The 56379-nt window shown below is 68.7% G+C and carries 53 protein-coding genes and 1 riboswitch; of the genes, 29 read left to right on the top strand and 24 right to left on the bottom strand.

Annotated features, from left to right (window positions below; translation table 11 throughout):
* Positions 1 to 192 precede the first annotated feature (192 nt).
* Complete coding sequence (locus T333_RS01345) at positions 193 to 507, top strand: thioredoxin domain-containing protein (RefSeq protein ID WP_354998585.1); 315 nt, start codon at positions 193 to 195, stop codon at positions 505 to 507.
* Between the two features lie 134 nt (positions 508 to 641).
* On the opposite strand, the gene T333_RS01340 is transcribed toward T333_RS01345, so the two are convergent.
* The 3 genes from T333_RS01340 to T333_RS01330 form a co-directional block, all read right to left on the bottom strand.
* A complete protein-coding gene (locus T333_RS01340) occupies positions 642 to 896 on the bottom strand; it encodes a hypothetical protein (RefSeq protein ID WP_354998586.1) in 255 nt (84 codons plus the stop codon).
* Between the two features lie 128 nt (positions 897 to 1024).
* Positions 1025 to 1819 (bottom strand): oxidoreductase, encoded by a 795-nt coding sequence (locus T333_RS01335; RefSeq protein ID WP_354998588.1) that lies wholly within the window; start codon positions 1817 to 1819, stop codon positions 1025 to 1027.
* A gap of 56 nt (positions 1820 to 1875) precedes the next feature.
* The gene (locus T333_RS01330; RefSeq protein ID WP_354998589.1) at positions 1876 to 2454 is read right to left on the bottom strand and encodes a TetR/AcrR family transcriptional regulator; all 579 of its coding nucleotides are present in this window, start codon (positions 2452 to 2454) and stop codon (positions 1876 to 1878) included.
* 292 nt (positions 2455 to 2746) lie between these two features.
* On the opposite strand from T333_RS01330, the gene dnaK reads away from it, so the two are divergent.
* From dnaK to T333_RS01305, 5 genes are all read left to right on the top strand, one after another.
* Positions 2747 to 4594, top strand: coding sequence for a molecular chaperone DnaK (dnaK, locus tag T333_RS01325; protein ID WP_354998590.1), 1848 nt, complete (start codon positions 2747 to 2749; stop codon positions 4592 to 4594).
* A complete protein-coding gene (gene grpE, locus T333_RS01320; protein ID WP_354998591.1) occupies positions 4591 to 5250 on the top strand; it encodes a nucleotide exchange factor GrpE in 660 nt (219 codons plus the stop codon). The genes dnaK and grpE overlap by 4 nt, the downstream gene beginning before the upstream one ends.
* 102 nt (positions 5251 to 5352) lie before the next feature.
* A complete protein-coding gene (dnaJ, locus tag T333_RS01315; RefSeq protein WP_354998592.1) occupies positions 5353 to 6510 on the top strand; it encodes a molecular chaperone DnaJ in 1158 nt (385 codons plus the stop codon).
* The gene (locus T333_RS01310; RefSeq protein ID WP_354998593.1) at positions 6510 to 6908 is read left to right on the top strand and encodes a heat shock protein transcriptional repressor HspR; all 399 of its coding nucleotides are present in this window, start codon (positions 6510 to 6512) and stop codon (positions 6906 to 6908) included. The genes dnaJ and T333_RS01310 overlap by 1 nt, the downstream gene beginning before the upstream one ends.
* A gap of 577 nt (positions 6909 to 7485) precedes the next feature.
* Positions 7486 to 8655, top strand: a complete 1170-nt coding sequence (locus T333_RS01305) for a globin domain-containing protein (RefSeq protein ID WP_354998594.1) — start codon at positions 7486 to 7488, stop codon at positions 8653 to 8655.
* A 91-nt stretch (positions 8656 to 8746) separates the two neighbouring features.
* On the opposite strand, the gene T333_RS01300 is transcribed toward T333_RS01305, so the two are convergent.
* From T333_RS01300 to T333_RS01285, 4 genes are all read right to left on the bottom strand, one after another.
* Positions 8747 to 9523, bottom strand: a complete 777-nt coding sequence (locus T333_RS01300) for an FAD-binding oxidoreductase (RefSeq protein WP_354998595.1) — start codon at positions 9521 to 9523, stop codon at positions 8747 to 8749.
* Between the two features lie 40 nt (positions 9524 to 9563).
* Positions 9564 to 10721, bottom strand: a complete 1158-nt coding sequence (locus T333_RS01295) for an FAD-binding oxidoreductase (protein ID WP_354998596.1) — start codon at positions 10719 to 10721, stop codon at positions 9564 to 9566.
* Between the two features lie 320 nt (positions 10722 to 11041).
* Positions 11042 to 11929, bottom strand: coding sequence for an LLM class flavin-dependent oxidoreductase (locus T333_RS01290; RefSeq protein WP_496423464.1), 888 nt, complete (start codon positions 11927 to 11929; stop codon positions 11042 to 11044).
* An 8-nt stretch (positions 11930 to 11937) separates the two neighbouring features.
* A complete protein-coding gene (locus T333_RS01285) occupies positions 11938 to 12873 on the bottom strand; it encodes an NADP-dependent oxidoreductase (RefSeq protein WP_354998598.1) in 936 nt (311 codons plus the stop codon).
* A 288-nt stretch (positions 12874 to 13161) separates the two neighbouring features.
* Between T333_RS01285 and clpB the strand changes: the two genes are divergently transcribed.
* The 7 genes from clpB to T333_RS01250 all read left to right on the top strand — a co-directional run bounded on the left by clpB (position 13162) and on the right by T333_RS01250 (position 21038).
* Positions 13162 to 15717 (top strand): ATP-dependent chaperone ClpB, encoded by a 2556-nt coding sequence (clpB, locus tag T333_RS01280; RefSeq protein WP_354998599.1) that lies wholly within the window; start codon positions 13162 to 13164, stop codon positions 15715 to 15717.
* A 113-nt stretch (positions 15718 to 15830) separates the two neighbouring features.
* Positions 15831 to 16604 carry a DUF5666 domain-containing protein gene (locus T333_RS01275; RefSeq protein WP_357253079.1) on the top strand — a complete coding sequence of 258 codons (774 nt, stop codon included), beginning with the start codon at positions 15831 to 15833 and terminating at the stop codon, positions 16602 to 16604.
* Positions 16605 to 16705: 101 nt separating this feature from the next.
* The gene (locus T333_RS01270; RefSeq protein ID WP_496423463.1) at positions 16706 to 17764 is read left to right on the top strand and encodes a TtfA family protein; all 1059 of its coding nucleotides are present in this window, start codon (positions 16706 to 16708) and stop codon (positions 17762 to 17764) included.
* Between the two features lie 25 nt (positions 17765 to 17789).
* A complete protein-coding gene (locus tag T333_RS01265; protein WP_354998602.1) occupies positions 17790 to 18602 on the top strand; it encodes an SDR family NAD(P)-dependent oxidoreductase in 813 nt (270 codons plus the stop codon).
* Between the two features lie 2 nt (positions 18603 to 18604).
* Positions 18605 to 19192 (top strand): orotate phosphoribosyltransferase, encoded by a 588-nt coding sequence (pyrE, locus tag T333_RS01260; protein ID WP_354998603.1) that lies wholly within the window; start codon positions 18605 to 18607, stop codon positions 19190 to 19192.
* 51 nt (positions 19193 to 19243) lie between these two features.
* On the top strand, positions 19244 to 20302 hold the full coding sequence (locus T333_RS01255; protein ID WP_354998604.1) for a beta-ketoacyl-ACP synthase 3: 1059 nt from the start codon (positions 19244 to 19246) through the stop codon (positions 20300 to 20302).
* Between the two features lies 1 nt (position 20303).
* The gene (locus T333_RS01250) at positions 20304 to 21038 is read left to right on the top strand and encodes a lysoplasmalogenase family protein (RefSeq protein WP_496423462.1); all 735 of its coding nucleotides are present in this window, start codon (positions 20304 to 20306) and stop codon (positions 21036 to 21038) included.
* Positions 21039 to 21316: 278 nt separating this feature from the next.
* Here T333_RS01250 and T333_RS01245 read toward each other — a convergent pair whose 3' ends face one another.
* Positions 21317 to 21763: a hypothetical protein gene (locus T333_RS01245; protein WP_354998607.1), complete on the bottom strand. Its 447-nt coding sequence runs from the start codon at positions 21761 to 21763 to the stop codon at positions 21317 to 21319.
* A gap of 289 nt (positions 21764 to 22052) precedes the next feature.
* On the opposite strand from T333_RS01245, the gene T333_RS01240 reads away from it, so the two are divergent.
* Positions 22053 to 22499, top strand: a complete 447-nt coding sequence (locus T333_RS01240) for a nuclear transport factor 2 family protein (protein WP_496423461.1) — start codon at positions 22053 to 22055, stop codon at positions 22497 to 22499.
* A gap of 9 nt (positions 22500 to 22508) precedes the next feature.
* Here the strand turns inward: T333_RS01240 and T333_RS01235 are convergent, their stop codons facing one another.
* Both T333_RS01235 and T333_RS01230 read right to left on the bottom strand, forming a co-directional pair.
* Positions 22509 to 23162 (bottom strand): LuxR C-terminal-related transcriptional regulator, encoded by a 654-nt coding sequence (locus tag T333_RS01235; protein WP_496423460.1) that lies wholly within the window; start codon positions 23160 to 23162, stop codon positions 22509 to 22511.
* Positions 23159 to 24529, bottom strand: a complete 1371-nt coding sequence (locus T333_RS01230) for a sensor histidine kinase (RefSeq protein ID WP_496423459.1) — start codon at positions 24527 to 24529, stop codon at positions 23159 to 23161. Before T333_RS01230 ends, T333_RS01235 begins: the two co-directional genes overlap by 4 nt.
* Before the next feature lie 118 nt (positions 24530 to 24647).
* Here T333_RS01230 and T333_RS01225 point away from each other — a divergent pair, with 118 nt between their 5' ends.
* The 3 genes from T333_RS01225 (at position 24648) to T333_RS01215 (ending at position 27062) form a co-directional block, all read left to right on the top strand.
* Positions 24648 to 24980, top strand: a complete 333-nt coding sequence (locus T333_RS01225) for a DUF4190 domain-containing protein (RefSeq protein ID WP_354998610.1) — start codon at positions 24648 to 24650, stop codon at positions 24978 to 24980.
* Positions 24981 to 25120: 140 nt separating this feature from the next.
* Positions 25121 to 25819 carry a TrmH family RNA methyltransferase gene (locus tag T333_RS01220; protein ID WP_354998611.1) on the top strand — a complete coding sequence of 233 codons (699 nt, stop codon included), beginning with the start codon at positions 25121 to 25123 and terminating at the stop codon, positions 25817 to 25819.
* Positions 25820 to 25973: 154 nt separating this feature from the next.
* Entirely contained in the window at positions 25974 to 27062 is a 1089-nt protein-coding gene (locus tag T333_RS01215; RefSeq protein WP_357253099.1) for a glycoside hydrolase family 76 protein, read from the top strand.
* Positions 27063 to 27100: 38 nt separating this feature from the next.
* Here the strand turns inward: T333_RS01215 and T333_RS01210 are convergent, their stop codons facing one another.
* Positions 27101 to 27778: a DedA family protein gene (locus tag T333_RS01210; protein ID WP_354999022.1), complete on the bottom strand. Its 678-nt coding sequence runs from the start codon at positions 27776 to 27778 to the stop codon at positions 27101 to 27103.
* A gap of 29 nt (positions 27779 to 27807) precedes the next feature.
* Positions 27808 to 28464 (bottom strand): DedA family protein, encoded by a 657-nt coding sequence (locus T333_RS01205; RefSeq protein ID WP_496424109.1) that lies wholly within the window; start codon positions 28462 to 28464, stop codon positions 27808 to 27810.
* A 638-nt stretch (positions 28465 to 29102) separates the two neighbouring features.
* On the opposite strand from T333_RS01205, the gene fbaA reads away from it, so the two are divergent.
* The gene (gene fbaA / locus T333_RS01200) at positions 29103 to 30137 is read left to right on the top strand and encodes a class II fructose-bisphosphate aldolase (RefSeq protein WP_354998613.1); all 1035 of its coding nucleotides are present in this window, start codon (positions 29103 to 29105) and stop codon (positions 30135 to 30137) included.
* Between the two features lie 28 nt (positions 30138 to 30165).
* Positions 30166 to 31284 (top strand): BTAD domain-containing putative transcriptional regulator, encoded by a 1119-nt coding sequence (locus T333_RS01195; protein ID WP_354998614.1) that lies wholly within the window; start codon positions 30166 to 30168, stop codon positions 31282 to 31284.
* 101 nt (positions 31285 to 31385) lie between these two features.
* Here T333_RS01195 and T333_RS01190 read toward each other — a convergent pair whose 3' ends face one another.
* Positions 31386 to 31658: an excalibur calcium-binding domain-containing protein gene (locus tag T333_RS01190; RefSeq protein WP_354998615.1), complete on the bottom strand. Its 273-nt coding sequence runs from the start codon at positions 31656 to 31658 to the stop codon at positions 31386 to 31388.
* A gap of 287 nt (positions 31659 to 31945) precedes the next feature.
* On the opposite strand from T333_RS01190, the gene T333_RS01185 reads away from it, so the two are divergent.
* Complete coding sequence (locus tag T333_RS01185; protein WP_496423458.1) at positions 31946 to 33421, top strand: glycoside hydrolase family 183 protein; 1476 nt, start codon at positions 31946 to 31948, stop codon at positions 33419 to 33421.
* Between the two features lie 4 nt (positions 33422 to 33425).
* Here T333_RS01185 and T333_RS01180 read toward each other — a convergent pair whose 3' ends face one another.
* The gene (locus tag T333_RS01180; protein WP_496423457.1) at positions 33426 to 34463 is read right to left on the bottom strand and encodes a fused (3R)-hydroxyacyl-ACP dehydratase subunits HadA/HadB; all 1038 of its coding nucleotides are present in this window, start codon (positions 34461 to 34463) and stop codon (positions 33426 to 33428) included.
* A 98-nt stretch (positions 34464 to 34561) separates the two neighbouring features.
* On the bottom strand, positions 34562 to 35992 hold the full coding sequence (locus tag T333_RS01175) for an Rv0361 family membrane protein (RefSeq protein ID WP_496423456.1): 1431 nt from the start codon (positions 35990 to 35992) through the stop codon (positions 34562 to 34564).
* Positions 35993 to 38106: 2114 nt separating this feature from the next.
* Here T333_RS01175 and T333_RS01170 point away from each other — a divergent pair.
* Both T333_RS01170 and T333_RS01165 read left to right on the top strand, forming a co-directional pair.
* Positions 38107 to 38556 (top strand): DUF3151 domain-containing protein, encoded by a 450-nt coding sequence (locus T333_RS01170; RefSeq protein WP_354998619.1) that lies wholly within the window; start codon positions 38107 to 38109, stop codon positions 38554 to 38556.
* 7 nt (positions 38557 to 38563) lie between these two features.
* Entirely contained in the window at positions 38564 to 39712 is a 1149-nt protein-coding gene (locus tag T333_RS01165) for an FUSC family protein (RefSeq protein ID WP_354998620.1), read from the top strand.
* A 289-nt stretch (positions 39713 to 40001) separates the two neighbouring features.
* Here T333_RS01165 and T333_RS01160 read toward each other — a convergent pair whose 3' ends face one another.
* Together T333_RS01160 and T333_RS01155 are read right to left on the bottom strand one after the other, a co-directional pair.
* Positions 40002 to 40787 (bottom strand): site-2 protease family protein, encoded by a 786-nt coding sequence (locus tag T333_RS01160; protein ID WP_354998621.1) that lies wholly within the window; start codon positions 40785 to 40787, stop codon positions 40002 to 40004.
* Complete coding sequence (locus T333_RS01155) at positions 40784 to 41443, bottom strand: hypothetical protein (protein ID WP_354998622.1); 660 nt, start codon at positions 41441 to 41443, stop codon at positions 40784 to 40786. The genes T333_RS01160 and T333_RS01155 overlap by 4 nt, the downstream gene beginning before the upstream one ends.
* A 269-nt stretch (positions 41444 to 41712) precedes the next feature.
* Here T333_RS01155 and T333_RS01150 point away from each other — a divergent pair, with 269 nt between their 5' ends.
* From T333_RS01150 to T333_RS01140, 3 genes are all read left to right on the top strand, one after another.
* Positions 41713 to 43002, top strand: a complete 1290-nt coding sequence (locus T333_RS01150; protein WP_097246601.1) for an adenylosuccinate synthase — start codon at positions 41713 to 41715, stop codon at positions 43000 to 43002.
* A 92-nt stretch (positions 43003 to 43094) separates the two neighbouring features.
* Positions 43095 to 45695 (top strand): helix-turn-helix transcriptional regulator, encoded by a 2601-nt coding sequence (locus T333_RS01145; RefSeq protein ID WP_354998623.1) that lies wholly within the window; start codon positions 43095 to 43097, stop codon positions 45693 to 45695.
* A 136-nt stretch (positions 45696 to 45831) separates the two neighbouring features.
* Positions 45832 to 46104, top strand: a complete 273-nt coding sequence (locus T333_RS01140; RefSeq protein WP_357253119.1) for a hypothetical protein — start codon at positions 45832 to 45834, stop codon at positions 46102 to 46104.
* A 259-nt stretch (positions 46105 to 46363) separates the two neighbouring features.
* Here T333_RS01140 and T333_RS01135 read toward each other — a convergent pair whose 3' ends face one another.
* The 3 genes from T333_RS01135 to T333_RS01125 all read right to left on the bottom strand — a co-directional run bounded on the left by T333_RS01135 (position 46364) and on the right by T333_RS01125 (position 48273).
* On the bottom strand, positions 46364 to 47188 hold the full coding sequence (locus tag T333_RS01135) for an alpha/beta fold hydrolase (protein ID WP_496423455.1): 825 nt from the start codon (positions 47186 to 47188) through the stop codon (positions 46364 to 46366).
* A 119-nt stretch (positions 47189 to 47307) separates the two neighbouring features.
* On the bottom strand, positions 47308 to 47865 hold the full coding sequence (locus T333_RS01130; RefSeq protein WP_354998626.1) for a methylated-DNA--[protein]-cysteine S-methyltransferase: 558 nt from the start codon (positions 47863 to 47865) through the stop codon (positions 47308 to 47310).
* Between the two features lie 48 nt (positions 47866 to 47913).
* Positions 47914 to 48273 carry a hypothetical protein gene (locus tag T333_RS01125; protein WP_496423454.1) on the bottom strand — a complete coding sequence of 120 codons (360 nt, stop codon included), beginning with the start codon at positions 48271 to 48273 and terminating at the stop codon, positions 47914 to 47916.
* A 62-nt stretch (positions 48274 to 48335) separates the two neighbouring features.
* Here T333_RS01125 and yczR point away from each other — a divergent pair, with 62 nt between their 5' ends.
* The gene (yczR, locus tag T333_RS01120; RefSeq protein ID WP_354998628.1) at positions 48336 to 49832 is read left to right on the top strand and encodes a MocR-like transcription factor YczR; all 1497 of its coding nucleotides are present in this window, start codon (positions 48336 to 48338) and stop codon (positions 49830 to 49832) included.
* 74 nt (positions 49833 to 49906) lie between these two features.
* Here yczR and T333_RS01115 read toward each other — a convergent pair whose 3' ends face one another.
* Positions 49907 to 51007, bottom strand: coding sequence for a CaiB/BaiF CoA transferase family protein (locus T333_RS01115; protein ID WP_354998629.1), 1101 nt, complete (start codon positions 51005 to 51007; stop codon positions 49907 to 49909).
* Between the two features lie 246 nt (positions 51008 to 51253).
* Here T333_RS01115 and T333_RS01110 point away from each other — a divergent pair, with 246 nt between their 5' ends.
* The 3 genes from T333_RS01110 to T333_RS01100 all read left to right on the top strand — a co-directional run bounded on the left by T333_RS01110 (position 51254) and on the right by T333_RS01100 (position 53601).
* The gene (locus tag T333_RS01110; protein ID WP_354998630.1) at positions 51254 to 51736 is read left to right on the top strand and encodes a DUF456 domain-containing protein; all 483 of its coding nucleotides are present in this window, start codon (positions 51254 to 51256) and stop codon (positions 51734 to 51736) included.
* 189 nt (positions 51737 to 51925) lie between these two features.
* Positions 51926 to 52837 (top strand): hypothetical protein, encoded by a 912-nt coding sequence (locus T333_RS01105; RefSeq protein WP_496423453.1) that lies wholly within the window; start codon positions 51926 to 51928, stop codon positions 52835 to 52837.
* 239 nt (positions 52838 to 53076) lie between these two features.
* Positions 53077 to 53601 (top strand): hypothetical protein, encoded by a 525-nt coding sequence (locus T333_RS01100; RefSeq protein ID WP_354998632.1) that lies wholly within the window; start codon positions 53077 to 53079, stop codon positions 53599 to 53601.
* Positions 53602 to 53652: 51 nt separating this feature from the next.
* Here T333_RS01100 and T333_RS01095 read toward each other — a convergent pair whose 3' ends face one another.
* The 3 genes from T333_RS01095 to T333_RS01085 all read right to left on the bottom strand — a co-directional run bounded on the left by T333_RS01095 (position 53653) and on the right by T333_RS01085 (position 55896).
* The gene (locus T333_RS01095) at positions 53653 to 54867 is read right to left on the bottom strand and encodes an O-succinylhomoserine sulfhydrylase (protein WP_496423452.1); all 1215 of its coding nucleotides are present in this window, start codon (positions 54865 to 54867) and stop codon (positions 53653 to 53655) included.
* Positions 54864 to 55280: a rhodanese-like domain-containing protein gene (locus T333_RS01090; RefSeq protein ID WP_354998634.1), complete on the bottom strand. Its 417-nt coding sequence runs from the start codon at positions 55278 to 55280 to the stop codon at positions 54864 to 54866. The genes T333_RS01095 and T333_RS01090 overlap by 4 nt, the downstream gene beginning before the upstream one ends.
* A 15-nt stretch (positions 55281 to 55295) precedes the next feature.
* A riboswitch (SAM riboswitch) is annotated at positions 55296 to 55411 on the bottom strand.
* A gap of 35 nt (positions 55412 to 55446) precedes the next feature.
* Entirely contained in the window at positions 55447 to 55896 is a 450-nt protein-coding gene (locus T333_RS01085) for an Rv0361 family membrane protein (protein WP_496423451.1), read from the bottom strand.
* Positions 55897 to 56379 lie beyond the last annotated feature (483 nt).

Genomic DNA, 56379 nt, shown 5'->3' with positions numbered 1-56379 from the left:
CCGAGACCGCGAGTGTGCTCCGCGACCCGAGTTGGTGGCGACCACTCGAGCGCGAGGCGCACCGAACTTCCGTTGACGGAGCGGTAGATCCGATCGGAAGCAGATGGGAAATGCCCCGCCAGGTGAATTTCCCCAGCGGCCGGGCATACCTGCTTCTGGCCATTCCCACCCCCGCGCCGATCGGAGCCCGCCGTGATCCACACCCTGCTGTCCGCCGAGGACTTCCGCCAGGCCCTCGCCAACAACGCCAAGGTCGTCGTCTACTGCCAGGTCGAGCGGGACCCGGAGTGCCAGGACATCAAGAAAGAACTCGACCGCCTCGCCGAGGAGCATGCGGACGTCTCGTTCTTCGCGCTCGACCTGGACACCGTCCGGGACGCCGTGGGGCAGGAACTCGACGACCCGGTCGAGCCGCCGAGCTACTACCTCTTCCTGGACGGAAAACGGGTCGACGTGGTGCGCGGAGCCGCCCGAAACCTGACCGCCGCGTTGAGCGCGCACTTCTGACCCCGCGAACTCCTACCCGCCGCGTGCCGATCGACGTGACGTCTGGCTACCCGCGCTGGCGGTGCTTCGCGTTTTCGCCGAGAGGCACCGGTGTGCCGAACCGCGCCGGCTCGCCCGACACTCGCGGATGACGCCTACGCGAGCGCCAAGAAGACGAGCGACGCCAGCACCACGAGCCCCGAGAGGACCATCCCCACCGTATTCCCCAGCTCGGTCCGCGACGCCCGGGTCGCTTTGTCCAACCCTTCCTCCTTGGCCGACGGCAGGAAGAACAAAACGATGAAGCCGATCGGACCGGCCGCGAGCAACCAGGCCAACGGTTGCAACCCCTTCTTGTACGCGAGTGTGCCGACCAAAGCCATCATGGCGATCGCGATTCCGACCTGCATCCGTCCTCATCCCCGAGCGTTGCGCTGACCTGCCTGCATCGCCTCGGCGGAAATGCTTGTTACACAGCGCAATCGACAATCACGCCACCGAGGCATCGGCGGTTCTCATGGGTATGCAAGCACGTCTTTCAGACCGACTTGACGATCCCCCCGTCGATCAAGTGATCCGACCCCGTGATACTCCCCGCCACATCCGAAAGCAGGAACGTGATCAGCGCCGCGACCTCGTCCGGCTCGGTGATCCGCCCCGTCACCATCCCCATCCGCGCGGGCACGTGACCGAGGAACTCGGCTTGCTCCACCGCGACAGCGGCGGCCAGCTTTCCGCCGAAACCGTCCGGCGCCTCCCAGATATCGGTCCGCACCGGACCCGGGGAAACGGTCGCCACCCGAACACCTTGTGGGCCAAGCTCTTCGGACAACCCCTTGCCGAACGCGGTGAGCGCGGCCTTGGCGACGTTGTAAGCCAGCGGCGGTCCGGCCGGGCGGCGTGCGCCGATCGATGACACGTTCACGATCGCGCCGCCGCCGTCGGTCAGGAACGGCAGCGCCGCCCTGGTGACTCTAACGGCGGCAAAGAGGTTGAGATCGAACACTTCTCGCCAGTGCGCGTCATCGATACTGGCGAATCCGCCGATGTCCACCGCGTCGCCGCCGCCGACATTGTTGACGAGCAGATCGATGCCGCCGAGTTCGGCCGTCGCACGCTCCACCAGTTCGTCCGCACTCTCGGGCGCGGCGAGGTCGACCGCCACGGCCACCGCACCCGTCGCCTCGAGTTCGGCGGTGGGTTTGCGCGCCGCGCCGACGACGCGCACGCCCTCGCCGGTCAGCCGGCGCACCGTCGCGAGCCCGATGCCGCGACTCGCCCCGGTGACGACCGCGGTCTTGCCGTTGAGCTGGAGATCCATGGTGCCTTCCATTCTTTAACTAGAGGTACAAAACTGGGGTGTGCGAAAGCCGCTCGAAAGCAGAGAATTCAGAGCGAGTCGATCACCGCGTCGATCGTGCGCATCGAACGGTCCGGCCCGTCGGCCGTCTTGGACAGCACCTGCATCCCGATCAACGTGCTGAGCAGCATGCTGGCGATCGCCCGCGAATCCCGGCCGCGGTCGATCTCCCCGGCGCGCTGCCCTTCCTCGATGGCGGCCTGGAACGCCGCCTCCGTGCGGTCGAACATCCGCCGGACCAGCGCGGTGGCCGCCGCGTCCGCGCCGCCGAGCGCCGCCGCGGTGTTCACCGCGAAGCAGCCGCGACGGTCCGGATCGGCGAGATTGGTCTCCGCGACCAGTCGCAAGGCGCCGCGTAGCCGCTCTTTCACCGACCCGGATTGCTCGAGCAGTCCCGTGATGGCCGCGGCCTGATTGTCCCGGTAGTGCCCGAGCGCCCGCTCGAACAGCGCGTGCTTACTGCCGAAAGTGTTGTAGAGGCTGCCTTTTCCGATGCCGAGCGCGTCCACGAGGTCCTGCGGGGTCGTGTCGGCATAGCCCTTGCGCCAGAACACCTCGGTCGCCCGTGCCACCGCGGCCTCCGGATCGAACTGTTTCGGCCTGCCCACGCGATCGAGCGTAGTCGGTTTTGTACCCGTAGGTCAATTTTAATTTCTGGGAATAGGTCGCGCAGGTCGGAGGTTGAGCTTGTCGACGACGTTGAGTGTGTCGGACTCAAGTTTGAGTTGACGCCCGGCGCGGATCGGGTGCAAGATTGAGCCGACCACGCTCAGCGTTGCTGGGACCGTGCTCCGTGAGGTGCTAGGGGCGAGGTCTCGCGGCGGTGCGACGCACACGCCGTAGGGCGGGCCAGACTCGCCCGGCACCGACAAGTAAGTACGTCAATCAGGAGGAACCAACATGGCTCGTGCGGTCGGAATCGACCTCGGGACCACGAACTCGGTAGTCGCCGTTCTCGAAGGCGGCGAGCCGGTCGTCGTCGCCAACTCGGAAGGATCGCGCACCACCCCGTCGATCGTCGCGTTCGCGAAGAACGGCGAGGTGCTGGTCGGTCAGCCTGCGAAGAACCAGGCCGTGACCAACGTCGACCGCACCATCCGCTCCGTCAAGCGCCACATCGGCACGGACTGGTCCGTCGGCATCGATGACAAGAAGTACACCGCGCAGGAGATCAGCGCGCGCGTGCTGATGAAGCTCAAGCGCGACGCGGAGGCCTACCTCGGTGAGGAGATCACCGACGCGGTCATCACCGTGCCCGCCTACTTCGAGGACTCGCAGCGCCAGGCGACCAAGGAAGCCGGTCAGATCGCCGGTCTGAACGTGCTGCGTATCGTCAACGAGCCCACCGCTGCCGCGCTCGCGTACGGCCTGGACAAGGGCGACAAGGAACAGACCATCCTGGTCTTCGACCTCGGTGGCGGCACCTTCGACGTCTCGCTGCTGGAAATCGGCGAGGGCGTCGTCGAGGTCCGCGCCACCTCCGGTGACAACCACCTCGGTGGCGACGACTGGGACGAGCGGGTCGTCGGCTGGCTGGTCGACAAGTTCAAGGGCACCTCGGGCATCGACCTGACCAAGGACAAGATGGCCATGCAGCGTCTGCGCGAGGCTGCCGAGAAGGCCAAGATCGAGCTGTCCTCGTCGCAGTCGACCTCGATCAACCTGCCCTACATCACCGTCGACGCGGACAAGAACCCGCTGTTCCTCGACGAGCAGCTGACCCGCGCCGAGTTCCAGAAGATCACCTCGGACCTGCTGGACCGCACTCGTGCGCCGTTCCAGTCCGTGATCAAGGACGCCGGCATCAACGTCGCCGACATCGACCACGTGGTCCTCGTCGGCGGCTCGACCCGTATGCCCGCCGTCTCCGACCTGGTCCGCGAGCTGACCGGCGGCAAGGAGCCCAACAAGGGCGTGAACCCGGACGAGGTCGTCGCCGTGGGCGCCGCCCTGCAGGCCGGCGTGCTCAAGGGTGAGGTCAAGGACGTCCTGCTGCTCGATGTGACCCCGCTGTCGCTGGGCATCGAGACCAAGGGCGGCGTGATGACCAAGCTCATCGAGCGCAACACCACCATTCCGACCAAGCGCTCGGAGACCTTCACCACGGCCGACGACAACCAGCCGTCGGTGCAGATCCAGGTGTTCCAGGGAGAGCGCGAGATCGCTTCGCACAACAAGCTGCTCGGCTCCTTCGAGCTGACCGGCATCCCGCCGGCCCCGCGCGGCGTGCCGCAGATCGAGGTCACCTTCGACATCGACGCCAACGGCATCGTGCACGTCACCGCGAAGGACAAGGGCACCGGCAAGGAGAACACGATCAAGATCCAGGACGGCTCCGGCCTGTCCAAGGAGGAGATCGACCGGATGGTGAAGGACGCCGAGGCGCACGCGGCCGAGGACAAGGCGCGTCGCGAGGAGGCGGAGACCCGCAACCAGGCCGAGTCGCTGGTGCACCAGACCGAGAAGTTCATCAAGGAGAACGAGGACAAGGTGCCCGCGGACGTGAAGTCCAAGGTCGAGGCGGCCATCGCCGAGGCCAACGAGGCGCTGAAGGGCACCGACATCGCGGCCGTGAAGTCCGCGGTGGAGAAGCTCGCCACCGAGTCGCAGGCGCTCGGCCAGGCCATCTACGAGGCCTCCGCCGCCGAGCAGGCCGCGTCCGGCAACGGCGCGTCCAGCTCCGCGAACGACGACCAGGTCGTCGATGCCGAGGTCGTTGACGAGCCGGTCGACACGGAGAAGAAGTGACCGAGGACAACCAGGGCGATTCGGCACAGGAGCCGATCACCTTCGTCGACAAGCGCAAGGTCGATCCGGCCACCGGTGAGGTCCGGGAACCGGTCGCGGACAACGCGACCGGGCCCGGCCCCGAGGGCGCGAACGGTGCGGAAGGCAATGGCGTCGGGACTGCCGAGGCAGCCGAGACGCTGGCCGACACGATCGGTGTCGAGCTGGCCGAGCGCACCGCCGACCTACAGCGGCTGACCGCGGAATACGCCAACTACCGGCGCCGCGTCGAGCGCGACCGCAAGGCCGCCATCGACGGCGCCAAGGCGGCCGTGGTCACCGAACTGCTCGGCGTGCTCGACGATCTGGATCGCGCGAGGGCCCACGGCGACCTCGAGTCCGGACCGCTGAAGTCGGTGGCGGACAAACTGGTCGACGCGCTGCGCAAGCAAGGCCTCGAGGAGTTCGGCACGGAGGGCGAGCCCTTCGATCCGACCCTGCACGAGGCCGTGCAGCACGAGGGTTCCGGCGCGGATCCGGTGCTCGGTGTCGTAATGCGCAAGGGCTATCGGTTCGGCGATCGGGTGCTTCGGCACGCGCTCGTCGGGGTAACCGATGGCGTGGCCGATTTGGCTGAGAACGAGGCATCGGATGCAGATGCCAATGCTGACGACTAACACTGCTGCGCGAGCGACGGACCCGGAGGCGGTAGCGAAGCGTGGCCACGTAGGGGCCCGGGAGCGCGGCACATCCAACACTGCGAAAGGAGGAGATACTCGGTGAGCCAACGGGAGTGGATCGAAAAGGACTTCTACAAGGAGCTGGGTATCTCCTCCAGCGCTTCGCAGGACGAGATCAAGAAGGCGTACCGCAAGCTCGCCCGCGACCTGCATCCGGACGCCAATCCGGGTGACACCAAGGCCGAGGAGCGCTTCAAGGCCGTCAGCGAGGCGCATGCCGTGCTGTCGGATCCGGCCAAGCGCAAGGAGTACGACGACACGCGAAAACTCTTCGCGGGCGGCGGTTATCCGCGTGGCGGGTTCACACCCGGTGGCGGGGGCGGCTTCTCGCAGGACTTCAATATCGGCGATATCTTCGGCGGCGCCACCACAGGTGACGGCGGGCTCGGTGACCTGCTCGGCGGCCTGTTCAATCGGGGCGGCACCCGCTCCACGAGCAGGCCGCGGCGCGGCGCCGACGTGGAGACCGAGACGACCCTGGGCTTCCGCGAGGCCGCGCAGGGCGTCACCGTTCCGCTGCGGATGACAAGTCCGTCGCCGTGCACCACGTGTCACGGCAGCGGTGCGAAACCGGGGACCAGTCCCCGGGTCTGCCCCAACTGCAACGGCGCCGGTGTGATCAGCCGCAACCAGGGCGCGTTCGGATTCAGCGAGCCGTGCGACGAGTGCCGGGGTTCCGGCTCGATCATCGACGACCCGTGCCCCGACTGCCACGGCAACGGGATCCAGAACCGCACCCGCACCATCACGGTGCGGATTCCGCCGGGCGTCAGCGACGGCCAGCGGATCCGGTTGGCGGGGCAGGGCGAGGCGGGACTGCGCGGTGCGCCCTCGGGCGACCTGTACGTCAGCGTGCACGTCAGCCAGGACAAGGTCTTCGGCCGCAACGGCGACGACCTCACCCTGGTGCTGCCGGTCAGTTACGCTGAGTTGGTGCTCGGCACAACGGTTTCCGTGCCCACGTTGGAAGGGCGCGTCGGCGTGAAGGTGCCGCCGGGCACCGCCGACGGCCGGATCCTGCGGGTGCGTGGCCGCGGCGTTCCCAAGCGCGGCGGCGGCGCGGGTGACCTGCTGGTCACCGTCAAGGTCGCGGTGCCGCAGAAACTGGACAGCGATGCCACCGACGCGCTGGAGCGCTACCGGGAGGCGGAGAAGTCCAGCGGATTCGATCCTCGTGCGGGATGGGCAGGTGCGTGATGTCCACTGATCCGAAGAAGGCGTCCGGTGCGTCGCGAACCGAGTTCTTCATGATCTCGGTGGCGGCCCAGCTGGCGGGCATGCACGCGCAGACCCTGCGCACCTATGACCGCCTGGGACTCGTGACGCCGCAACGTACTTCGGGTGGCGGGCGACGTTATTCGGCGCGGGACGTCGAGCTGCTGCGCGAAGTGCAGCGGCTGTCCCAAGACGAGGGCGTGAACCTGGCGGGCATCAAACGCATCATCGAACTGACCAATCAGGTCGAGGAATTACGCGAGCAACTCGCCGAGACGCGTGCGGAATTGGAGCGGCTGCGGGCGGGCTACCGTCCGGATCTCACTCCGCCGCAACGCAGTACGGCGCTGGTGGTGTGGAAGCCACGTAATCAGCGCTGAGGCGAAGGGTTCTCGGGCCCCGCTGCCGACCTCTCGGGTCGGAGCGGGGCCCTTCGCTATTTCTGGTCATTTGATCAGTAGTTGGACGCGCGGGAAATCCCGAGAGACGCTCCGGTGAAATGCAGTGGAAGTTTGCTGGAGGAGTACTCGAGTTTGCTGGGCCACAGGCCTTTTCGTGGTCGTATTCGTACGGTGTATCGAACCGTCTGGTCCGCTTGTTCTCGATGCCGCGAATGCGCGGAAATTGCTCCGGTGCGGGTCCCGGTAGCGTGCGGGCGGTTGCCCAAAGGTCGCTCGCCCCAGGTCAACTGGACGAGTCTTGCAAACCGGGGCACGCGAATTCGGTGAAGGTGCGACCGAATCCAACGCTCTATTACGGTCTTTCGGTCTGTTATTTGGGAGTTTTGCTCTTTCGATTCTTGTTTCGGTGGAATTACACGCGTGATGTTCGAAGGTGGCATTCCGTTGCTGGCTAACCTCGCCTACACTCCTTGGCATCGGCTGCTGTCGAGTGTCCCGCAGCACCTCACTCGCCGGCGCGCATTATGTTCTAGTGCGAAATGGGGTTGTGAGACAAATGGATTCGCGGACTGTCGCTTTGATCAGAACGACGTTCAAGGCGGTTGCTGCGGAGGAAGGGGGGCCGGAAAGACTGGCCAGGTCGTTCTACGCGACCCTGTTCTCGGACTATCCGCAGGTCCGCGATTTCTTCCCCGCCGCGATGGATTCGCAGCGTGACCGTCTCGTCAAGGCCATCGGCTACGCGCTCGATCGGCTCGAGGAACCGAACAAGCTGTTGCCGTTCCTCGCTCAACTCGGCCGCGATCACCGCAAATACGGTGTGCAGGCCGAACATTACGCCGCGGTGGCCACTTCGCTGAAGACCGCGATGCGGCGCTTCGCGGGTACCGAGATGTGGACCGACGAGGTCGAGAGGGCCTGGGACGAGGGCCTGACGGTCATCAGCGAGACGATGATGGGCGCCGCCGAGAAGGAGATGACGCCCGCGGTCTGGTCCGGCCGGGTGCTGGAGAACCGGCTCGTCCTACGCAATCTCGCCATCGTGCGATTACAGCTCGATCAGCCGATGCAGTACGCCGCGGGTCAATACATGAGCGTGCAGATCCCGTCGCGGCCGCGGATGTGGCGGTACCTCTCGCCCGCCGTGCCCGCGAATGCCAACGGCGAGATCGAGTTCCACGTGCGCGGCGTGCTCGGCGGCTGGGTCAGCCCGGCCATCGTCGGCCAGACGCAGGTCGGGGACCAGTGGCTGATCGGCTCGCCGCTCGGCGGCCTCGGCGTGCCGCGCAACACCAAACGCAAGATGCTCATGGTGGGCTGCGGCACCGGTATCGCGCCGCTGCGCGCCCAGCTCATGCAAATGGCGCTGCGGCGAACCAATCCGAAGGTGCACCTGTTCGTCGGCGGCCATCACCCGTGCGATCTCTACGATTTGGAGACGTTGAGCAAGCTGGCCATGGCCAACCGCTGGCTGACCGTCACGCCGGTCAGCGAGAGCGACGAAAACCCTTGGTGGTATTACGAAGCCGGGGAGGTCGAGCGAATGTGGCCGGGCCTGGAGCCGCGCATGACCGGCCAGATCGGCAAGGTCGTCGCCAGCTACGGGCCGTGGGCCGATCGCGACGTGCAGATCGTCGGCTCGCCCTCGATGGTGCAGACCACCAAGTTCCGCTTGATGGCGGCGGGCACCCAGACCAAGAACATCCGCCACGATCCGCTGTTCTGAGTCGTCGTTCCGGCGAAGGTCGGGATCCAAGCGGGTGACGACTATCCGCGGGTCTGCGACTGGATCCCGGCCTTCGCCGGAACGATGGCCGTCAAAGTCCTTCGTACTGAATGCGTTCGGCCGGCGTGCCGGTCTCCACGAGCCGATCCAGCGTGGCCCGCGTCATCGCGGGGGAACCACACACGAGCACCTGGTGGCGATCGAAGGCGCCGTGCGAGCCGATCACGTCGGCGAGCGTGCCCTCGAGCAGTTCGTCCGCGGGGAAGCCGATGTCCACGCGCGTCTGCTCGTACCACTCGTCTGCCCAGTTCGGGTCCTCCAGGCTCTCCACCACCGGGACGACGGTGAGCCAGTCCAGCTCCTCGGCGAGCAGGTAGAGCATGTCGGCGGCGTACAGGTCGCGCGGTGAGCTGCCGCCGACGAACAGGTAGGTGCGCGGCGGCTCGGGCACCCGCGCCAGTTCCAGGATCTGCGAACGCATCGGCGCGAGGCCGGTGCCGCCCGCGATCATCACCACCTCGTCACCCTCCGGGTCGACGGTGAAGGTGCCCTGCGGCGCGGCGATCCGCCATTCGTCGCCCGGTTGGGTGTCGGCGACCAGCGAGCCGCTGAGCCAGCCGCCCGGCACGGTGCGCACGTGGAACTCCAGCTTGCCGTCCAACGAGGGCGGTAGCGCGGGGGAGAGCCTGCGGCGCACGCCGGGCTGTTGCGGCGCCCGGACCTCGACGGATTGGCCCGCGACGAACGGCACGAACTCGCCGATCAGGCGGATCACCGCCACGTCGTGGCGTAAGCGGTGGTGGCCGACGACGGTCGAGGTCCACTCCGCTTGCGCGACTCCGTTGCCGAGCGTGCCCGGCTCCGTCATAGGAACTCCTCTGTAGTTGTGCGGCGCGGGCCGCGTTGGATCAGACGGGATCGCAGCTGATGACGTGTTCCGGCGTGCCGACCGCGATGAGCGCCCTGCGGGTCTCGGCGATCATCCGCGCCGAGCCCGCGATCTGGATCTGGCGGTCGGCCCAGGCGCCGAAGCTGGCTACCACCGCGCCCAGATTGCCGACCAGCCTGCGGTGCATGCCGTAGGGCGCGTCGGCGGCGGGGTGCGGGTACCACCACGGGTTGGTCTTCTGCTCGCACACCGGGACGATGGTGAGCCACGGATTGCTCTGCGAGAGCTGCCACATGTTCTCCACGTCGTAGAGATCGCACGGGTAGCGGCCGCCGATGAAGAAGTGCACGCGCGGGTTGATGCCGCGCTGGCTCATCTCGATGAGCTGGGCGCGCAGCGGGGCGATGCCGGTGCCCGCGCCGATGAGCAGCACGTCGCGCCCGGCGTCGCGGTCGACGTGCAGGCCGCCGAGCGGGCCGCCGATCAGCCAGCGATCGCCCACCTGCGTCTCGTTGACGATGGCCGGGCTCACCCAGCCGCCGCGGATCTTGCGCACGTGGAATTCGATCTCGCCGTAGGGATTCGACGGGATCGCCGGTGAGAAGTAGCGCCACATCTTGGGTCGCTGCGGCACGGCGACGGGCACGTACTGTCCGGCTTGGTAGGGCACGGGTGAGTCGGATTGCAAACGCACGATGGCCAGGTCTTCGAGCACCCTGCGGTGGCCGACCACCGTCGCCTCCCAGTACGGCTGGGATTTGTCGGAGTTGGCGCCGATGGCCATCGACGCCGAGATCAAGATGGTGATGTCGCGCCAGCCCTCTTCGAGCTGACGGTTCCACATCGCGCCGTTGTACACCCGGAACGCGGCGAGCAACGCACGGCCCGCTTGGTCGTAGTGTGCGGCCTCGACGCCGTATTTCCGATGGTCGCGCGCCAGCTGCTCGAGAAACTTCTGCGCGCGGTCCCAATCCTCTAGGTGGTCGAGCACGAACTGGATGGCCGTGGCCAGCCGCTTCGGTTGCATGTCCATCGCGGGCGGGAACAGCTCGCGCAAACGCGGGTTCTCGGCGAACAGATGACCATAGAACGCACTGATCAACCGCTCGGGTCCGCCCGGTGACTCGCTCACCGAACGGAAGTTGGCGCGGACCAGCGCTGCAGAACGCGCATCCACGACGAGATTCCCTTCCTTCCCGCTTGTAGCTGCGCATCCGATATTCGACTGCTGCGCAGGGACGTGCCCGTAACCGGGAGTCCTTCGGGGTACAAGTATCCCCGAAAAGTCCGTGGTCGTGTGGGTATGCGCAGCATGCTCTCGACCGCTCCGAGTTATCCCTCGGCTAAGTCGGCAGCTCGGGATGTATGCCCGGCCGGCTCTCGCGGCGCTCACGCGCCCGCTGCTGCCTCGCTGCGCTCGGCCCCATGGTTGGGCCAACGACCAGAGTACCGGGGGTCGGGGAACCTTGTATGGTGCGGTTCGCTGGAGGGGTACGCTCACGCCCCGGCAACCGCAGCGCGAACGGCGGGGGCGACCTGCTCCGCGTAGCGCCGGATCTGTTCCGCCGGGTCGCCCTCGGTCGGCCAGAAGACGAAGCCGTCGACGCGCTGCTCGGCGTGCAGCGCGGTCAGATCGTCCACCCACCGGCTCACCGGTCCCTCGAGAAAGCCGTGATCGACGCCGTTGTCGGTGATGGTGCCCGAGACGTTGTAGATCCGGCGGATCGCGTATGGGTCCCGGCCCGCGCCCGCCGCCGCGTCGTCGATCCGCTTGCCCGCCTCGGTGAGGAACTCCGGCGGCGCCCACGCGGCCGAGGGCAGCCAGCCGTCGGCGAGCGTACCGACCAGCGTCAGCATGCGCGGTCCCATCGCGCCGAGCCAGATGCCGGGATCGTGCCGCGGACGCGGGCCGGGATGCGCGCCCGCGAGCCGATGGAACGCGCCGGGTACCCGGACCGCGCGCTCGTCGCTCCACATCGCCCGGATGACGTGGATCGCCTCGGCCAGCGCCCGCACCGCCTCGCCCTTGCTCAGCCGCTCGCCGCCCATGGCCGCGATGGCGTCCCAGAACGCGCCGGCTCCGAGCCCGAGCTGGATCCGCCCGCCGGTCATGATGTCCAGTGAGGCAACGGATTTGGCGAGCACTGCGGGGTTGCGCAGCGGCAGGTTCGCGACATCGGGGAAGAAGGTGATCCGTTCGGTGCGCACGGCGAGCGCGGTGATCAGGGTCCAGGTGTCCAGAAAACGGCGCTGGTAGGGGTGGTCTTGGATGCCGATGAGGTCGAGCTCGGCGGATTCGGCGTAGGCCGCCAGCTCGGTGAGCTGGCGGTAGTCGTCGGCGCCGGGGATCAGGAAGAGCCCGAATTCGACAGGGCGAGCGCTCATCTCGCGGCTCAGATAGCCAGCACGGTCTTGCCGCGCGCGCCCGCGGCGCCGAGCACGGCGGGCGCTTCCTCCAGCGGGACGGTCGCGTCGATGGGCACCACCACGTCGCCCGCCGCGACGCGCGCCAGCAGACGGTTCAGTTCCGGCGCCCGCCCCTTGGACTCGAAGTTCCCGCCGCGCAGGCCGCGATCACGCAGCGCGGCCTCGTCGGCCGAGAAGACGGTGGTGTAGACCGCGCCGCCCGCGCGCACGAGTTCGGTCAGCGGGGCGAGCGCCTCGGGCGGGCTGACCAGATCGAACAGCACGTCGATGCCGTCGGAGTCGGTGAAACGCACCGAATCGGCGACGGACGCGCGGGTGTAGTCCACCGTCTCCGCCGCGCCCAGCCTGGCCATCTGGTCGGCCGCGTCGCCGCGCGCCGTCGCGATGACGTGCGCTCCCGCGATATTGGCCAGCTGCACGAGAAACGACCCGACGCCGCCGGTGGCGCCGACGATCAACACCTTCTGGCCGGGCCGGATCTGGGCCGCGTCGACCAGGTCCTGTGCCGTGACGCCCGCGGTCGGCAGCGCCGCGGCGGCCATCGTGGTGACCGATTCCGGGATGGGCACCAACGTCGCGTCCTCGGGGAGCACCGAGTATTCGGCGAAGCTGCCGTGCCCGGCGGGCGGGACGAGGAACTTGCCGACCACCCGATCGCCGATCGCGAATTTCGTGACCTCGGGGCCGACCGCGGCGATGCTGCCCGCGCCGTCCACGCCGAGGATCGCCGGAAAGTCGTGCGGCATCCGGCCTTCCAGGATGCCCTTGGCCATCTTCAGGTCGAAGGGGTTGACGCCCGCGGCGTCGAGTTGCACCTTGACCGCTTGCGCGCCCGGCTCGGGTACCGGCATCTCGGCCAGCTCGACGGGTTCTCCGAACTTCCGTACCACGATCGCGCGCATCGGTTCCGCTCCTCGGTTCGGCTGAAGGGTGATGCATCAACTAACCGCTTTTGGTGCTCGTATGCATCCCTACACCACGGACGCCGTGATTCATCGCATTCGACGATGGCGCGGCGTAGCGTTGAGCCGCGCCATCGGCCGGGTGGCGGGCCGGAAAAATTTCAAACTTGAGCGGAACAGACTCAACCTCTCGTGCGTTGGACCGATTGAACAGCACGAGCCCCGCGCGTGTGATCGCACGTGGGGAGGGCACTCGATGCTGCGGAATCGACTCGAGGAAGGTGACTTGTGGACTCGTTCAATCCCACCACCAAGACCCAGGCGGCGCTGACCGCGGCGCTCCAGGCAGCGTCGGCCGCGGGCAACCCGGAGATTCGTCCGGCCCACTTGCTGGTGGCGTTGCTCGATCAGACCGATGGCATCGCCGCCCCACTGCTGAAGGCCGTCGGCGTCGACCCCGCGACGGTTCGGCGCGAGGCACAGGACATCGTCGACCGGCTGCCGAGGGCGACCGGCGCTACCACGACGCCGAACCTCGGGCGCGAGGCGCTCGGCGCCATCACCGCCGCCCAGCGGCTGGCCACCGAACTCGGTGACGAGTACGTCTCCACCGAGCACGTCGTCGTCGGCCTCGCCCAGGGCGATTCGGACGTCACCATGCTGCTCACCAAGCACGGCGCGACGGCCGACGCGCTGCGCGAGGCGTTCACCACCGTGCGCGGCAGCGCCCGGGTCACCAATCCCGACCCCGAGGGCAGCTACCAGGCGCTGGAGAAGTACTCCACCGACCTCACCGCGGCCGCGCGCTCCGGCAAGCTCGACCCGGTCATCGGGCGCGACACCGAGATCCGGCGCGTCGTGCAGGTGCTGAGCCGCCGCACCAAGAACAACCCGGTGCTGATCGGTGAGCCCGGCGTCGGCAAGACCGCCATCGTCGAAGGGCTCGCCCAGCGCATCGTGGCGGGTGACGTCCCGGAGTCGCTGCGCGGAAAGTCCGTCGTGTCACTGGATCTCGGCGCGATGGTGGCGGGCGCGAAGTACCGCGGCGAATTCGAGGAGCGGCTCAAGGCCGTGCTCGAGGAGATCAAGAACAGCGCGGGACAGATCATCACCTTCATCGACGAGCTGCACACCATCGTCGGCGCGGGCGCGACCGGCGAATCGGCCATGGACGCGGGCAACATGATCAAGCCGATGCTGGCCCGCGGCGAACTGCGGCTGGTCGGCGCGACCACGCTGGAGGAGTACCGCAAGCACATCGAGAAGGACGCCGCGCTGGAGCGCCGCTTCCAGCAGGTGCTGGTCGGCGAACCTTCGGTGGAGGACACCGTCGGCATCCTGCGCGGTATCAAGGAGCGCTACGAGGTGCACCACGGCGTGCGCATCACCGACTCCGCGCTGGTGGCCGCGGCCACTCTCTCCGACCGCTACATCACCTCGCGGTTCCTGCCGGACAAGGCGATCGACCTGGTCGACGAGTCGGCCTCCCGGCTGCGCATGGAGATCGACTCGCGCCCGGTGGAGATCGATGAGGTCGAGCGCGCGGTGCGCCGCCTGGAGATCGAAGAGGTGGCGCTGACCAAGGAGACCGACGAGGCCTCCAAGCAGCGCCTGGAGAAGCTGCGCCAGGAACTGGCCGACGACCGGGAGAAGCTCAACCAGCTGACCACCCGGTGGCAGAACGAGAAGAACGCCATCGATCAGGTCCGTTCGCTCAAGGAACAGCTGGAGAGCCTGCGCGGCGAATCGGAGCGCGCCGAGCGCGACGGCGATCTCGGCAAGGCGGCCGAGCTGCGCTACGGCCGGATCCCGACGCTGGAGAAGGAGCTGGCGAAGGCCGAGAAGGTCAACGGCGCCGCGCCCGACGGCGAGGTGATGCTCAAGGAGGAGGTCGGCCCCGACGACATCGCCGAGGTGGTGTCCGCGTGGACCGGCATCCCGGTGGGCAGGCTGATGGAGGGCGAGACCCAGAAACTGCTCCGCATGGAGGAAGAGCTCGGGCGTCGCGTCGTCGGCCAGAAGGAGGCCGTGCAGGCGGTCTCCGACGCGGTGCGCAGGGCGCGCGCCGGCGTCGCCGACCCGAACCGGCCGACCGGCTCGTTCATGTTCGTCGGCCCCACCGGCGTCGGCAAGACCGAGCTGGCAAAGGCGTTGGCGGACTTCCTCTTCGACGACGAACGCGCCATGGTGCGGATCGACATGAGCGAGTACAGCGAGAAGCACTCGGTGGCCCGTCTGGTCGGCGCTCCGCCCGGATACGTCGGCTACGACCAGGGCGGCCAGCTCACCGAGGCGGTGCGGCGCAGGCCCTACACCGTGGTGCTGTTCGACGAGATCGAGAAGGCGCATCCGGATGTGTTCGACATCCTGCTCGCCGTGCTCGACGAGGGACGGCTCACCGACGGCCAGGGCCGCACGGTCGACTTCCGCAACACCATCCTCATCCTCACCTCGAACCTGGGTGCGGGCGGTGACAAGGACTTCGTCATGAACGCGGTGCGCTCGGCGTTCAAGCCCGAGTTCCTCAACCGGCTCGACGACGTGGTCATGTTCCACTCGCTCGACGAGGAGCAGCTGGAGCAGATCGTCGACATCCAGCTCGACCAGCTGCAGAAGCGGCTGTCGCAGCGCAGGCTGAAGCTGGACGTCAGCGATTCGGCCAGGTTCTGGCTCGCGGTCCGCGGCTACGACCCGGTCTACGGCGCCCGCCCACTGCGCAGGCTGATCCAGCAGTCCATCGGCGACACCCTCGCCAAGGAACTGCTCGCAGGGGAGGTCACCGACGGCGACACCGTGAAGGTCGGCGTCAGCGGCAACGGCGACGGTCTGATCGTCGGCAGGTGAGTGCGACCGGACGCCCCGGCCCTGTGCGGCCGGGGCGTCCGCGTGTTCGGGGTGGCTCGCCGAATCGGCTCGGTCACCTGGACGCGACGGTCGGCGGGCATACTCTGGATGGCATGACGAACCCGAAGGATCCCTGGGGGCAGCGGCCGGAGGATGCGCCGACCGAGCACCTCGGTTCGCCGGGTGCGTCCGGCTACGACCCGTCCGGGGACACCACGAGGTATCCGTCGACCGAGCAGTTCGAGTGGGGTCCGCCGCCCGCGAACGCCACCAAGCAGCTCCCGCCGATGGAGCACCAGTGGGGCGCTTACGAAAACCCCTACGGCACGCAGTGGCAGGGCGCGCCGGACCAGCCCATGGGCGTCCCGCCCGCCGGTGTGCCGCCGGGCGGTCCACCGATGGATCAGCCGCCGCCCAAACGCAATACAGGTCTGTGGATCGCGCTCGCACTCGGAGTCGTCGCGCTCGTCGCGGTGGCCGGCGTGGTCGCCGGGCTGGTGCTCGGCGGCCGTGACTCGTCGACCACGACGGCGGGCGGCACGACGACCGCCCAGTTCCCGACCGGTCGCGCGTTCCCGACGGAGAACCCGTCTCCGCGCGACCCGTCACCGAGCGGTCTTCCGGGTCTGCCCGGAATCGACGAATTGGGCGCGACCATGGGCACCATCAGCGCCAACAACGGCGGCCAGCTCACCATCGACACCGTCTCCGGCAACACGGTGAAAGTCTCGACCGACGAACTCACCCAGGTGATCTCGCTCTCCGGCGCCAAGCCCGCCGACCTGCCCGTCGGCGACATGGTCGTGGTGCAGGGCGACAAGGGGCAGGACGGGTCGATTCGCGCCAGGATCATCATCAGCACCGCGCTGCCCGGCGGCGGAAGATGAGCGCGGCCTGCCGCGGTGTCGAGGCAAGAGCTCGAGACCGGCGGCCCGTCGCGGCACCAAAGGCGGCCCTCCACCGTCCGGGCCTATTAGGGTAGACCGCGATGACGGCTATGTGGTTCGGGTTGGCGGCGATCGCGCTGGTTGGTGCGATCGTGCTGCTGTATTTCGATCGGGTCCAGCGACAGCGGACCGGTCACACGCGCCAGGTCTGGGCCAAGGCCCAGGGGTACACCTACGTGTCGGTGGAACCGGCACTCCCGTCGACGTGGCGGCGCGGCGCGCTGGCCAAACTCGGCTATCTGTCGGCGGTCGACGTGGTCTCCGGTATCCGCAAGGGCGAGAAGTTCGTTCTGTTCGACCTGGAGGACGCCGCGACGCTGGTCGCGGTGCGCCGCCAGATCGGTTCGGACATCGATGTCGACATGCGGCTCAAGACGGCGTCCCCGCCGAAGGACGCGGATCTGGAGCTGCTCGGCGCCATCGGCGACCGGGTCGTCTTCGCGACGAATCCGGAGATCGCCAGGCACGCGGTGGATCAGCGGATGGTCGCGTTCATCGAGACGCTGCCCGACACCGTGCAGATGCTCTGGAGTGAGGGCAACTGGACCCTCGGCATGCTGAATGTCGGTACGGCGGCGAAGGATTGGGAGTCCGCCATCGACGCGGTGCTGCGCCTGTCCGGTCTGCTGCACGTGCTGCCTCCGGTGAGCGACCCGCGCGGCGCGAACAAGGCCGAGCACGACCCGGGCCGTCCGCAGCCGCGCACCCGCGACCGCGCCGAGGAGGCGCGTTCGGAGCCGGTGCGCGGCGCCTCCCGCGTGCTGCCGCCCGGCGCGAGTGACGACGACCGCGACTTCGACTACGACGACCGCGACGACGACCCCCGCTACGACGAGGACAACGAACCGGACGAGCGGGAGGCCGCGGGCGAGCAGTCGCGCCGCCCCTCGCTGGCCGTCGTCCCCGACGCCAGGGCCAGGACGCGCGAGGACCGCTGGTCCGACGACGAGGCCGAAGACGACTGGCGTCCGGAATCGCGCCGCGGCGACGCCGACGACTGGGAGGAGGAGCCGCCCGCCTCCCGCGCCGACGCGCAAGACCGCCCCGGCGGTCCGTTCCACCCCGGATTCCGTCCGTATCAGGGCCCCGTGCCGCAGTGACCAGCTCGATTGGATCGACACCGCGATGACCGACAGTTCCGTTCCCGCGCGCCTGCCCGGCGCGACCCGCCCGGTGGCACTGATCACCGGACCGACCTCCGGCATCGGCCACGGCTTCGCGCTGCGGCTCGCCTCGCTCGGCTACGACATGGTGCTCGTCGCCAGGGACGCGGAGCGGCTACGGGAACTCGCGGCCGAACTCGAGCGCAAATACGACACCCGCTCCGAGGTGCTCGTCGCCGATCTGGCGCAGGCCGCCGATCGGGAGAAGGTCGCCGCCCGGGCCGCCGAGGGCATCGAATTCCTGGTGAACAACGCGGGTTTCGCGCACTCCGGTGAGTTCTGGACGCTGCCCTACGAGCAGTTGCAGGCGCAGCTGGACGTCAACGTCACCTCCGTGCTCCAGCTCACCCACGCGGCGCTGCCGTCGATGATCGCCGCGGCGAAAGGTTCGATCGTCAACGTGGCCAGCGTCGCGGGTCTGGTGCCGGGTCGGGGATCGACCTACTCGGCCTCCAAGTCCTACGTCGTATCCTTCACGGAAGGGTTGGCGGGCGGTCTCGCCGGAACCGGTGTTCGGATCCAGGCGTTGTGCCCCGGATTCGTCCACACCGAATTCCATGAGCGAGCCGGTATCGAGATGTCCTCGCTGCCGAAACCGTTGTGGCTTTCCGTCGAGCAGGTCGTCGCCGGTTCGCTGAGTGATCTGGACAAGGACCGGGTGATCAGCGTGCCCGGAGCGCAGTACAAAGCGATCACCACGGTGGCCGGACTCATCCCGCGAACCCTGCAGGTCCGAATGAATCGGGGCCTGTTCAATTCACGCGGAAGGACTTAGACATGATCGACGAGGCGACAACCACTGATTCCGTGCTCGGCGCCGACCGCGAAGCCGCGACCGACCGGGAGAAGCTGGCCGCGCTGGTCCGCGAGCTCGCCGTCGTGCACGGCAAGGTGACGCTGTCCTCCGGCAAGGAGGCCGACTACTACGTCGACCTGCGGCGGGCGACGCTGCACCATCGCGCCGGACCGCTGATCGGCAAACTGCTACGCGAACTCGTCGCGGACTGGGATTTCGATTCCGTCGGCGGCCTCACCATGGGAGCCGACCCGGTCGCGCTCGCGGTGCTGCACGCGCCCGGCCGCCCCATCGACGCGTTCGTCGTGCGCAAGGCCGCCAAGAGCCACGGCATGCAGCGCCAGATCGAGGGACCCGACATCGTCGGCAAGCGCGTGCTGGTCGTCGAGGACACCACGACCACGGGAAACTCCCCGCTCACCGCGGTGCGCGCGTTGCGCGAGGCGGGCGCGACCGTGGTCGGCGTCGCTACTGTCGTGGACCGGGAGACGGGCGCCGACCAGGTGATTGCCGCCGAGGGGCTGGAGTATCGCTCCATCCTCGGGCTGAAGGATCTTGCCCTGGGTTAGCCTGGACGACGGTTTGGTTTGTCCGACAGCTAGAGGACGTGTGAGTTACCTGTGGTGAGCATTGCAGTAAACAAGAGTCGCGAAAATGTTGCGATGCTCGGAATCGGTGCTTACCGACCGCAGCGCATCGTCAGCAATGACGAGGTGTGCGAGGTTCTCGATTCGACCGACCAGTGGATCTACGAGCGCACGGGCATTCGCAACCGGCGCTGGATCAGCGGTGACGAGACGCTGCGGTCGATCGCGGCGGCCGCGGGCGAACGCGCGCTGGTCAACACCGGCATCGACCGGTCCAAGATCGGCGCGCTCATCCTGTGCACGTCCAGCTGGCTGAAGCTCACCCCGCACGGCGCACCCACCGTCGCCTCCGACCTCGGCATCAACGGCATCCCGGCCTTCGACCTGACCTCCGGTTGCGGCGGCTTCGGCTACGGCCTCGGCGTCGCCGCCGACCTGATCCGCGCGGGGTCGGCCGACTACGTGCTGGTGATCGGCGCGGAGACGATGACCGTCGGACTGGACCCGACCGACCGCGGCACCGCCATGATCTTCGGTGACGGCGCGGGCGCGGTCGTGGTCGGCCCGAGCGAGGAGAACGGCATCTCCCCGACGGTGTGGGGCAGCGACGGCGAGAACGCCGAGGCGATCGCCCAGGACGTCGACTTCCTGGAGTTCATGAACAAGGCCCAGGCCTTGCAGGGCACCGACCCCGCGGTCGAGCCCGTCGGCCGGATGTCGCTGCGCATGGAAGGTCCGCGGGTGTTCCGCTGGGCCGCCGTCACCCTGCCGCGCGCGCTGTCCGACGCGCTGGAGGCCTCCGGCGTGGCCAAGGAGGACATCGAGGTGTTCATCCCGCACCAGGCGAACGCCCGCATCAACGACCTGATGAAGAAGAACCTCGGCCTCGCCGACGAGATCCCGATGGCCAACGACATCGAGAACACCGGCAACACCTCCGCCGCCTCCATCCCGCTGGCCATGGAGGAAATGCTGGTCACCGGCAAGGCCAAGGGCGGCCAGCTCGCGCTGCTGCTCGGCTTCGGCGCGGGTCTCAGCTACGCGGGCCAGGTCGTGACATTGCCGCCCGCCCCGACCGAGGCGAGCTTCTGACGTGAGTGCCAACGGAGCCGGATCGTTCCCGGGCTCGGCGCGCCCGTTCCGCGCCGGGTTCCTCGTCGCGGCGGCCGTGACCGTCTACGGCGCGCTCACCGGACGCGACCGGCTCCAGTGGGTCGCCAAGCCGCTGATGATGCCGTTGCTCGCCGCCGACGTGGCGACCAGCGGCGTCGACATCGAGCCCACCGAGCGCACCATCCTGCTCGGCTCGCTCGGCGCCGCGACCGTCGGCGACATCCTCCTCATCGATCCCGACGACGACCGCCGCCTCATCGCGGGCGCGTCCTCCTTCGCGGTCATGCAGGCCGGTTACTCGACGTTGTGGTGGCGGCGCGGGGCCCGTCCCGCCGCCGCGGTCGCCCTGCCCCGGGTGGCCGCCTGGCTCGGCGCCGCCGGTCTGCTGCGCACCAAGGCGCCCACCGTCGCGACCCCGCTCACCGCCTACGGCGTCACCCTCGGCACCGCCGCCGTCCTCGCCTCGGACCCCGGCCTCGCCCCCGGCGCGAAAAACATTGCGGGCCTGAACATCCCGGACGCCGACCCACGCAGCCGCCTCGGCCTCGGCGCCCTCCTCTTCACCCTCTCCGACGGCCTCATCGTCCTACGCCGCCTCTTCGCCCGCACCCCCCGCTCCCGCCGCACCACCGAGGGCGTCATCCTCGCGACCTACGCCGCGGCCCAATACCTCCTCGCCGACCCCCACGCCCACACCCCCTCGAACCACTCGTAGACCGCGCCGCGTTCCGAAATTCGAGGGAACCGAATCGCTTCGCCCTGCGTCGATTAGCTGCGGAAGCGACTCCGGTGGTAGCCGAGGTCGTCGACCCGTGCGGCGCCGGATCGGCCATCTCGTGGAAGGGGCGCGGAACGGGTGGTTCGTCGTCCGCCGGAGCTGTCCGGCAACGATCTCGATCGGGTGGACGCGGAGCTGCCGAAAAGTTCTGGGGGCTCCAGCGCTGATCATGGAATCCACTGGGGGAGAGGGCTGATCGTGGGCGTTGGCACGCGCTACAGCACCAGGATGATGCGGTCCCGGTTCGTCGGATCGACGCGAATCGAAATCGTCTCGCCGAGGGCGATTTTCGGTTTGTCGGCGGGCATGACGTCGAAAACGACGGAGCCGTGGTAAGTCTCGGAACCCGGGACGGTCAGTTCGAGATCGAGTTCGGTGAGCTCGCTGTAGTGATCGGTGCGTTCGAGGGGGTGCACGCCTTCGATGGTGGCCCACCCTTCGAGACCGTGGCGCCAGAGGCGGCGGTCGGCGCGGGAGGGGCGGGCGGCGAGCAGCATGCCGATGCCGACGCACGAGCCGAAGAGGCCGACCAGGGCGACGACCTGGAACGGGACCGTACCGGGCGGCGTGCGGTGCACGAGCCAACCCAGCCAGAAGCACAGCACCACCAGGTACGCGGCGGTGACGCCGAGTATCGTCCGCAGAATCCGTGCGTGGTCCATGCGTACCGCCACCTCCGATCCGGCCCTGCGCGGCTGTGGACGGACTCCGTTCGGCGCGTGCCTCCGCCTTCGCTCCGGCGGCGCGCGGTGACTTCGTCCGGCTGGGTCGGTCGACCTACACCCCGACTGACCTCGCATTTCAAGCATAGGCGGCCACCGCCCAACGATTCGGTACGTTGCGCATAACGGATTGGATCGTGAGCCGTGAGCCGTGAGCCGTGAGCCGTGAGCCCAACGCCCCGTCCGATCTCCGCCAGCGCCCACCCACCCCGCGCGCCACGCTGTCCCTATGCCCAGCGCAACGACCACAGCGACAACGACCACAGACGTCCTCACCGGAATGTATGCCGCGGAGGCGGCCTACTTCGCCGCGGGTGGCCCCGGCCGCGCCTCGTTCACCACCCTGGCCCCGTTCTTCGCCGACGACGTGGTGCTCTATCAGGCCGAGGGCATGCCGTACGGCGGCATCTGGCGGGGCCACGCGGGACTGGAGCGATTCTTCGCGACGATGGCGGCGGTGTGGGAAACGTTCGAGCTGGTCGAGCAGCAGTTCCTGGCGACGGGAGAAACGGCCGTCGTGCACACCGAGGTGCGGGCACGGGCCCGCGCGACCGGACGCGAGCTGCGGTTCCCGATCTTGCAGACGCTCCGAGTGGAAGACGGCCGGATCGCGGAGATCCGCCCGTTCTACTGGGACACCAAAGAAATCGCCGAGGCCTGCACGATCGCGAGATAAGCCGCGACCTCAACCCTTCAACCGCAGCACCGCAAGCACCCGCCGATGATGCGTATCCGACGGCGGCAGATCGAGTTTCGCGAAGATGTTGCCGATGTGCTTCTCCACCGCCCGCTCGGTGACGGTGAGCGCGTCGGCGATCGCGTTGTTGGACAAGCCCTGTGCCATCAGCTCGAGCACTTCACGCTCGCGCGGAGTGAGCCGGGCCAGCGAATCCTGTTGGCGGGACGCGCCCATCAGCTGACTCACCACTTCGGGATCGAGCGCCGTGCCGCCGGTGGCGACCCGATACAGCGCGTCGACGAAATCGCGCACGTCGGCGACCCGGTCCTTGAGCAGATAGCCGACGCCACTCGCGCCGCCTGCGAGAAGCTCGGTGGCATAACGAGTTTCGATCCACTGCGAGAACACGAGCACCCCCGTCATCGGATACTTCCTGCGCAGTTCGATGGCGGCGAGCAGTCCCTCGTCGGTGAAGGTGGGCGGCATCCGCACGTCCACCACCGCGACATCTGGATTGTGTTCGCCGACAACATCACTCAGTGTGCTCGCCTCGCCGACCATCGCGACCACCTCGTGGCCGCGCTCGACGAGCAGCCCGGCCAGTCCGTCGCGCAGGATGGCGCTGTCCTCGGCGATGACGATGCGCAACGGCGTGCTCACTGCGGATCTCCCTTGGGCAGCAGGATGGTCACCACGGTCGGCCCGCCGGTCGGGCTGTGCACGGAGAGGGTGCCGTCCACCGCGCGCGCCCGGGCCGCGAGACCCGCGAGCCCGCTGCCCGCCGCCCGCGCGCCTTCGGCGGGTGGCAGCACGCCGCCGATTCCGTTGTCCCGCACGGTGACCGCGATGGTGCGGATGCTGTCCGGCAGCACCGAGACCCAGGCCCGGTCGGCGTGCGCGTGCTTCACCACGTTGGTGAGCAGCTCGGCGACGGAGAAGTAGGCGATGGCCTCGATGGCCGGGCTCGGCCGCTGCGGCAGGTGCACCCGCAGCTCCACCGGCACCGCGCTGCGTGCGGTGAGCGTCTCCAGCGCGGGCGCGAGGCCGAGTTCGAGCGCGGGCGGATGGATGCCGCGGACCAGCTCCCGCAGTTCGGTGAGCGCTTCCTTGGAGCTGGCGTGCGCGTCGGCGATCAGGTCGGTGGCGTCGCCGCCCGCCGCGATGCGTTCCTCGGCCCGGCCGAGAGCCATGGCGATGGTGACGAGCCGAGCCTGGGTGCCGTCGTGCAGGTCGCGTTCGACGCGGCGCAAGGTGGCGGCCGCGTCCTCGACGGCCGCGCGCCTGCTGGCCCGCAGCTCGACCAGCTGACGATCCCGCACGGTGGCCGCGAGCAGCCAGACGGTGAGCAGCCGGTGCAGGTGGCAGACGCCGCGCACCAACCAGGGCAGCGCGAAGCAGCAGACGATGCCCAGCGCGGAGACCAGGAGGACGCGCGGCCAGGTGTCGACGTAGAACGAACCGAACTGCATCAGCGAATGGCGCTCGACCCCGTTCTCGTCGATGTTCACCGGTTCGAACAGCGCCCACGGAATCGGCGAGATCGCGGTGAACACCACTATCGCCACGGTGACCAGCGTCACATAGCCGACCCCTACGCCGAGCACGAACTGCGCGAGCAGGAACAGCGCCGCCCGCCAACTGGCCCGGTCGGTGAACGCGCTCTTCAGGAACCCGAACAGCCCGCGCTGCGGTGTGAACGCGGGCGGCGCCTCGACCGGGGTGCCGAGCAGGGCGCGGCACAGCGCGCGGTAGATCCGTCCCCAGACGCGGCCGCCGAGCAGCACGAGCGCGAGCAACGGGATGCCGATCAGGAAGATCGAGACGTACAGCCCGCCGCCGAAGCCGAAGAACAGGTAGCAGACGGCGAGACACCCGAGCACGAACGCGGTGATCAGGTAGGCGAACTCCTTCCAGGTCCTGGCCTGGATCGGCGCGCGCAGGACAGCCGACAACACCGAGCGACCGGTTGGCGGCGGCGCGGTCGGCTTGTCGAGCACGAGGGTGGGTTCGGCTTGCGTCTCGGTCATGAACTCCATGTTTCTCGCCGACCGTGGCGTTCTCGATGGAGCTGCCCGCCGAATCGAGGGTGTGGCCAGCTACACCATCGGAGCTCGCCCGGCGGGGTTTGGAACTAGCATCACCCGCATGAGTTATCCACCGCCGTACGGTTATCCGCAGCAGCCCTACGGTAACCCGTACGGTCCGCCGCCGGATCACCCGCAATCCACCACCATCCTGGTCCTCGGGATTCTCGGCTTGGTGCTGTGCCAGCTGTGCGCGCCGTTCGCCTGGGTGATGGGCAAGCGGGCGCTCGACGAGATCGACGCGTCGGGCGGCGCGATCGGCGGGCGCGGCAACGTCAAGGCGGGCTACGTCTGCGGCATCGTCGGCACCATCATCATGCTCGTCTACGTGGTGGGCATCATCGCCGTCATCATCATCTCGATCTTCGCCGCGAACTCGTCGTCGTCCTATTGACCACGGACCCACCGACCGAAGGTGACCGCGACCGGGTGTGACCTATCGAAGGTGACCTTCGGTCGGCTACCGGTTCGGCCGGAAGGTGGCCGTGACCGGGTGAAAGTGATCTTGGATCGGCTGCGCATAGCATCGTCCGCGTGAGTCACTCGTCGTCGGACACCGCGCGCCCATCCCCGGGGGAGCACCTGCCAGGACCCACCGAGTGGGGCGAGCACCCGCATGGGGTCGGTCCGTGGCTGGCCGAGCACGACGCCCCGCCGCCCGACGACCCGCGACTCGACCCCGAGCTCCTCGCGCACGGCGACCGCCGCAATGTGGTCGACGCCTATCGCTACTGGTCGCGCGACGCGATCGTCGCCGACATCGACGCACGCAGGCACCCCTTCCACGTCGCGATCGAGAACTTCGGACACGACGCGAACATCGGCACGGTGGTGCGCACCGCCAACGCGTTCGCCGCGGCCGCGGTGCACATCGTCGGCAGGCGGCGGTGGAATCGCCGCGGCGCGATGGTCACCGACCGCTACCAGCACATCGAGCACCACACCGACATCGCCGAGCTGCTCGCCTTCGCCGAGCGCGCGGGCCTCACCGTGGTCGCGGTGGACAACGTCCCCGGCTCGGTGCCGCTGGAGACCGCGCGGCTGCCGCGCGACTGCCTGCTGCTGTTCGGCCAGGAAGGACCCGGCGTCACCGCGCACGCGAAAGACGCGGCGGCGATGACGGTCTCGATCGCCCAGTTCGGTTCCACTCGCAGCATCAACGCGGGTGTGGCCGCGGGCATCGCCATGCACGCCTGGATTCGCGAGCACGCCGATCTCGCGACCGCGTGGTGAACGGTTCTACCGTGCACGATTCGGCGTCGGCCGGGTAACAATTCGGCGGCGAGAATCGGCTTCCAACTGGCACCATTGAGGTATGACCTCGCGGAGCCCACGGACTGGGCAGGATGCTGCACCGACGCCCGCGCTCTGGTCGGAACGGGCGGATATGGCGGAGTCCGCGATCGTCTCTCGGCACCTGCGGGCCCTATGGGCTTGTCCCGGAACGGAACTCGGCGTCGTCGGCTGGCCGGCCACCAAGCGTGAGCGCGCGTTCGTGTCCTGGCACTATTGGTGGCAGGCGCATTTGATCGACTGCGCGGTGGACGCGGCGAACCGGTCGCCGATACCGGTGCGGCGCAGGCGAATCGGCGAACTCGTGCGCTCGCATCGCATCCGCAACATCACCGGTTGGACCAACAACTACTACGACGACATGGCCTGGCTCGCCATCGCGTTGGAGCGGGCGGAGCGGACCCAGGGCATCACCGAGGCGCGCGGCGCGCTGGTCGCGCTGGAGAAGAAGCTGTACGAAGCGTGGAGTCCGGAGGTAGGCGGCGGTATCCCGTGGCGCGTCCGTTCGGACTACTACAACGCGCCCGCCAACGGTCCCGCGGCCATCGCGCTCAGCCGCCTCGGTCGGCACACGCGCGCGCAGGACATGGCGGACTGGCTGGACGCGACCCTGCGTGATCCCGGCACCGGCCTGATTCTCGACGGCATCCATCTCCCGTCCGGCGTGATCGAACGCCCGACGTTCACCTACTGCCAGGGCGTCGTGCTCGCTGTCGAGACCGAGCTGGCGATGCACACAGGCGAGGAACGCCACCTGGACCGGGTGCACCGGCTGCTGGCCGCGGTGGAGGACCACATGACCGCGGGTGGCGTCATCAAGGGCGGCGGTGGCGGCGACGGCGGACTGTTCAACGGCATCCTCGCCCGCTACCTCGCGTACGTCGCGGTGATGCTGCCCGGGGAGGACCGCCAGCAGGTCGCGGATCGGCGGACCGCGGCCGCGCTCGTCCGGGCGTCGGCCACGGCGGCCTGGGCGAACCGTCTAGAGGTCGAGGGCGAGCCGCTGTTCGGGGCCGATTGGAGCAGGCCGGCTCAGCTGCCCGGCGGCACGGGCGGGGCGGGTTATTTCACCTCGGGCGGCTCGGTGACTTCGTCGAAGGTGCCCGAGCGGGACCTGTCGGTGCAGCTGTCCGGATGGATGCTGATGGAGGCGGCCTACCAGGTGAGCGCGGCCGGACTCTGAGTACTGCTCGCGGTCGCGACCCCGCGCCCGGCACTCGATCAGTACTCGACCCGCGGCAGCACCACGGTCGGCGCGTCCACATCCACGTCGAACTCCTCCGCGGGCTTCGCCATCTCCATCCGGTAGTGCCGGATGCCGAGGATGGTGCCGACGATGAGGCCGAGCACCAGCGTGCAGATCACGCCGGGCATCAGCCACGGCACGCGCTCCAGGAAGTTGCCCGCGTAGAAGCCGATGAGCAGCAGTACCGGCGCCCAGATGATGGCGCCGATGGTGCTGGCGATCGTGTACTTGCGGTGATCCATCTGCGCGGCGCCCGCGACCATCGGGCACAGCGTCCGCACCCACGGGATCCACCTGGCCACCAGCACCGCGAGGAACCCGTGCCGCTGGAGCAACTCGGAGACCCGCTGCAGATTGCGGGTGTTGATGTATCGGCCGTCCTTGCGCGCCACCAGGCGATGGCCGGTGCGTTGCCCGATGACGTACCCGACCTGATTGCCGGTGATCGCGGCGATCATGGCGCCCACCGAGAGCGCCCACACCTGCGCTTCGCCGGTGGCATGCGAGGCCATCACGATGCCCGCCGTGATCAGCATCGAGTCACCGGGCAGGAAGAGCCCGACGATCAGGGCGCATTCCAGGAAGACGAAAGTGAGCACCACCGTCCAGACGAGCGCGGGGCCCGCCGAGATCAGCGGATCGAAACTGCCCATCGCGAGGGGCGACGCGCTGGACACTGGCCTCAGCGGGTGGTCTCGTTCGTCGACGCGGTCAGCTCGGGCTCGAGGACCTCGGGCTGCTCAGCGCCGCGGTTCAACAGCTTCTTCGCCACCGCCATGATCCCGGGCAGGATCGAGACGAACACGATGAGCAGGAAGATCGCCTCGACGTGGTCGCGGATGAAGCCGACGCCGCCGAGGAAGTAGCCGAGGATCGTCACGCCGCCGCCCCACAGGATGGCGCCGACGATGTCGAACGCGACGTACTTGCGGTAGTCCATCTTGGACACGCCCGCCAGCACCGGCATGAAGGTGCGCACGATCGGCACGAACCTGGCCAGGATGATGGTCTTCGGGCCGTGCTTCTCGAAGAACTCGTGCGTCTCCGTCACGTAGGACTTCTTGAAGAATCGGGTGTCTTCCTTGCGGAAGATCGCCGGGCCGATGGCGCGGCCGATCCAGTAACCACACTGGTCACCGGCGAACGCGATGAACGTGACGGCGGGGACCAGCACCCAGATGGACACCGGCGGATTGTCCTGCGCCGCCAGCAGACCGCCGGTGAACAGCAGCGAGTCGCCGGGAAGAAGCGGGAACAGCAGACCGGTCTCGATGAAGACGATCACGAGGATCGCGGGCAGCACCGCGTTCTTCAGCCACGTCTCCTGGAGCAGGTACATCGGGTCCAGCAACTGGGTCAGTGCGAGGTTTGTCGACACCGATTCGGTCGCTGCCTGCAGAATCACGCGGCCTCCTGTCCCGGGGTGCGGCTGGCCATACATTGCTTGCCACCGCGTCGGAAGCTGCCAGCGCAATTACCCGGCCCACAGTACCGGGTAAGGCTGAGAAACCACCGTCGAGCGAGAAATTACCGCCGATGCTGTGTTTTTGGCGCGCTGGCGCGCGCGTGTTCGCGGCCTCTTATGTCTCGCATCCGAGCGGCCGAGACTCGCGACTGCGTCGCATGCGCTTCGGCCGCTCGGATGCGAGACGGCCGCGAACGGGCTCGTCGGGCTCGCCTGGGGGTGGCTGGGAGTGCGTGAGCGTTGCGCGCTGGGTAGTAGGAGGCGAGACGGCCGCGAACGGGCTCGTCGGGCTCGCCTGGGGGTGGCTGGGAGTGCGTGAGCGTTGCGCGCTGGGTAGTAGGAGGCGAGACGGCCGCGAACGGGCTCGTAAGGCTCGCCCCGAAGTGGCCGGGAGTGCGCGGATACCGCCGCTACGCATTGCCTGCCGACCAGCGGATGGCGGAGAAACGCCCCTGCCTTAGGGTATGGCCTGACAGAATTGTCCTTTGCCGCACTACACGGAGGTCTTCACAGTGCCTATCGCGACTCCGGAGGTCTACGCCGAGATGCTCGGTCGGGCCAAAGCGAACTCCTTTGCCTTCCCGGCCATCAACTGCACGTCGTCGGAGACCATCAACGCGGCCATCAAGGGCTTCGCGGACGCGGGCAGCGATGGCATCATCCAGTTCTCCACCGGTGGTTCGGAGTTCGGCTCGGGTCTCGGTGTCAAGGACATGGTCACCGGCGCGGTCGCGCTGGCCGAGTTCGCGCACGTGGTCGCCGCGAAGTACGACGTGACGATCGCGCTGCACACCGACCACTGCCCCAAGGACAAGCTGGACAGCTTCGTCCGTCCGCTGATCGCCATCTCCCAGGAGCGGGTCAACGGCGGCGGCCTCCCGCTGTTCCAGTCGCACATGTGGGACGGCTCCGCGATCCCGATCGACGAGAACCTGGAGATCGCCAAGGAGCTGCTCAAGGCGACCGCCGCGGCCAACATCATCCTCGAGGTCGAGATCGGCGTCGTCGGCGGTGAAGAGGACGGCGTCGAGGCCGAGATCAACGAGAAGCTCTACACCTCGCCGGAGGACTTCGAGAAGACCATCGACGCCCTCGGCGCTGGTGAGAACGGCAAGTACCTGCTCGCGGCCACGTTCGGCAACGTGCACGGCGTGTACAAGCCGGGCAACGTGGTGCTCAAGCCCGAGGTGCTCGCCGAGGGCCAGCGCGTCGCGGCCGCCAAGCTCGGCCTCGGCTCGGACGCGCAGCCGTTCGACTTCGTCTTCCACGGCGGCTCGGGCTCGCTGAAGTCGGAGATCGAGGACTCGCTGCGTTTCGGCGTGGTGAAGATGAACGTCGACACCGACACCCAGTACGCGTTCACCCGCCCGGTCGCCGCGCACATGTTCTCGAACTACGACGGCGTGCTGAAGATCGACGGCGAGGTCGGCAACAAGAAGACCTACGATCCGCGCAGCTACCTGAAGAAGGCCGAGACCTCGATGGCGGCGCGCGTGCTCGAGGCGTGCAATGATCTGAAGTCTGCGGGGCGGTCGATCAGCGCCTGACCCCTTTTCTCTTCGGGGGCCCGAGCTCATGAGTCTTGATGTGCGTGTGCTCGGGCCCGTCCGGCTGCTCGTCGGTGGTGAGCCGGTGGCGGTCGGCGGGCCCAAGCCGCGAGCGTTGCTTGCCGCGTTGACCGTCAATCGGCGGCGCGCGGTCGCCTCGGCCGCACTGGCCGACATGGTGTGGAACGAGGATCCGCCGGATTCCTACGCGGCGAGTCTGCAGGTGTTCGTCTCGAATATCCGCAAGGCGCTGCGGAATTCGGGTGTCGACCCGGCGCAGGTGTTGCGCACCGAGTCCTCGGGTTACCGCCTGGAGATCTCCGAAGAAGCCTGCGACATAGGCCGTTTCGAGGCGACCAGGGATGCGGCCGCCAAGGCCGCGGGCGTCGGCGATCACGCGGCGGCCGCGCAGTTGTTCGGTAACGCGCTGCGCGAGTGGAGCGGCCGGGCACTGTCCGACCTGGCGGGTCTGCAGTTCGCCGACGGCTTCGCCACCGCGATGGACGAGGAACGGCTGCTCGCCGTGTCCGCCCGCATCGACGCCGAGATCGTCTGCGGGCGTGCGTCTTCGGTGATCAGCGAGCTGGTCTCGATCACCAACGAGCATCCGCTGCGGGAACCTCTGTGGGGTCAGCTGATCACCGCGCTCTATCTCTCCGGACGTCAGGCCGATGCGCTGGACGCGTGCCGCAGGGTGCGCACCGTGCTTGCCGACGAACTCGGCATCGATCCCGGCCCCGCGCTCGTCGAGCTGGAGCAGCGGGTGCTGCGCCAGGAACCGTTGAACACCATGGAGTTCAAGCGCACCGAACGCATGGCCGCCGCGATGACCGAGACGGTCACCGAACTGCCGCGCTCGGTGCGCAGCGGTCAGTTGCGCATGCCGGACGGGCGGGTGCAGCCGATCGCGTTGGGCGGCATGCGGATCGGCCGGATGACCGACAACGATCTGGTGCTCGACGATCCGAAGGCCAGCCGCTACCACGCGCACATCATGCCGAGCCGGGCCGGGCTGCTGATCAAGGACCTGCATTCGGCCAACGGCGTGTACATCAACGAGGAGGCGATCGAGAGCGGCGCGTTGCTCGCCGACGGCGACGTCATCCGCATCGGCGCGACCATCCTGACGTTCCAGGCGTTGCAGTAGGCGCCTCGACGGGCGCTTGTGGACGTGTTCCGTCGCGGACGTGTTCCGTCGGAACCTGCGTGCGTCGCGTCGAAAACTGCGCGCGGCCGAAGCTGAACGCGTCAGTTGCAGGCGATGCCGTCGCCGTCGAAGTCCAGGTACGACGCGTACCCGGGCTCGCCGCGGTACAGCGGCCACGCGCCCTCGGCGCGCACCTGATCGCAGTTGGCGTAGTACCGGCGCGGGCGCTCGTCGTCGTCCTCCGGGGGCGGGACGTTGTCGCCCTTCGGTCCCGGGCGGTACGTCGGCCCTGGATCGGCGTCCCTCGGACCGGAGACCACCGAGAACGGCGTCGATTCGGCGATGGCGGGCGCGGCCATCCCCAGTAGGGTCACGGCGCCGAAAGTCGCGGCGGCGCATCGGCGTATCACTGAATTCCTCACCTACCCAACGTGCGCCGCCGGATGGAGTCCGTCAACCGCCGCGCGCCACCGTGGCGGAACGGTGCCGACGCGCGGTGCGCAGGCGCGGTCCGTCAGAGATCAGCCCGGACGGGCCCCTGTCCACGGGCGGCCGACACTCCTGTCCATGCGGGAGGTTTCGGAAAACACCGCTCGGTCTGTGGGGGTCGGCCGGTAGGGTCGATCCGATCTTGTGGAGCGTGAAACGTCGAGGGGTGTGTATGGCCAGGCGGCTGGTGGCCGCGGTCGGCGCCGTGGTGTTCGGCGCGGGCGCGTTGATGTACGGCGATCGGTCGCTCGCGCTGGCGACGCCCGAGCCGGGTATCGCGGCAGGTGTGCCGGGCAGTGGGCCGTGTGTGAGCGACCCTCGGCCGGTGCACGAGCCGCTCGTTCCCGAGACGCTCGAGGTGCCGATCCCCTATCCGGTGATCACCGTTGTGCCGCCGCGCCAGTCCGATCCCGCGCCGGTGCGCACCGACATGGCGCTGCCCGAAGACCCCTGTGTCAACCCGTGCCCCGATCTCACCGACGGTCCGCCGCCTCCGCCCAGCTTGGCCGGGCAGCTCGGCATTCCCGAAATTCTGTTGAACCCCCAGCCCTTCCACTTCGGGGTCCCTGGTCCCGGCCCGGATCCGGGTCCGGTCCCGCCGCCACCGCCGCGGGTCGACCCGCCTGTCGAAAACGCGGCACAGTCGCCCGCGCGTCCGGCGCCGCGCATCGCCGAGGTGCGCGAGGTGGCCAAGCAGACGGGCGCCAACTCGGTGAACCGCACCGACAAGCGCTGGCAGGTCGACGGCACCGATCTCGGCATCATGTGGGAGAGCGCGCCGGGCGAGATCGCTGTCGCGTTCGGCGACACGGTCGGGCGCGGTTTCCATCCGCCCGGCGGCATGGGCGGCGATTGGCGCAGCAATGTGCTCGCCTTCAGCACCGATCGCGAGCTCTCCGACGGCATGGTCTACGACCGAATGGTCACCGACGGCCGCTGCCACGCCGCCGAGGTGCTGTCCAGCCGCAAGCTCGACAACATCGAGATCACCACCATCCCGACTTCCGGTTTCGCGCTCGGCGACCGGCAATACCTGAGCTACATGTCGATTCGCACCTGGCACAGCCTGCCCGGCACCTTCTACACCAACTACGGCGGCATCGCCTACTCCGACGATCACGGCCAGACCTGGACCAAGGACCCGCACGCCCGCTGGGACAACATCTTCGGGCTCGCGAATTTCCAAGTGAGCGCCATGGTTCCGCACGGCGACCACGTGTACGTGTTCGGTACGCCCAACACCCGGCTCGGCGCCGTCGGCTTGGCCAGGGTCGCGAAGGACCAGATCCTCAACACCACCGCCTACCAGTACTGGCGGGACGGGCAGTGGACGCCGGTCGGCGGATCGGGCGGTGCGACACCGATCGTCGACGCGCCCGCCGGTGAACTCTCCGTCCGCTACGACGCGTCTCGCGACGTCTGGCAGATGAGTTACCTCGACACCTCGCGCGCGGCCATCGTTCTCCGCGAAGCGGATTCACCGCAGGGCGTGTGGTCCGCGGGAACGCCGACGGTCACCGTGCTCGACTATCCCGAGCTGTACGGCGGATTCCTGCACCCGTGGTCGACCGGTTCGGACCTCTACTTCAACATCACGACCTGGAGCGACTACAACGTCTACCTGATGCACGCCGCCATCGAGGAGTGAGAGCTCAGGAGAAGCGGACCTCGGCGACCGAACGGCCGAACAGCTTGCGGCCGTCCGAGGTGCCGGTGAGCACGATGGTGCCCGCGCGCCGCTCGGGATCGAGCGACTTGATCTTGCCGCTGAACTCGATCGTGCTCACCGCGTCGGGTCGCACGGGAACGTAACCGGAGAAGCGGACGCTGAACTTCTCGAAGGCCGTGGGATCGCCGAGCCAGGAGGTCAGGTACTCGGCGGCCAAGCCCATGGTCAGCATGCCGTGCGCTACGACGGTCGGCAGACCGACCAGCTCGGCGGCGCGCTCGCTGAAGTGGATCGGGTTGGGATCGCCCGCGACGCCCGCGTAGTTGGCCAGGTCGCCGCGGGTCAGCGTGGCGGTCCCGGCGGGCAGCTGGTCGCCGACGGACAGCTGATCGAAGTCCTGGACGGTGTGCACGGTCCGCGGCTGGGCGACGGGTGGGTGCTCGTTCGGGTCGGCCTCGATCGGGATGAGCACGCTGCTGTCGGAAGGCTCGCCCGTCCGGTGCGGCGGACGCGAGTGCATGAAGATCTTGTCGACCGCCTCGACCAGGTTCGGGTCCACCTCGGCGCCGCGGCGGGCCACGATCGTGGTCGAGCCGATCTGAGTGGTCTCGTCGTCCTGGTTCACCAGTTCGAACTTCACGGTGATGAAGTCGTTGTCGCCGAACTGCCGGACCGACTCGATCAGGATCTCGGTGCGAATGGTGTCACCGGCCAGAATCGGCCGGTGGATCTCGAAGGTCTGGTCGGTCTGCAAGATCTGGGTCAGGTCGTAGTCGGTGAGCACCTCGTCGAGCAGGGCCCTGGTGCCCGCGGTGCCGACCACGGAGGCGAAGGTGGGCGGGGCGACGATGCTGTCGTAGCCGATCTTGCGCGCGTCCGGTTCCGCGTGGTGCGCGTCGTGATAGTTCTGCACCGCGCGCGCGAACTCACGCACCTTCTCCCGGCCGACCTCGTAGTGGTCGCGAACCTGGAATCGTCGTCCCGCCAGTGCCGCCGATTCCTCGGCCCGCGGCTCCACCATCGTCTGCTCCCTGCCCATGATCCGGGCCATGCTACTGGCCGCGCCGGTCCGTTGACCAGGTAAGTGTGAGCACTGGCACCCGCTTACCCGGCTTGACGTTACGGGGTGCCCGCGGGCGGATCACAGACCTTCCAACCCGTGTCGGTTCGCTCCAAATCGAAGGTGCGCGCCGAACGCTTGCTCGGGTCCGCCTCGGTGTAGACGGTCGCCTGAGCGATGGCCGTGTTGTCGGTGATCCTGATCGCGTCGACGCTGTCGACCACCGGGATGTTCTTGCGCTCCTGGGAGAGTTGGTGCACGCCGGCGAACTGGTCGTCGGGAATGTTCTTGTAGAAGTCGTGCAGCGGGCCGCAGGTGCTGCCGCGCAGCGACGCGAGATCGCCGTCGCGCAGCGCGCTCGTGTAGTCGCCGATGGCGTCGCGGACCTTGTCCTCCTCGGTTTCGCTGCCCGTGAGCGCGAAGATGCCGACGACGACGAGTACCAGCACCGCGACTGCCGCGCCCGCCGCGAGCAGCAAGCGCTTGGAGCGGGGTGCGGGGGTGGCGTCGGTGGACGGAGCCGAGGTCGGCGGGGCCGGGGGGACGCGCTGGGGCTGGGCCATCGGGCGCGGCTGGGCCGGGGCGTTGGTCTGCGGTTGCGCTGCGCCCTTGGCCGGAGGCTGTCCCTGCGGCTGGGCCGGGGCCTTGGGCTGGGCAGGGCCCTGCGGCTGGGGTTGTGCCTGCGGGAAGGCTGAGCCCTTCGCCAGGGGTTGGGCCTGCGGGTGACCCGGAGCCTGTGCTTGTGGCTGGCCGGGCGCCTGCGGGTGGGCCGGGGCCTTGCCCAGCGGCTGTGGTTGACCCTGCGGGTGGGCCGGGGCGTTGGTCTGCGGTTGTGCCGGGCCGCCCTTGTCTCGAGGCTGGGTGTGCGGATGGGCCGAGGGGTGCGGCTGTGCTTGTGGCTGGCCGGGAGCCTTGGTTGCCTGCGGGTGGGCTTGGGCTTGCTGCTGGCCCTGCTTCGGCTGGCCTTGCTGTGGCTGAGCTTGCTGCTGGCCCTGCTGCGGCGGGCGCTGGCCCGGACCGTCGGTCAGCGACTGCGCGGGGCGGGTCGCATTCATATCGGCGGGCGACGGCGCGGATGCGGCCTGACGCGGCTGAGCGGTCGGTCGCGGCGGCGACGGCCGAGTGTCCTCGACCTCGTCGACTGCGGCGGGCCCGGTCGGCGGCGGACCCGAAGGACTCTGCTGACCAGCCTGTTTCGGTCCCGGCGCGGGACGAGGAGTGGTCGGCGGCTTCGACAGCGGCGGCCGCTGCCCCTGCACCCGATCGGTGCCCGCGGGCCGCTGAATCGGCAGTGCCATCGTCTTCGCGTCGTCGTCGCCCGCGTGCGGAACGATCGGCATCGCCATGGTCGCGGCATCGGCCCCGGCGACATCGGCCAGCTCGCCCTGCTCGCTCTGCGGCTCCCGCCGCATCACCACGGTCTGGGCATCCGCCCCACCCGACTCCGGCTCGTCCTCGTCGTCCTGCCCAACGAGATCGACCCGCCGCATGACCATGGTCTCGTAGTCGGCACTCGACGGCTGCCCGCCCTGCTGCTGGTCCGCAGCGGCCTGCGCCGCCCGATCCCGCGGAATCTCCGTGGTCTTGGCATCGGCCGCGGCCGGTTGCGCGGGAGCACCCTGAGCAGGCGCACTCTGCCCGGCCGCCGTCGTCTGCTGAGCGGAAGCGCCTTGTGCGGACGCTCCCTGACTGGTCGACGCTCCTCGCTCGGTGGAAGTGCCTTGCGTGGGCGTTCCTTGTCCGGCAGTCCTCGTCTGTTGAGCGGAAGCGCCTTGTGTCGCCGCGCCCTGTCCGGCTGCCGTCGTCTGCTGAGCGGAAGTGCCTTGCGTGGGCGCTCCCTGATTGGTCGACGCTCCTCGCTCGGTGGAAGTGCCTTGCGTGGGCGTTCCTTGTCCGGCAGTCCTCGTCTGTTGAGCGGAAGCGCCTTGTGTCGCCGCGCCCTGTCCGGCTGCCGTCGTCTGCTGAGCGGAAGCGCCTTGCGTGGGCGCGCTCTGTCCGGCCGCTGCGGTCTGCTGATCGGAGGCGCCTTGTGCGGACGCACCCTGACCGGCTGCCGGCTGCTGACTGGAAACGCCTTGCGCCGCCGCGCTCTGTCCGGCCGCTGCCGTCTGCTGAGCGGGAGCACTTCGTGTCGACGCACCCTGTCCAGCAGCAGCTCTCTGCTGCGCCCCACCTTGCTCGGCAGCCGCGCCTCGACCGGCAACCGCTTCCTGCCGAGCGCCACCGCCTTGCGCGGCAGCCGTCGGCGCGCCCGCGCCGGTCGATCGACCCGGCTCGGACGAGGTCGAGTCACGGCGCGGAATCTCGGTGGTCGCCGCGTCGAGCAAGCCAGACCGTTCGCCGCCGGTGCCAGTGCGGTCGTGGGGCGCGCCTTGCGGCGTGCTCGGTCGGTCGGCACCCGAACCGGCCTGCACTCCTCCGCCGGATTGGGTGTTCGTGCCCTGCGCTGCTCCGCCGGGCTGTGCGTTCGCGTCGGGCTGCGCGCCTTGGGGCAGCGTGCTCGGTCGGTCGGCCGCGCCCGCGGGGGTTACTGCGCCTGCGGTGGCCTGTGTTCCGCCACCGGGGGTGTTCGCGCCGGGCTGTGCGCCTTGCGGTGGGGTGGTCGGTCGGTCGGCTGCCGCACGCGCGGCGCCACCTGCACTCGCAGCGCCCGGTGCTTGTCCACCGGGGGTCTTCGCGCCAGGCTGTGCGCCTTGCGGTGACGTGCTCGGTCGGTCGGCTGCCGCACGCGCGGCGACATCCGCACTCGCAGCGGCCGGTGCTTGTCCACCGGAGGTGTTCGCGCCACGCTGCGCGCCTTGCGGCGGCGTGCTCGGTCGGTCGGCCGCGCTCGCGGGGGTTCCTGCGCCCGCGGTGGCCTGTGTTCCGCCACCGGGGGTCTTCGCGCCAGGCTGTGCGCCTTGCGTGCCCGGTCGGTCGGCCGCACCCGCGGGGGCACCTGCAGCCGCGGCGGCCTGCGTTCCTCCACCGGGCTGGGCCTTCGAATCGGACTGCGGGCTGGCGTCGGATCGGCTGCTCACAGCGGTTCGCGTGTCCGCGTCGGACCGCGCCTGCGCGGGCGTCCGAGCACCCGCACTCGCGGTGTCCGCGCTCTGCGGAAGCTCGGTCGTCGCGGCGTCCGCCGGTCCGGGCCGACCGGCGTTCGCTGCCCCGGACGCCTGTCCGCTCGCACGGCTCGGCTGTGGGGCGGGGGTCTCGTCCTGATCCCAGGCCGCGCCGAAACCGCCCCCGGTGATGATCCGCGACTGGTTCGCAGCCGCCGTGTCCCGCGCGGACTCGCCCGCCGAATCGGAGGCGTCCGAGGTCGATTCCGCGCCCCTCGGCGTGGCAGGCGTGGGCTGAGCAGGGGTGGTGCTCCGGGGGTCTTCCGGCACGACGGGACGCTGGTCGCGCGGGTCCCGCGCCTCCGCCTGATCGGCGGAACCGGCGTCGCGTGCCGGGTTCTTCTCGTCGTTCGGGTCGGACACCTACTACCCCTCGCTCCTGCGGATCTGTGAAGTCGACGCAAGCCTAATAGGCGCGGCCGACCAAGGGCCGTCAATAACCGACGCACTGCGGGCGGCCCGCGGGCGCCCCACCCCCACCGGCGTGCACAATGAACCGCATGACCTCGTTCGGTGATCTGCTCGGCCCGCAACCGGTACTGCTACCCGAAATCCCCGAGGCGGAAGACGCGCTGCTCGACAACGCCGATCCGGTGCAGGTCGCGGCCGCGCACCCGGCGGCGTCGATCGCCTGGGCGCATCTCGCCGAGGCCGCGCTGGAGCGGGGCGGCGCGGCGACGGCCGACGAAGTCGTGAACCACGACATCGTCGCCGCCTACGCCTTCGCCCGCACCGGCTACCACCGCGGCCTCGACCTGCTGCGCCGCAACGGCTGGAAGGGCTTCGGCCCGGTGCCGTGGAGCCACGAACCCAACCGCGGCTTCCTGCGCAGCGTCGGCGCGCTGGCCAGGGCCGCCAAGGCGATCGGCGAGACCGAGGAGTACGCGCGCTGCCTCGACCTGCTCGAGGACTGCGACCCGCGCGCCGCGGCGGAGCTCGGCCTCGACTGAGTCGTAGTTGATCGACCCCCAATCGCGTTTCGGCGTCGCCAAGGCGGGCGGCGCGGAACGTCTGCGCGGTGCGTGGGCTCGGCTGCGGTTGTCGGCGTTGCCGATCGTGCAGTGCGCGCTCGGCGCGGCGCTGGCCTGGTTCGTCGCGCACAACGTCATCGGCCATCCGCAGCCGTTCTTCGCGCCGACGGCCGCGGTCGTCTCGATCGGCATCTCGTTCGGCGCCCGGATGAAGCGCGCCATCGAGCTGGTCGTCGGCGTCGCGGTCGGCATCGGCATCGGCGACTTGTTCATCTCGAACGCGGGCACCGGTGTCTGGCAGATCGCGCTCGTGGTCGGGGTGGCCATGGCGCTGGCGGTGTTCCTCGACGGCGGTTCCATCATCACCATGCAGGCGGCCGGTTCGGCCGTGCTGGTCGCCACCTTGATGCCCCCTTCGGCGGGCGGCAGCTTCGATCGCATGATCGACGCGCTGGTCGGCGGCTTGGTCGGCGTGGTGATCGTGGCCGCGATCCCGCTGCATCCGGTGCGCCGCGCTCGCGAGCACGGCGCGGAAATCCTTGCGGTGATGGGCAAATCGCTGTCCCGGTGCGCCGACGGCCTGCTCGAACAGGATCAGGAGAAAATCCGCGAGGCGCTGTCGGCCGCCCGCGCGACGCAGTCGCAGATCGATTCGCTCCGCTCCACTTTGGAGGGCGGTCGCGAGATCAGCCGCATCTCGCCGCTGTACTGGAACTCGCGCGCACGCCTCGAACGCATCCGCGCCACCGCAGACCCGCTCGACAACGCGGTCCGCAATACCAGGGTGCTGCTGCGCCGTTCGCTCACTCTGGTGCGCGACGACGAGATTCTGGACCCGCGGCTCGTCGACGAGGTGGAGCGGCTCGCCCAGGCCGTCGAGGTGGTGCGCAAGATGATGCTCGCCGATCCGGGTGAACAGCCCGATCAGGCGGAGGCCGCCAGGGTGTTGCGCACGGTCGCGAAGGAAGCGCGTCCGGAACTGGTTGCGGGCGCGGGGCTTTCGGCGCACGTGGTGTTCGCGCAGGTCCGTTCGATCGTGGTCGACCTGATGCAGGTCTGCGGTATGAAGCGCATCTCGGCGATCGCGCTGTTGCCGCCGACCGTGCCGAATCCCTATGTGCGCCCGAAGGATTGACCGAGCTACTCAGCGGATTTCGGCCAACGACGCGGTCCGCGAAGCCTTCCTGCGCCGTCGCGACGCCGACGGGATGATCTTCGGGTAGTCCACTACTCGCGATCTCGCGCACCGCGCTCCATAACCTCGTTTCATGACCGCGACGACGAGGGGTGTCACGGTCGGACACTTCGCACGACGACGCGTCTCACCGGCCGAGATGGTGTGGTGGCCGGGGCGGGTAGGGACGGTATCGGCGTCGCGCGGAGCAGGTCGCCCGGTCTCGGCGAAGGCCGGGCGGCCATCGTTCTCAGAGCCAGAAACGCACCAGCCCAGCGCCTCTCGCGATCCACGACGACTCCACGCCGAACACCTCGCAGATGGCGTAGATGGCGTCGAAGAACGGTTCGTTGATCGCGGGCGTCAGGATCAGCGCGAACAGCAGCAGCATGCCGAGCGGCTTGAGCTGGTCCAGCGAGCGCCGGGTCTGGTAGCTCAGCGAGGGTTCGAGGATTCCGTACCCGTCGAGCCCGGGGATCGGCAGCATGTTCAACACCGCCGCGGTCACCTGGAGGAAGGCGAGGAACGCCAGCCCGTACCAGAACGCGGGATGCGAGGTCTGGCTGCCGAACACCTCCACGACGACGAGCAGCAGCACCGCGAACGCCGCGTTGACCGCCGGACCCGCGCCGCTGATCAGCCGCTGCATCCGCGGGCTGACGCTGTGCGTGTGCACGTACACCGCACCGCCGGGCAGACCGAATCCGCCGAGCGCGATGAACACCACGGGCAACACGATCGACAGCAGCGGGTGCGAGTACTTCAGCGGATTCAGCGTGAGATACCCGCGCAGCTCCACTTCGTGATCGCCTGCGCGCCAAGCCATGTACGCGTGCGCGAACTCGTGCAGGCACAGCGTCACGATCCAGCCGGCGACCACGAGCACGAAGACGCCGACCTTGGCCCGCGTCGAACCGTAGTCGGAGGCCCAGGCCAGCACGCCGCCCGCGAGGGTGATCGCGACGACGAGCAGGAAGACCGGACTCGGCCGAACCGCGCCGAGACCCGTTCGGCGTTGCGGGAGGGAGTAATTCATCGCACCAGTAGCCAGGTTTCGTTGTGCCGGTAGAAGGTCGAGCGCGGCACAGTGCGCTCGGTGAGAATGCCGTCGCGGGTCACCACCGCGCCCGGGGTCCCCAGTTGCGCGGCCCGGCCCTCGACCCACCGGCGCTTGCGCAGGCCCTTGCGCACGGTCGCCCGGACGCCTGGCATGTGCAGGGTGGGGGAGATGTGCATCGCGGTGACCTTGCCGGAGAACAGCTGGGTGTCGTCCACGTAGGCCTCGCCCTCCAGCTTGCCGCCCTCGGGTCCGGTGATGGTCGCCCGTCCGACCAGCACTTTTCCGGTGTCGTCGCGGATCAGCGGAGTCTCGCGCGCCTTGCCCTCGATCGCGCGCTTGGCCGCGGCGTTGCCGGTGCCGGTCTGGTAGGCGCGCGAGCCGTAGGTCTTGTCGATCGGCACGTATCCGATCTCGACGTGCAGCCGCTCGGTCCGCATCAGATGGGTCAGCACCGCGGCAAGCGCGGCGTCCTCGCCGAGCACGATCAAGCGCGGCAGGCTGTCGGCGGCGAGCACGGGAAGGAGTTCGTCGATCACCGCGGTGTCGGGGATTGCGGCCGTCACGGTTGTCGGCAGTGCGGCGAGGGCGATCGGGACCGGCGCGCCATCGCAGCGGAGAACATGGGTACTCAAACTGCCGTACACCCTCCTCGAATCCTGCCGGCTCGCCCCACCGGCTCCCTCGCACCTGTCGAGCGGGCACGCTGCCCCGGTCCGCCCGCAGCAACCATAGCCGTGTTCAACCCGTAGCGCCCGGGCCGAGTCGGCATTGTGACCGGCGCGGGGTGCCTTCCCCGGGGTGCCCTAGGCCATTCGGTAAACTGTGCTTCCGGCCACCGCCTCAGTACGGCAGGTAGCTGCAACACGGGTGTGTTGCGCGTCGAACCGTAGGAGACACCACCATGCCGGCAATCGTCCTCATCGGCGCCCAGTGGGGCGACGAGGGTAAGGGCAAAGCGACCGACCTGCTCGGCGGCAGACTGCAATGGGTGGTCCGATACCAAGGCGGCAACAACGCGGGCCATACCGTGGTGCTGCCGAACGGCGACAAGTTCGCGCTGCACCTCATCCCCTCCGGCATCCTGACCCCCGGTGTGCGCAACGTCATCGGCAACGGTGTCGTGGTGGATCCCGGTGTGCTGCTCGCCGAACTGGCCGGACTGGAGGACCGCGGCGTCGACACCTCGGGCCTGCTGCTCTCGGCCGACGCGCATCTGATCATGCCGTACCACGTGGCCATCGATAAGGTCACCGAGCGCTTCCTCGGCAACAAGAAGATCGGCACCACCGGCCGCGGCATCGGACCCTGCTACCAGGACAAGGTGGCGCGTGTCGGCGTGCGAGTCGCGGACGTGCTCGACGAGAAGATCCTCACCCAGAAGGTCGAGGCCGCCCTGGAGTTCAAGAACCAGGTGCTGGTGAAGATCTACAACCGCCGCGCGCTCGATCCGCAGCAGGTGGTGAACGAGGTGCTCTCCATGGCGGAGAGCTTCAAACACCGCATCGCCGATACCCGTTTGCAGCTCAACGAGGCCCTCGAGCGCGGAGAAACCGTGCTACTCGAGGGTTCTCAGGGCACCCTGCTCGACGTCGATCACGGCACCTACCCGTATGTCACGTCGTCCAACCCGACTTCGGGCGGCGCGGCCGTCGGTTCCGGCATCGGACCGAACAAGATCAACACGGTGCTCGGCATCCTCAAGTGCTACACGACCCGCGTCGGTTCGGGCCCGTTCCCGACCGAACTGTTCGACCAGTACGGCGAATTCCTCGCCAAGCAGGGCGGTGAGGTCGGCGTCACCACCGGCCGCGCGCGGCGCTGCGGCTGGTTCGACGCAGTGATCGCCCGGTACGCGACTCGCGTCAACGGCATCACCGACTACTTCCTCACCAAGCTGGATGTACTGTCCAGCTTGGACCGGGTACCGATCTGCGTCGCGTACGAAATCGATGGTAAGCGCGTGGACCAGATGCCCACCACCCAAACCGAGTTCCACCACGCCAAGCCGATTTACGAGGAAATGCCCGGTTGGTGGGAGGACATCTCGGGGGCGCGAACCTTCGAGGATCTGCCCGCCAACGCGCAGGCGTACGTGCGGCGGCTCGAGGAGCTCTCCGGCGCGCGAATCTCCTGCATCGGCGTCGGTCCGGGTCGAGACCAAACGATCGTCAGGCACGACGTCCTCGGCTGAACCACAGCGTTTTCCGACTCCGCGACGCGCGGAGCACGCCTGCCTTCGCGGTTCCCTTCGATCATGAACTGTGAAGAACTACAGTTAGAGCTATGGCTCGGAACTGGCCGATGATCGAGCGCGAGACCGAGTTCGAGGCGATTCGGTCCGCACTCACCGGCTCGACGTACGTGGGTGCCGTCCTGACCGGCGATGCCGGAGTGGGCAAGACGACGCTGGCGAGACAGGCGACCGCGGCGGTCGGCGGAAATATTCGGTGGGTAGCGGGCACGGAGTCGGCCCGCAGTATTCCGCTGGGCGTGTTCGCGCACATGGTCGGTGTCTACACGGCACACGACCCGGTGACGTTCATGTCCGCCGCGCGTGAGGCGCTGCTCGCCGACGGGCACACCATCATCGGCGTCGACGACGCCCATCTTCTGGACCAACTGTCCGCAACCTTGCTGTTGCAGTTGGCCATCGACAAGGCGGCCCACATCGTCGCCACCGTGCGCAGCGGGGTTCAGGTGCCCGACGCGGTGACCTCGTTGTGGAAGGACGGGCACCTGCTGCGCGTCGACCTGAACCCGTTCACCCAGCCGCAGAGCGTGGACCTGGTCGAGTCGATGCTCGGCGGTCAGCTCGAAGGTTTCACCGCCAATCTGATGTGGGAGTCCTCCGGCGGGAACGCCCTGTTCCTGCGGCACTTGGTGGAAGGAGCGCTGGAGGCGGGCACCCTGCGCCAGGTGAACGGCGTCTGGCAGCTGCGCGGACGCGCCGCGGTGACCTCGGAATTGGCTGCGCTGCTGGAGGATCGGGTCGAGCAGTTGCCCGAGCAGGTGCTGCGGGTGCTGGAACTGCTCACCTTCTGCGAGCCGATCGATCTCGACGTGCTCGCCGAGCTCGCCGGTGAGGACGCGGTGGAGGCCGCCGAAACCCGCGGTGTGATCCGGGTCGTGGAGAACTCGCACCAGCTCATCGTGCGCTACAACCATCCGCTGTTCGGCGAGGTCATCCGGCGCAGGTTGGGCATCGCGTCGGCGCGGCGGCTGCGCGGCAGGCTGTACTCCTCGCTCAAGGAGCGGCGCATCAACTCCGCCGCCGACCGCATCCGGTTGGCCGAATTGGCCTTGGACAGCGACAAATCCGCCGATCTCGAGCTATTCGAGGCAGCAGCCGCCGACGCCATCGGCTTGGCCAATCTGCCGCTCGGCGAGCGGTTCGCCAGGGCCGCGGTGGAGCGGCGCGGCGGGGTCGAGTCGGCCGATCTGCTGGCCAGGGCGCTGCTGTGGCAGGGGCACCGGATCGAGGCCGAGCGCACGCTCGCCAGCTTCGACGCCGATCAGCTCAACGAGGTGCAGCTGGCCCGGTGGGGCAGCACCCGAGTGTCGAACTTGTTATGGGCCATGGGCGATGCCGATCGCGCCGACGAGGTGCTCGCCGATATTCGGGCCAGGGTGCATCATCCGAAGATCATCGCCACGTTGGGCGGACTCGCCTCGGCGTGCGCGGTGAACGAGAACCGCATCGAGGACGCGTTCACCGAGGCGGAGGCGGTGATGACCGCGAAAGGCGCTCCGCCGTGGGCGGTCTGGTGGGCTTCGTTCGGCGGCGGGCTGGCGCTGGCGCTGATGGGCAAGGCCGAAGCGGCCAGGCAGTACGCCGCGCGCGGGCACGAGGTGGAGCGCGAGATCGACGGGCTCAACCGATTCATGTCCACCCACGCCGAGGTGCTCGCGCTCATCTACAGCGGTGAGTTCGAAGCGGCGAGGCGTTGCGCCACACCGTATTTCGGCTACACTGCGCCGGGGCAGTATCTGGCGTGGGGCATGTCGAAGATCCTGCAGGGCACCGTCGACGTGGCGCAGGGGCGTTTCATCGACGGCATAGAACATTTGGAGCAGGCGCTCGCCGCGCTGACCACCGAAGGCGCGGCGGCGTGGTTGTTCCCCGCGAGAATCCGCCTGGCGGAAGCCTATTCGGCATTGGGGCGCGCGCACGACGCCGCCGAGTCGGTGGCCGAGGCGGCGCGGCGCGGCGGTCGGCACAGTGCGGTCTACGAGCCGCAGCTGGAGATCGCCAAGGCTTGTGTCGCGGGCGCCGAGGGCACCGTCACTCCGGCGGTACAGCTGGCGATCGGCGCCGCCGACTCGGCCGCCCGCTCGCACCAGCACGCGATCGAGGCGATGGCGCTGCACACCGCGGCCCGCTTCGGCGACCACTCGGTGGCCGGTCGGCTCGCGGACCTCGCGGCTCGGGTGGACGGCAGGCTGGTGCAGATCCAAGCCAAACACGCGGTGGCGCTCGCCGCCCACGACGGGCCCGGACTCGACGACGCCGCAAGCGAATTCGAGGCCCTCGGCGCGGTGCTCTCGGCCGCCGACGCCGCCGCCCAAGCCGCGTCCGCGCACGAACGAGCGGGCGACCGTCGCCGCCTCCTCGAATCCGCCTCCGCCGCCAACCGTCTCGCCGCGGCCTGCGGCGGCGCCGCCACCCCCGCCCTGCGCAAGGCAGCCCAACCCCTACCCCTCACCGCCCGCGAACGCGAGATCGCGAACCTCGTCGCCGCGGGCCTGTCGAACCGCCAGATCGCCGACCGCCTCACCGTCTCGGTCCGCACCGTCGAGGGCCACCTCTACCGGGCGTGCATCAAGATGGACGTCACCGACCGCGAGTCGCTCGGGGCGTTGATGCGTGGTGAGTCGTCCGCCTGAGATTCCGCGCGGCGCTGACCGGAACTTGGCTGTGCCGCCGCACCTCCGCCCAGTTGGGCGTGACCACTACTGCATCGAGTGCGGTGGGGTCAGGGGGGTACGGTCAGCACTGAGCGAGCGAGGAGGGCTGTCGAGGATGGCGCGGTGGGTAGTGGCGGTGGGGGCGGCGGTTGCGCTCGCGGTGGTGCCCGGTTGCGCCGAGACGGGTGAACCCGTGCCGTCCAGTGCGGTGGTGAGTACCGCGCCCGCTCTGAATCCTCAGCAGGAGCGCAATCGGCGCATCCACGAGCGGCTGCTCGAACTGGGGTGCACGACCAACAGCTGCATTCAGACGTATTTCGCCTGTATGGACGGGTACCTCACCGGCGAGGCATGCGAGTTCTACCGGCAGCATCCGCCGGAGCAGTGAAGTCCTCGGTGCTCGCTTCGCGGAGGGCGCCAAAGTCGTCGTCGGCACCGACGCGGTGCGAGCAAGGCCGCAGAATGCTCGGGTCCGAGACGGGTGGACCGAGCGGGCGGTCCCGCGCGTTCGGTGCTCGGTACCGTGAGCTGTGCTTTCGACAGCCCACCCGGAGGCGCTTGGCGCGTGGTCGAGTTTCGGCGACCACCGGGTTTGCCTCGGCCGCGTCGGGCCGTCACGGCTGTAGACGGCACCCCCGCCCGCGGATTCATCGCTGCGTCCCGGTGAGGAATTCACCCGCCGCCGGGGCGAGGATGTCGATCTTCGGATCGTGGCTGAGTTTGGCCAGTTCGCGGTGCTCGGCGCGGGGCAGCACCGCCGCGATGGCCTTGGCGCCGTTCTTCAGCAGCGCGGCACTGTCGGCGCCCGCGACGACCAACGTCGGGACCGTGACGTCCGACCAGTCGGCCGCGCGCAGCTTCTCACCGCGCATGTACGGGCGCATCACCGCCCAGTCGTGCGCGGTCGAATTCGCCGTCGCCTTCAGGTTCTTCCAGAACGGCGTGATGCGCATGGCCGTCACCATCGTCCACGGAACGCCCATGGCCTTGGACATGTACAACCGCACCGTCTTGTCGCGTTTGTCGGCGGCGATCAGTTCGTGCAGCCGGACGTCCAGGTCCGCGGGCGGAACGTGCCCGGATCGATCGACCACGAACGGCGGCTCGAACGCCACGACTTTCGTCACACCGGGCACCCGCCCCGACCCCGCCGCGAGCAGCGCGAGCACCGCACCCGAAGACCACCCGAACAGCGCCGCCGACCCGCCCGCGGCCTGCATCAGCGCCGCGATGTCCTCGATCTCGTTGGTCACGTCGTAGACGCCGGGCGAGTCCCCGCTGTCGCCGCGACCTCGCCGGTCGTAATTGATGACGGTCAAGCCGTGCTCGGCCAACGCCTCCGAGAGCTGCACCATCTTCGGGAATTTCCGATACCCGAACGCGCCGCCGATCAGGATCACCGTCCCGGCCGTGCCGTCGCCGATGCGATCGAACGCGATCGTCGTCCCGTCCGCCGAAGTGACTGTTTCCATGTCTGCGCTCCTTTTCGCTCAGCCGTGGGATGGCGCACCGAACCCATCGCAACCCGCAACGCTATCCGCCGCCAGTGCGTAGGACGCCGCAACCCGTCAATCGGCCGGCTCGCGGAACCTCAGAACAGCGTCGGCTCCCCGAACCCCGGCGTGCGCTCGATCTCCAGCAGGCGCTCCTTGGTGGAGATCCCGCCCGGCGCGGAGAATCCGTGCAGCGCGTTGTCCGCGGCGAGCACGCGGTGGCACGGGATGATGAGGGGAATCGGGTTGCGCCCCAAGGCTTGTCCTACCGCTTGGGCGCCGCCGGGCGCGCCGACGCGGTCAGCGACCTGGCCGTAGCTGAGGGTATGGCCGGGATCGATGGCGCGGGTCACCGCGTAGACCGCGCGGTGGAACTCCGGAATCGTGCTGGTGTCCAGCGGAATCCAGCGCAGATCGTCCAGCTCGCCCGCGAGGTGCGCGCGGATGCCCGCGATGGCCTCGGCGATCACGGCGGTCGGCTCGCCCTCCGGCACCTCGCTGCCCGCTCGCCACCGGGTGATGCGGGCGCGAGTGGCCGCCTGGTCCGCCTCGGGCAGTTGGAAGCGGAACACGGCGTCGTCGCTCCACGCGATCGCGCAGACGCCGATCGCGGTGTCGAACAGTGCCGCGGCGGCCTGGCGAGCGGACTCACTCATACCGTCAGTGTGCACCCCGGCACCGACACATCCGCGGGCAGCCGTCGATCAGGCCAGTTTCCGAGAACTGGCCTGAAAGCCGCTTCGGCAAAGGTCAGAGGCTCGCCGGACGCCGGAAACCTGCGGCGCCGCTGTCGGCGAAACCTCCGGCTTCGGCCTTCCTGCACGGCCGTCGACGGCGGCCAGGGCCGGTGAATCGTTCGGCCGAGGCTCGTCGGCACGGCTGTGGATGGCCGCCAGATCCGAGTATTGCCGCAGCTCTTCGTAGTGCGCGACACCGGAGTTGGTGATCGATTCGAGCGGACGGAACCGCTCGAGCGCGAACAGGTTCTTGGTCCGTTTCGGCGAGTAGTGGTAGATCGCGTAGCAGAACGCGGTGACGACGAGGAAGGTGAGCAGAGCGGTCATACTGGACACGTTCCGCCAACTGGCCTTGCCAATAAATATCCAATCCCTTAATACTGGACTGTATGGCGACACGAGTGATCGGCGCGGCCAGCCTGGCCCGCGACTTGGGCAACTGGCGCAGCGCCGGTGACGATGACCCCGCCCGGCGCGCGGCCCGCCCGGCGTACCTGGCGCTGGCCGAAGGAATCCGGCTGCTCATCCACGACGGGCGCGCGCCGCTCGGCGTCGCACTGCCGAGCGAACGCGATCTCGCCACCACCCTCGGCGTCAGCCGGACCACCATCACGTCCACCTACGCGCTGCTGCGCGAACACGGCTACCTGATCAGCCGCCAGGGCTCGCGCAGCACCGTGGCCCTGCCCCCTGCCGTGCCGCACGACGGCACCAAACCGGCGCGCAGCATCCTGGCGCTGATGGCGCAGCCCGAGCTGACCACCATCGACATGACCTACGCCGCGATGGCCGCGCCGCGCGAGATGCAGGACGCGTATTCCGCCGCACTGCAAGGGATTCCGGCCTACCTCGGGACCCACGGCATGGACCCCGTTGGCGTGCTCGCGCTACGCGAGGCGGTGGCCCGCCGGTACACCGAGCGTGGGCTGCCCACCGAGCCGGACCAAATCCTCATCACCCTCGGCGCCCAGCACGGCCTGCGCCTGCTGCTCAACGTGCTCACGGCGCCGGCCGCGCGGGTGCTGATCGACCACCCGACCTACCCCAACGCCATCGAGGCCATCCGCGATGTCGGTGCGCGTCCCGTCCCGGTTCCGCTGCTGCCGGAGAGCCCGCACTCGGGCTGGGATCTCGACGGAATCCGCAGCGCCGCAAGGCAAACCGCCGCCACCTTGGCCTACCTGGTGCCGGACTTCAACAACCCGACCGGCATGCTGCTCGACGCCGAGGGGCGCGCGGAACTGGCCGCCATCGCCCGCGAGACCCGTATGACGGTCGTCGTCGACGAGTCGATGGTCGACCTCGGCCTGGATGTGGACACCCTGCCGCCCCCGGTCGCCGCGTTCGCCAAGAATTCCGAGATCGTCACCATCGGTTCGGCATCCAAGTCGTTCTGGGGTGGTCTGCGCGTCGGCTGGATTCGCACCAACCAGACGCTGATCACCAAGCTGCTCGGTATCCGCTCCACCGTCGACCTCGGCACCCCGGTGATGGACCAGCTCGCCACGGTGCACCTGCTTGAGAACGCCGACGCCATCCTCGACCGCCGTCGCGACCAATTGCGTAGCCAGCGCGCGGCTTTGCTCGACGCGCTGGCCGAGGAGCTGCCGGACTGGCGGGTCAGCGCGGGCGTCGGCGGGATGTCGGTCTGGGCGCAGCTGCCGGCTCCGGTCTCCACCGCGCTCGCCGCCACCGCGCCCAACCACGGCGTATTGCTCGCCGCCGGACCGCGTTTCGGTGTCCAGGGCGCTTTCGAGCGGTTCCTGCGGCTGCCGTTCACCCACCAGGAGGCGGAGCTTCGGTTGGCGGTGAAAGCCGTTGCCTCCGCCTACGAAGGGCTGACCCCGCGCGCGGCCGATCCGCTGAATCCGCTCACCTGCTACTGAGTCTCGGCGGCGAACCGGCGCGAAAAGCGAACGCCCCGTGGCCGATCGACCACGGGGCGTTCACCAACGAAATATCAATCCGCCCAAACGGATTCGATCGGCGTCGCCTCGGTCGGCGGCGGTGTCGGAACGGCCGCCGGGGTGCGTGAGAAGCGCGGGGCGGGCGCGTGCTGCACCACGCCGTCGATGTCGACGAGTCCGTTGCGCGCCGCGATGTGCGCGTTCTCGGTGGCCTCGGTCAGCGTGAGCACCGGGGTGGTGCACGCGTCGGTGCCCTCGAAGATCGCCGCCCACTCGTCGCGGGTCTTGGTCTTGAACTTCTCCGCGAACAGCTTCTTCAGCTGGTCCTGACCGTTCGGGTCGATCTGCATCGGCAGGCCTTCGGGATCGATCTCCAGGCCCTTCAGCAGCTCGGCGTAGAACTGCGGCTCGATCGCGCCGACCGCCATGTACTTGCCGTCGGAGGTCTCGTAGGTGTCGTAGAAGGCCATGCCGGTGTCGAGCAGGTTGGTGCCGCGCTCGTCGGACCACAGGCCGACACCGCGCATGCCCCAGATCATGTGCGAAAGAGCAAGCGCGCCATCGATCATCGCGGCGTCGATCACCTGGCCCTTGCCCGAGTTCTGGCGTTCCACCAGCGCGGCGAGGATGCCGAACACGAGGAACATCGAGCCGCCGCCGAAGTCGCCGACCATGTTCAGCGGCGGTACCGGGCGCTCGCCCTTGCGGCCGATCGCGTTCAGCACGCCGGTCAGCGAGATGTAGTTGATGTCGTGGCCCGCGCGGTCGGCCAGCGGGCCGTCCTGACCCCAGCCGGTCATCCGGCCGTAGACCAGCCGCGGATTGCGCGCCAACGCCTCGTCGGGGCCGAGACCCATGCGCTCGGTGACGCCGGGACGGAAGCCTTCGATCAGCACGTCGGCCTTCTCGATCAGCCCGAGCACCTTCTCGATGTCGGCCGGATCCTTCAGGTTCGCCTCGACGATGGTCCGCCCACGCCACTGCGGACGCTCCATGAACCCGGGCAGCATGTTCGGCCGCTGCACCCGCACCACGTCGGCGCCGAGGTCGGCCAGCAACAGTGCGGCATGCGGACCCGGGCCGATTCCGGCCAGCTCGACAACTTTGATGCCCGCGAGCGGGCCCTGCTTGGTGGCGGTGGATGGTGTGGTCACGCCCTACCTCGGTTCGTCGTTGATCCCTGCGCACCGCCGGGCGGTGCGGTCCCCCGGGCAGCGCCCGCGGATGTATTGACAGTATGACAATAACGCCGCCGACCGGAACCCTCCGTCGTGCACCGCAGTGCGGGGTAGGCGAGAATCCAAGCAGCGTGCCGATGCGCTGAAACGGGAGGAATCAGCAGTGAGCGAGCGAATCATGTGTCAGCGCACCGCGCGCACACCGGAGCGGGGGACCGCGGCATGAGTGTCGGGGGCGAGGTCGTCATCGGCCTGCTGATCCTGGTGGGCCTGCTCGGCATCATCGTTCCGATTCTGCCCGGGGTGATCCTGGTCTTCGGCGCGATTCTGGCCTGGGCGATCATGACCGGCGGCGCGACGGCGTGGACCGTTTTCGCGATCAGCACGGTCTTCCTGGTGCTCTCCGGGATCATCAAGTACACCTGGCCCGGCCGGAAGATGAAGGACGCGGGCGTCTCCAACCGCGCGCTGTTCCTCGGCGCGGTGCTCGGCATCGTCGGCTTCTTCGTCATCCCGGTCGTCGGCCTGTTCGTCGGCTTCGTACTCGGCGTCTATCTCTCCGAACTCCAACGCCTCGGCCACAACCAACCCGCCTGGCAAGCAACCAAACACGCCCTCAAAGGCGTCGGCCTCTCCATGCTGATCGAACTCCTCGGAGCCCTCCTCGCCACCGCCACCTGGCTCACCGGCGCCTTCCTCGCCTAACTCCCACACACCCCGTCTACGCCTCACACAGCCACCGCCTGTGTGAGGCGTATGCGGGGTGTGTGGCAGCACGGTTTTCCCCAAGGCGGGACTTGTCCACAGGGGCGGCTGGATCAGGGGGTGGGCGGGTGTGCCGAGGGTGATGATCGAACCATGGACGCGCCCCTCCCGATATCCCGATGTCGTGCGGTGACCGAAGGGTTCACCGATCGGGAGCTGCACGGACCGATGTGGCGGCGGGTGCACCGCGGTGCGTACATCCGTGCCGAGCAGACCGAGGGGCTGCGCCTCGAAGAGCGCCACTTGGTGCTGACCCGGGCCGTCGCGGAGGGCGCGAGTCGCGAGGCGGTGGTGAGCCACGTGTCGGCTTCGGTCGCGCACGGATTGACGCACTGGAAGGTCCCGTTGGCCCGAGTCCACCTGACGCGCGATCGTTCCACCGGCGGTCGCGTCACCCCTCGGGTCACGGTGCATTCGACGCGCACCGATCCGGACGAAGTGGTGCGGATCGGCGAACTCCGCGTGACCAGCGTGGCCAGAACCGTTGTCGACTTGGCCCGCACTGTTCCATTCGAGCAAGCGGTAGTCATCGGCGACAGCGCACTACGGCTCGGAAAGACCACTCGCGCAGAGTTGTCCGACCAACTCGCGCGAGCAACCGGCCGTCCGGGAGCACCCGCCGCGCGTCGGGTCGTCGACTTCTTGGACGGGCGCTCGGAGAGCGCGGGCGAGTCACGGAGCCGCGTTGCCATGCATGCCGCAGGACTGCCCAGTCCGGAGCCGCAAGCCATCCTCGAATCCCCGACCGGGCGATTCATCGGCCGCGTCGACTTCTTGTTTCCCGAACTCGGCGCCATCGGCGAATTCGACGGCCTCGTCAAATACGGTGCGGCCCTGCGCGGCTCGCGCACGCCCGAGGAAGTAGTCATCGCCGAGAAGGCCCGCGAGGACGAGCTACGCGCCCTCGGCTGGATCGTCGTCCGCTGGACCTGGAACGACCTCGACAACCCCGCGTCTTGGCTGACCCGCCTCACCCGCGCCGCAACGATCACCACCCCCGCCCACCGCCTCGGCACCTGGACACCGGCGGAGCGAATCTGATGCCGCCACAGAGCCCGTGCACGTCTCACATAGGCGGTGGCTATGTGAAACGTGCAGAAGGTTTGTGCCAGCGAGGTGTGGGCTCGAAGGTGAGGTGTCGGGTAACGGAGTTGGTCGCTCGCCCGACTGACTCGGTGGAGGCCGTCGGTCGGTCGCCGATGCACCCCGGCATGATCGAGACCGTCGGTATCGCAACAGAGCTCGTAGAACACCGTCCAACGATTGAACGGAGTACGCGCATGAAGCGCACGATGCACTACCTGGCTGCCACCGCCCTCCTCGGCGCGGGCTTGGCCGTCGCCGCAGCGCCCGCCCAAGCCGACCCCGGCCCCTGTCAGCTCGGGTGGTCGAACGTCGGGCCTCGCTCGTGCGTGCAGAACAACTTCAACCTCGCCCCGGTCTTCACACTCGGCAACGGTGTGTGCGTCGGCATCTTCTCGGTCGGCGGCACCTCCTTCGACGGCCCGCTCAACGAATACTCCGAGGCTCCCGGTGCGACGCACGCGGTCAGCGTGCGCATCACCCCTGGATTCTCTCCGATCGGGACGTGGGGTCCGCAGTTGCTCGCCTGCGACGTCACCGCGGTGGTCGACTGGCACAACTTGGACACCGGCCAGCGGGGCAGCGTCAGCCGCTTCGTCCCCGCTTGGCAGCGTTCCAGCCCGACCATCGTCGTCGCGGACACCGGTCCCGGACGGGTTCAGCTCACCGTGCGAACCGACCGGCCCTCGATCCCGGCGACGTCGGAAGTGTTCGTGCCGTAAGCCTTCTCGCACCCCGCACGTCGTTGTCGTCGCCGTGCGGGGGGACCGGGTTCAGCTCAGGGCGTGATCGAGGTCGGCGAGCAGATCTTCCACGTCCTCGAGTCCGACGGAGATGCGGACGACCCCGTCGGAGAGGCCGATGGTGGCGCGACCCTCCGGGCCCATGGCGCGGTGGGTCGTGGTGGCCGGGTGCGTGATCAGGGTCTTGGAGTCGCCGAGGTTGTTGGAGATGTCGACGATCCGCAACCTGTTCAGCACCTCGAAGGCGCGCTTCTTGGCTTCGTCGGCCGGTGCGTTCAGCTCGAAGGTGACCACCGTGCCGCCGCCGGACATTTGGCTGCGGGCCAGGTCGTACTGCGGATGCGATTCCAGGAACGGGTATTTCACCCAGCTGACCGACTTGTTGGTCTCCAGGAAGCGCGCGATCCGCAGCGCCGACTCGGTGCTGTGGCGCACCCGAAGCGGCATCGTCTCCAGCCCCTTGAGCAGGGTCCACGCGTTGAACGGGCTCAGCGCGGGGCCGGTGTGGCGCATGAGCGTCTTCACCGGACCGTCGATGTACTCCTGGGAGCCGAGGATGGCGCCGCCGAGGACGCGGCCCTGGCCGTCGATGTGCTTGGTGCCGGAGTAGACGATGACGTCGGCGCCGAGTTCGAAGCCCTTCTGCAACAGCGGAGTCGCGAAGACGTTGTCCAGCACCACTTTCGCGCCAGCGGCGTGCGCGAGCTCGGTCACTCGGCGCACGTCGACGAGCGTCTGCATCGGGTTGGCCGGGGTCTCGAAGAACACCGCCGTGGTCGGCACCGAGAGCGCCTGCTCCCACTGGTCGAGGTCTTCACCGTCGACGAACACCGTCTCCACGCCCCAGCGCGGCAGGATCTCGTTGCACACCACGAAGCAGGAGCCGAACAGGCTGCGCGCGGCCACCAGCCGATCGCCGGCCTTCAGCAGCGCACCGAGCGCCGTGAACACCGCCGACATGCCGCTCGCGGTCGCGAACGCCGCCTCGGCGCCGTCGATCAGCCGGATCCGCTCCTCGAACATGGCGACCGTCGGGTTGCCGTAGCGGGAGTAGACGAAGTGCTCCACCTCGCCGGTGAACGCCGCCTCGGCCGCCTCCGCGCTCTCGTAGACGAAACCGGAAGTCAGATACAGCGCCTCGGCGGTCTCCTCGAAACCGGAGCGGCGCAGGCCGCCGCGCACGCCGAGGGTGGCCGGGCCGACGCCCTCGGGCAGCGGCTTGTCGAACGCGCCGCCGGTGATCACGACTGCCTCCACGGCAGGCCGGTGGCGCGCCAGCCGGTGGCGCCGCGATGTCCGGACGCGTCGAGCGAGCCCTCGAAGCCCTCGATCACGTTGTAGGAGGGCCCGATGCCCAGCCGGGTCGCCACGGTCGCCGCGTGCGCGGAGCGCTGGCCGGAGCGACACAGGAAGACGACGGGCGCCTCCGGGTCGCGACCCTCGAGCGCCTTGCTCAGCTGGTCGGTGAACTCCGGGTTGGGCGCGCCGGTGCCGTCCACCCACTCGATCAGCACGGTGGGCCGCTCGATCGAACTGGTGTCGGGCACTCCGACGAAGCGCCATTCCGCTTCGGTGCGCACGTCCACCAGGACAGCGGCGGGGTTGTCGCGCAACACCTCCCACGCCTGCTGCGGGGTGATGTCACCGGCGTAACTCATCTCGAACCTCCTGTGAATCCGCACTTGCCGCACCTGGTTCGGTGCGCGGCCAGGTCGTCACCCGGAGCACCCCACCGCGGAGGAGGGTTGCCGACCAGCTGAGCCGGGGCTTGGCGCTGGTTCTCATGACCTAGGGACTGAGATTGCCTGCACCGAGGTCACCGTGTCAAACATTGCAGACGAGCCATTTGTCGTCCGTGCGGGTGAGGTTCCAGGTCGCCGTGTACTCCGTGCCGTCGACCTTGGTGGTCACGGTGGCCTTGGCCCGGTCGCCGTTGAGGGTCTGATCGGTGACGGCTATGAGTTCGATTGTCTTACCGGTGCCTTCCTGCCCGGCCAACGGCGACTTGGCGGGGTCGAAATCGGGGCAGCCGGTACCAGGTGGCGGCACCATGTCGGTGTTGTTCGCGCCCTCGACGAAGTTGCCGACGGCGCCCGCGATCTTCTCGGCTTCTGTGACATTTTTCTCAGCGGGCGAGAGCGCGCCGCCTAGCCCGATGGCCACCAGCACGATGACGGCCAGTACGGCCGCGGCAAGGAACGGCGCGATGGAGCGCTTGTCGGTCTGATCGACCTCGATCGGTTCGCCTTCGTCGGGGGACTTCTGCTCGGTCATGGATCGATCATCCCTGGTCGGCGGGGGTATCCGACGTCCGGCCCCCGCGCGCGAAGCACCGGCCCGTTCCGCCCCGCTATGGTGGGAAGCGGGTCCGTGCGGCGCCGAGCCCGCGAAGGCGGGCATACATCCAGTTCATCGCACCGGCGGGGCCGACAACCGGTAGCACGGATAGAATCGCGAGATTGAGACCTGCTGCCATAGCCAAATGGCAGTTCACCGTCGTAGCGATCTGGGGACCGTGGAGCCACGAGCCAGCATCACCAGAGTTCGTGGCGCCGGGTGCCGACAAGCGGTTCGTCAACTTAGCCTAAGCTAAGACGGACGCCATTGAACGTTTCGACCATAAGGGTGCGCGTAAGAGATGACCGAACAGAGTGCAGCGACCCGCCCGCTCCGCATCGCGATCGTGGGCGCAGGACCGGCCGGGATCTACGCCGCCGACGCGTTGATGAAGTCCGATGCCGATGTGAGCATCGACCT

Source organism: Nocardia sp. CNS-044, from assembly GCF_059570515.1.
The sequence above is the reverse complement of the archived record's forward strand: the minus strand, read 5'-3'. Positions and strand labels throughout refer to the sequence as shown.

What these genes read in the sequence shown, in the direction of transcription:
- T333_RS01205 (WP_496424109.1), bottom strand. Translation starts at nt 28,464, where the DNA reads ATGTACCTGCTCCAGGAGACGTGGCTGAAGAACGCGGTGCTGCCCGCG.
- T333_RS01150 (WP_097246601.1), top strand. Translation starts at nt 41,713, where the DNA reads ATGCCGGCAATCGTCCTCATCGGCGCCCAGTGGGGCGACGAGGGTAAG.
- T333_RS01340 (WP_354998586.1), bottom strand. Translation starts at nt 896, where the DNA reads ATGCAGGTCGGAATCGCGATCGCCATGATGGCTTTGGTCGGCACACTC.
- T333_RS01285 (WP_354998598.1), bottom strand. Translation starts at nt 12,873, where the DNA reads ATGCGCGCGATCGTGGTACGGAAGTTCGGAGAACCCGTCGAGCTGGCC.
- T333_RS01135 (WP_496423455.1), bottom strand. Translation starts at nt 47,188, where the DNA reads ATGGAAACAGTCACTTCGGCGGACGGGACGACGATCGCGTTCGATCGC.
- T333_RS01225 (WP_354998610.1), top strand. Translation starts at nt 24,648, where the DNA reads ATGAGTTATCCACCGCCGTACGGTTATCCGCAGCAGCCCTACGGTAAC.
- T333_RS01290 (WP_496423464.1), bottom strand. Translation starts at nt 11,929, where the DNA reads ATGAGCGCTCGCCCTGTCGAATTCGGGCTCTTCCTGATCCCCGGCGCC.
- T333_RS01180 (WP_496423457.1), bottom strand. Translation starts at nt 34,463, where the DNA reads ATGGTGGAGCCGCGGGCCGAGGAATCGGCGGCACTGGCGGGACGACGA.
- T333_RS01110 (WP_354998630.1), top strand. Translation starts at nt 51,254, where the DNA reads ATGAGTGTCGGGGGCGAGGTCGTCATCGGCCTGCTGATCCTGGTGGGC.
- T333_RS01140 (WP_357253119.1), top strand. Translation starts at nt 45,832, where the DNA reads ATGGCGCGGTGGGTAGTGGCGGTGGGGGCGGCGGTTGCGCTCGCGGTG.
- T333_RS01265 (WP_354998602.1), top strand. Translation starts at nt 17,790, where the DNA reads ATGACCGACAGTTCCGTTCCCGCGCGCCTGCCCGGCGCGACCCGCCCG.
- dnaK (WP_354998590.1), top strand. Translation starts at nt 2,747, where the DNA reads ATGGCTCGTGCGGTCGGAATCGACCTCGGGACCACGAACTCGGTAGTC.
- pyrE (WP_354998603.1), top strand. Translation starts at nt 18,605, where the DNA reads ATGATCGACGAGGCGACAACCACTGATTCCGTGCTCGGCGCCGACCGC.
- T333_RS01125 (WP_496423454.1), bottom strand. Translation starts at nt 48,273, where the DNA reads ATGACCGCTCTGCTCACCTTCCTCGTCGTCACCGCGTTCTGCTACGCG.
- T333_RS01170 (WP_354998619.1), top strand. Translation starts at nt 38,107, where the DNA reads ATGACCTCGTTCGGTGATCTGCTCGGCCCGCAACCGGTACTGCTACCC.
- T333_RS01085 (WP_496423451.1), bottom strand. Translation starts at nt 55,896, where the DNA reads ATGACCGAGCAGAAGTCCCCCGACGAAGGCGAACCGATCGAGGTCGAT.
- T333_RS01100 (WP_354998632.1), top strand. Translation starts at nt 53,077, where the DNA reads ATGAAGCGCACGATGCACTACCTGGCTGCCACCGCCCTCCTCGGCGCG.
- T333_RS01175 (WP_496423456.1), bottom strand. Translation starts at nt 35,992, where the DNA reads ATGCGGCGGGTCGATCTCGTTGGGCAGGACGACGAGGACGAGCCGGAG.
- T333_RS01275 (WP_357253079.1), top strand. Translation starts at nt 15,831, where the DNA reads ATGACGAACCCGAAGGATCCCTGGGGGCAGCGGCCGGAGGATGCGCCG.
- T333_RS01145 (WP_354998623.1), top strand. Translation starts at nt 43,095, where the DNA reads ATGGCTCGGAACTGGCCGATGATCGAGCGCGAGACCGAGTTCGAGGCG.
- T333_RS01310 (WP_354998593.1), top strand. Translation starts at nt 6,510, where the DNA reads ATGTCCACTGATCCGAAGAAGGCGTCCGGTGCGTCGCGAACCGAGTTC.
- T333_RS01090 (WP_354998634.1), bottom strand. Translation starts at nt 55,280, where the DNA reads ATGAGTTACGCCGGTGACATCACCCCGCAGCAGGCGTGGGAGGTGTTG.
- T333_RS01240 (WP_496423461.1), top strand. Translation starts at nt 22,053, where the DNA reads ATGCCCAGCGCAACGACCACAGCGACAACGACCACAGACGTCCTCACC.
- T333_RS01160 (WP_354998621.1), bottom strand. Translation starts at nt 40,787, where the DNA reads ATGAATTACTCCCTCCCGCAACGCCGAACGGGTCTCGGCGCGGTTCGG.
- T333_RS01195 (WP_354998614.1), top strand. Translation starts at nt 30,166, where the DNA reads ATGAGTCTTGATGTGCGTGTGCTCGGGCCCGTCCGGCTGCTCGTCGGT.
- T333_RS01185 (WP_496423458.1), top strand. Translation starts at nt 31,946, where the DNA reads ATGGCCAGGCGGCTGGTGGCCGCGGTCGGCGCCGTGGTGTTCGGCGCG.
- yczR (WP_354998628.1), top strand. Translation starts at nt 48,336, where the DNA reads ATGGCGACACGAGTGATCGGCGCGGCCAGCCTGGCCCGCGACTTGGGC.
- T333_RS01230 (WP_496423459.1), bottom strand. Translation starts at nt 24,529, where the DNA reads ATGACCGAGACGCAAGCCGAACCCACCCTCGTGCTCGACAAGCCGACC.
- T333_RS01305 (WP_354998594.1), top strand. Translation starts at nt 7,486, where the DNA reads ATGGATTCGCGGACTGTCGCTTTGATCAGAACGACGTTCAAGGCGGTT.
- T333_RS01300 (WP_354998595.1), bottom strand. Translation starts at nt 9,523, where the DNA reads ATGACGGAGCCGGGCACGCTCGGCAACGGAGTCGCGCAAGCGGAGTGG.
- T333_RS01245 (WP_354998607.1), bottom strand. Translation starts at nt 21,763, where the DNA reads ATGGACCACGCACGGATTCTGCGGACGATACTCGGCGTCACCGCCGCG.
- T333_RS01335 (WP_354998588.1), bottom strand. Translation starts at nt 1,819, where the DNA reads ATGGAAGGCACCATGGATCTCCAGCTCAACGGCAAGACCGCGGTCGTC.
- T333_RS01215 (WP_357253099.1), top strand. Translation starts at nt 25,974, where the DNA reads ATGGCGGAGTCCGCGATCGTCTCTCGGCACCTGCGGGCCCTATGGGCT.
- T333_RS01270 (WP_496423463.1), top strand. Translation starts at nt 16,706, where the DNA reads ATGACGGCTATGTGGTTCGGGTTGGCGGCGATCGCGCTGGTTGGTGCG.
- T333_RS01130 (WP_354998626.1), bottom strand. Translation starts at nt 47,865, where the DNA reads ATGAGTGAGTCCGCTCGCCAGGCCGCCGCGGCACTGTTCGACACCGCG.
- T333_RS01210 (WP_354999022.1), bottom strand. Translation starts at nt 27,778, where the DNA reads ATGGGCAGTTTCGATCCGCTGATCTCGGCGGGCCCCGCGCTCGTCTGG.